Source organism: Acinetobacter haemolyticus (assembly GCF_900406815.1).
Classification (GTDB): domain Bacteria; phylum Pseudomonadota; class Gammaproteobacteria; order Pseudomonadales; family Moraxellaceae; genus Acinetobacter; species Acinetobacter haemolyticus_A.
The window spans coordinates 1-57,671 of record NZ_OVCN01000007.1; the positions used below are offsets into that span (position 1 = coordinate 1).

Annotated in this window: 56 protein-coding genes (1 of these 56 running past the window's edge); 22 read left to right on the forward strand and 34 right to left on the reverse strand. The window is 40.7% G+C overall.

What is annotated here, in order from left to right; translation table 11 throughout:
- The first annotated feature begins 350 nt into the window (after positions 1–350).
- The 6 genes from DK207_RS06065 to DK207_RS06090 all read left to right on the forward strand — a co-directional run bounded on the left by DK207_RS06065 (position 351) and on the right by DK207_RS06090 (position 5,145).
- Positions 351–1,250: a VacJ family lipoprotein gene (locus DK207_RS06065; protein WP_109440399.1), complete on the forward strand. Its 900-nt coding sequence runs from the start codon at positions 351–353 to the stop codon at positions 1,248–1,250.
- 130 nt (positions 1,251–1,380) lie between these two features.
- Positions 1,381–2,349, forward strand: coding sequence for an RsbU family protein phosphatase GigA (gene gigA, locus DK207_RS06070; RefSeq protein WP_109440400.1), 969 nt, complete (start codon positions 1,381–1,383; stop codon positions 2,347–2,349).
- Between the two features lie 102 nt (positions 2,350–2,451).
- Positions 2,452–2,973 (forward strand): anti-anti-sigma factor GigB, encoded by a 522-nt coding sequence (gene gigB / locus DK207_RS06075; RefSeq protein ID WP_004637990.1) that lies wholly within the window; start codon positions 2,452–2,454, stop codon positions 2,971–2,973.
- A 28-nt stretch (positions 2,974–3,001) separates the two neighbouring features.
- Complete coding sequence (locus DK207_RS06080) at positions 3,002–3,826, forward strand: carbon-nitrogen hydrolase family protein (protein ID WP_109440401.1); 825 nt, start codon at positions 3,002–3,004, stop codon at positions 3,824–3,826.
- Between the two features lie 189 nt (positions 3,827–4,015).
- Positions 4,016–4,378, forward strand: coding sequence for a DUF4951 domain-containing protein (locus DK207_RS06085; RefSeq protein ID WP_109440402.1), 363 nt, complete (start codon positions 4,016–4,018; stop codon positions 4,376–4,378).
- Positions 4,379–4,713: 335 nt separating this feature from the next.
- The gene (locus DK207_RS06090; RefSeq protein WP_109440403.1) at positions 4,714–5,145 is read left to right on the forward strand and encodes an organic hydroperoxide resistance protein; all 432 of its coding nucleotides are present in this window, start codon (positions 4,714–4,716) and stop codon (positions 5,143–5,145) included.
- Positions 5,146–5,205: 60 nt separating this feature from the next.
- Here DK207_RS06090 and gspE read toward each other — a convergent pair whose 3' ends face one another.
- The gene (gspE, locus tag DK207_RS06095) at positions 5,206–6,696 is read right to left on the reverse strand and encodes a type II secretion system ATPase GspE (RefSeq protein ID WP_109440404.1); all 1,491 of its coding nucleotides are present in this window, start codon (positions 6,694–6,696) and stop codon (positions 5,206–5,208) included.
- 93 nt (positions 6,697–6,789) lie between these two features.
- Between gspE and DK207_RS06100 the strand changes: the two genes are divergently transcribed.
- The gene (locus DK207_RS06100) at positions 6,790–7,608 is read left to right on the forward strand and encodes a hypothetical protein (protein WP_109440405.1); all 819 of its coding nucleotides are present in this window, start codon (positions 6,790–6,792) and stop codon (positions 7,606–7,608) included.
- A 9-nt stretch (positions 7,609–7,617) separates the two neighbouring features.
- Positions 7,618–8,535 carry a mechanosensitive ion channel family protein gene (locus DK207_RS06105; protein ID WP_109440406.1) on the forward strand — a complete coding sequence of 306 codons (918 nt, stop codon included), beginning with the start codon at positions 7,618–7,620 and terminating at the stop codon, positions 8,533–8,535.
- On the opposite strand, the gene DK207_RS06110 is transcribed toward DK207_RS06105, so the two are convergent.
- Positions 8,536–11,409 (reverse strand): DUF2339 domain-containing protein, encoded by a 2,874-nt coding sequence (locus DK207_RS06110; protein WP_109440407.1) that lies wholly within the window; start codon positions 11,407–11,409, stop codon positions 8,536–8,538.
- Positions 11,410–11,596: 187 nt separating this feature from the next.
- On the opposite strand from DK207_RS06110, the gene polA reads away from it, so the two are divergent.
- Positions 11,597–14,362: a DNA polymerase I gene (gene polA / locus DK207_RS06115; protein ID WP_109440408.1), complete on the forward strand. Its 2,766-nt coding sequence runs from the start codon at positions 11,597–11,599 to the stop codon at positions 14,360–14,362.
- Between the two features lie 65 nt (positions 14,363–14,427).
- Here polA and DK207_RS06120 read toward each other — a convergent pair whose 3' ends face one another.
- From DK207_RS06120 to ppx, 5 genes are all read right to left on the reverse strand, one after another.
- Entirely contained in the window at positions 14,428–14,976 is a 549-nt protein-coding gene (locus tag DK207_RS06120) for a YggT family protein (protein ID WP_100833273.1), read from the reverse strand.
- A 16-nt stretch (positions 14,977–14,992) separates the two neighbouring features.
- Positions 14,993–15,832 (reverse strand): pyrroline-5-carboxylate reductase, encoded by an 840-nt coding sequence (gene proC, locus DK207_RS06125; protein ID WP_109440409.1) that lies wholly within the window; start codon positions 15,830–15,832, stop codon positions 14,993–14,995.
- Positions 15,833–15,835: 3 nt separating this feature from the next.
- Positions 15,836–17,227: a tRNA lysidine(34) synthetase TilS gene (gene tilS, locus DK207_RS06130; protein WP_109440410.1), complete on the reverse strand. Its 1,392-nt coding sequence runs from the start codon at positions 17,225–17,227 to the stop codon at positions 15,836–15,838.
- Positions 17,164–17,988 carry an acetyl-CoA carboxylase carboxyltransferase subunit alpha gene (locus DK207_RS06135; protein ID WP_109440411.1) on the reverse strand — a complete coding sequence of 275 codons (825 nt, stop codon included), beginning with the start codon at positions 17,986–17,988 and terminating at the stop codon, positions 17,164–17,166. The genes tilS and DK207_RS06135 overlap by 64 nt, the downstream gene beginning before the upstream one ends.
- Positions 17,989–18,077: 89 nt before the next feature.
- A complete protein-coding gene (gene ppx / locus DK207_RS06140; RefSeq protein WP_109440412.1) occupies positions 18,078–19,598 on the reverse strand; it encodes an exopolyphosphatase in 1,521 nt (506 codons plus the stop codon).
- A gap of 269 nt (positions 19,599–19,867) precedes the next feature.
- Between ppx and trxA the strand changes: the two genes are divergently transcribed.
- The 3 genes from trxA (at position 19,868) to DK207_RS06155 (ending at position 22,428) form a co-directional block, all read left to right on the forward strand.
- Positions 19,868–20,194, forward strand: coding sequence for a thioredoxin (gene trxA / locus DK207_RS06145; RefSeq protein ID WP_004637976.1), 327 nt, complete (start codon positions 19,868–19,870; stop codon positions 20,192–20,194).
- Positions 20,195–20,524: 330 nt separating this feature from the next.
- Entirely contained in the window at positions 20,525–21,793 is a 1,269-nt protein-coding gene (gene rho / locus DK207_RS06150) for a transcription termination factor Rho (RefSeq protein ID WP_005085280.1), read from the forward strand.
- A 398-nt stretch (positions 21,794–22,191) separates the two neighbouring features.
- Positions 22,192–22,428, forward strand: coding sequence for a hypothetical protein (locus tag DK207_RS06155; RefSeq protein ID WP_109440413.1), 237 nt, complete (start codon positions 22,192–22,194; stop codon positions 22,426–22,428).
- Positions 22,429–22,523: 95 nt separating this feature from the next.
- Here DK207_RS06155 and DK207_RS06160 read toward each other — a convergent pair whose 3' ends face one another.
- From DK207_RS06160 to pheS, 3 genes are read right to left on the reverse strand one after another with little or no spacing between them, the layout of a single operon-like run.
- Positions 22,524–22,820, reverse strand: a complete 297-nt coding sequence (locus DK207_RS06160; RefSeq protein WP_004637973.1) for an integration host factor subunit alpha — start codon at positions 22,818–22,820, stop codon at positions 22,524–22,526.
- Complete coding sequence (gene pheT / locus DK207_RS06165; RefSeq protein ID WP_109440414.1) at positions 22,817–25,198, reverse strand: phenylalanine--tRNA ligase subunit beta; 2,382 nt, start codon at positions 25,196–25,198, stop codon at positions 22,817–22,819. Before pheT ends, DK207_RS06160 begins: the two co-directional genes overlap by 4 nt.
- Positions 25,199–25,231: 33 nt before the next feature.
- On the reverse strand, positions 25,232–26,212 hold the full coding sequence (gene pheS, locus DK207_RS06170; protein ID WP_109440415.1) for a phenylalanine--tRNA ligase subunit alpha: 981 nt from the start codon (positions 26,210–26,212) through the stop codon (positions 25,232–25,234).
- Between the two features lie 156 nt (positions 26,213–26,368).
- Here pheS and DK207_RS06175 point away from each other — a divergent pair, with 156 nt between their 5' ends.
- Complete coding sequence (locus tag DK207_RS06175) at positions 26,369–27,367, forward strand: hypothetical protein (protein WP_109440416.1); 999 nt, start codon at positions 26,369–26,371, stop codon at positions 27,365–27,367.
- Here DK207_RS06175 and DK207_RS06180 read toward each other — a convergent pair.
- From DK207_RS06180 to thrS, 10 genes are all read right to left on the reverse strand, one after another.
- Complete coding sequence (locus tag DK207_RS06180; RefSeq protein ID WP_109440417.1) at positions 27,352–27,744, reverse strand: hypothetical protein; 393 nt, start codon at positions 27,742–27,744, stop codon at positions 27,352–27,354. The genes DK207_RS06175 and DK207_RS06180 overlap by 16 nt on opposite strands.
- An 18-nt stretch (positions 27,745–27,762) precedes the next feature.
- Positions 27,763–28,320: an NADAR family protein gene (locus DK207_RS06185; protein WP_109440418.1), complete on the reverse strand. Its 558-nt coding sequence runs from the start codon at positions 28,318–28,320 to the stop codon at positions 27,763–27,765.
- A gap of 93 nt (positions 28,321–28,413) precedes the next feature.
- On the reverse strand, positions 28,414–28,773 hold the full coding sequence (gene rplT / locus DK207_RS06190) for a 50S ribosomal protein L20 (RefSeq protein WP_000124858.1): 360 nt from the start codon (positions 28,771–28,773) through the stop codon (positions 28,414–28,416).
- An 11-nt stretch (positions 28,774–28,784) separates the two neighbouring features.
- Entirely contained in the window at positions 28,785–28,979 is a 195-nt protein-coding gene (gene rpmI / locus DK207_RS06195; protein WP_004637967.1) for a 50S ribosomal protein L35, read from the reverse strand.
- 199 nt (positions 28,980–29,178) lie between these two features.
- Positions 29,179–29,607, reverse strand: a complete 429-nt coding sequence (locus DK207_RS06200; protein ID WP_109440419.1) for a YqaA family protein — start codon at positions 29,605–29,607, stop codon at positions 29,179–29,181.
- A 53-nt stretch (positions 29,608–29,660) separates the two neighbouring features.
- Positions 29,661–30,518: an arylamine N-acetyltransferase family protein gene (locus DK207_RS06205; RefSeq protein ID WP_109440420.1), complete on the reverse strand. Its 858-nt coding sequence runs from the start codon at positions 30,516–30,518 to the stop codon at positions 29,661–29,663.
- A 166-nt stretch (positions 30,519–30,684) separates the two neighbouring features.
- Positions 30,685–31,305 carry a glutathione S-transferase N-terminal domain-containing protein gene (locus DK207_RS06210; RefSeq protein ID WP_109440421.1) on the reverse strand — a complete coding sequence of 207 codons (621 nt, stop codon included), beginning with the start codon at positions 31,303–31,305 and terminating at the stop codon, positions 30,685–30,687.
- A gap of 136 nt (positions 31,306–31,441) precedes the next feature.
- Positions 31,442–31,759, reverse strand: coding sequence for a hypothetical protein (locus DK207_RS06215; protein WP_109440422.1), 318 nt, complete (start codon positions 31,757–31,759; stop codon positions 31,442–31,444).
- 139 nt (positions 31,760–31,898) lie between these two features.
- A complete protein-coding gene (gene infC / locus DK207_RS06220; protein WP_075316144.1) occupies positions 31,899–32,450 on the reverse strand; it encodes a translation initiation factor IF-3 in 552 nt (183 codons plus the stop codon).
- 5 nt (positions 32,451–32,455) lie between these two features.
- Positions 32,456–34,378 carry a threonine--tRNA ligase gene (thrS, locus tag DK207_RS06225; RefSeq protein ID WP_109440423.1) on the reverse strand — a complete coding sequence of 641 codons (1,923 nt, stop codon included), beginning with the start codon at positions 34,376–34,378 and terminating at the stop codon, positions 32,456–32,458.
- A 298-nt stretch (positions 34,379–34,676) separates the two neighbouring features.
- On the opposite strand from thrS, the gene DK207_RS06230 reads away from it, so the two are divergent.
- Positions 34,677–36,320 carry an acyl-CoA synthetase gene (locus DK207_RS06230; RefSeq protein WP_109440424.1) on the forward strand — a complete coding sequence of 548 codons (1,644 nt, stop codon included), beginning with the start codon at positions 34,677–34,679 and terminating at the stop codon, positions 36,318–36,320.
- A 49-nt stretch (positions 36,321–36,369) separates the two neighbouring features.
- Here DK207_RS06230 and yjgA read toward each other — a convergent pair whose 3' ends face one another.
- From yjgA to mazG, 9 genes are all read right to left on the reverse strand, one after another.
- Positions 36,370–36,906, reverse strand: coding sequence for a ribosome biogenesis factor YjgA (gene yjgA / locus DK207_RS06235; RefSeq protein ID WP_109440425.1), 537 nt, complete (start codon positions 36,904–36,906; stop codon positions 36,370–36,372).
- Between the two features lie 2 nt (positions 36,907–36,908).
- Positions 36,909–37,178 (reverse strand): HPr family phosphocarrier protein, encoded by a 270-nt coding sequence (locus DK207_RS06240; protein ID WP_109440426.1) that lies wholly within the window; start codon positions 37,176–37,178, stop codon positions 36,909–36,911.
- Positions 37,175–38,026, reverse strand: coding sequence for an RNase adapter RapZ (gene rapZ / locus DK207_RS06245; RefSeq protein WP_109440427.1), 852 nt, complete (start codon positions 38,024–38,026; stop codon positions 37,175–37,177). Before rapZ ends, DK207_RS06240 begins: the two co-directional genes overlap by 4 nt.
- A gap of 28 nt (positions 38,027–38,054) precedes the next feature.
- Positions 38,055–38,900 carry a pantoate--beta-alanine ligase gene (gene panC / locus DK207_RS06250; RefSeq protein ID WP_109440428.1) on the reverse strand — a complete coding sequence of 282 codons (846 nt, stop codon included), beginning with the start codon at positions 38,898–38,900 and terminating at the stop codon, positions 38,055–38,057.
- A 3-nt stretch (positions 38,901–38,903) separates the two neighbouring features.
- Positions 38,904–39,713 carry a 3-methyl-2-oxobutanoate hydroxymethyltransferase gene (panB, locus tag DK207_RS06255; RefSeq protein ID WP_109440429.1) on the reverse strand — a complete coding sequence of 270 codons (810 nt, stop codon included), beginning with the start codon at positions 39,711–39,713 and terminating at the stop codon, positions 38,904–38,906.
- A 39-nt stretch (positions 39,714–39,752) separates the two neighbouring features.
- A complete protein-coding gene (gene folK, locus DK207_RS06260) occupies positions 39,753–40,241 on the reverse strand; it encodes a 2-amino-4-hydroxy-6-hydroxymethyldihydropteridine diphosphokinase (RefSeq protein ID WP_109440430.1) in 489 nt (162 codons plus the stop codon).
- Positions 40,238–41,692, reverse strand: coding sequence for a polynucleotide adenylyltransferase PcnB (gene pcnB, locus DK207_RS06265; protein ID WP_109440431.1), 1,455 nt, complete (start codon positions 41,690–41,692; stop codon positions 40,238–40,240). Before pcnB ends, folK begins: the two co-directional genes overlap by 4 nt.
- A 137-nt stretch (positions 41,693–41,829) precedes the next feature.
- Positions 41,830–42,255: a ComEA family DNA-binding protein gene (locus DK207_RS06270; RefSeq protein ID WP_109440432.1), complete on the reverse strand. Its 426-nt coding sequence runs from the start codon at positions 42,253–42,255 to the stop codon at positions 41,830–41,832.
- Positions 42,224–43,030 (reverse strand): nucleoside triphosphate pyrophosphohydrolase, encoded by an 807-nt coding sequence (mazG, locus tag DK207_RS06275; protein ID WP_109440433.1) that lies wholly within the window; start codon positions 43,028–43,030, stop codon positions 42,224–42,226. The genes DK207_RS06270 and mazG overlap by 32 nt, the downstream gene beginning before the upstream one ends.
- A gap of 96 nt (positions 43,031–43,126) precedes the next feature.
- Here mazG and DK207_RS06280 point away from each other — a divergent pair, with 96 nt between their 5' ends.
- Both DK207_RS06280 and DK207_RS06285 read left to right on the forward strand, forming a co-directional pair.
- Positions 43,127–43,903 (forward strand): SDR family oxidoreductase, encoded by a 777-nt coding sequence (locus DK207_RS06280; protein ID WP_109440434.1) that lies wholly within the window; start codon positions 43,127–43,129, stop codon positions 43,901–43,903.
- 347 nt (positions 43,904–44,250) lie between these two features.
- Entirely contained in the window at positions 44,251–44,679 is a 429-nt protein-coding gene (locus DK207_RS06285) for a hypothetical protein (RefSeq protein WP_109440435.1), read from the forward strand.
- A gap of 125 nt (positions 44,680–44,804) precedes the next feature.
- On the opposite strand, the gene DK207_RS06290 is transcribed toward DK207_RS06285, so the two are convergent.
- The 4 genes from DK207_RS06290 to cysM all read right to left on the reverse strand — a co-directional run bounded on the left by DK207_RS06290 (position 44,805) and on the right by cysM (position 50,373).
- Complete coding sequence (locus DK207_RS06290) at positions 44,805–47,111, reverse strand: RelA/SpoT family protein (protein ID WP_109440436.1); 2,307 nt, start codon at positions 47,109–47,111, stop codon at positions 44,805–44,807.
- Between the two features lie 46 nt (positions 47,112–47,157).
- Positions 47,158–48,549, reverse strand: coding sequence for a 23S rRNA (uracil(1939)-C(5))-methyltransferase RlmD (gene rlmD, locus DK207_RS06295; RefSeq protein WP_109440437.1), 1,392 nt, complete (start codon positions 48,547–48,549; stop codon positions 47,158–47,160).
- Between the two features lie 9 nt (positions 48,550–48,558).
- On the reverse strand, positions 48,559–49,380 hold the full coding sequence (locus DK207_RS06300; protein ID WP_109440438.1) for a 3'-5' exonuclease: 822 nt from the start codon (positions 49,378–49,380) through the stop codon (positions 48,559–48,561).
- Between the two features lie 63 nt (positions 49,381–49,443).
- Positions 49,444–50,373, reverse strand: a complete 930-nt coding sequence (gene cysM / locus DK207_RS06305) for a cysteine synthase CysM (protein WP_109440439.1) — start codon at positions 50,371–50,373, stop codon at positions 49,444–49,446.
- 146 nt (positions 50,374–50,519) lie between these two features.
- Here cysM and DK207_RS06310 point away from each other — a divergent pair, with 146 nt between their 5' ends.
- From DK207_RS06310 to DK207_RS06335, 6 genes are all read left to right on the forward strand, one after another.
- Positions 50,520–53,330 carry an ATP-binding protein gene (locus DK207_RS06310; RefSeq protein ID WP_109440440.1) on the forward strand — a complete coding sequence of 937 codons (2,811 nt, stop codon included), beginning with the start codon at positions 50,520–50,522 and terminating at the stop codon, positions 53,328–53,330.
- Positions 53,331–53,407: 77 nt separating this feature from the next.
- On the forward strand, positions 53,408–54,196 hold the full coding sequence (locus DK207_RS06315) for a crotonase/enoyl-CoA hydratase family protein (RefSeq protein WP_109440441.1): 789 nt from the start codon (positions 53,408–53,410) through the stop codon (positions 54,194–54,196).
- A gap of 74 nt (positions 54,197–54,270) precedes the next feature.
- A complete protein-coding gene (locus DK207_RS06320) occupies positions 54,271–55,134 on the forward strand; it encodes an NAD(P)-dependent oxidoreductase (protein WP_109440442.1) in 864 nt (287 codons plus the stop codon).
- A 25-nt stretch (positions 55,135–55,159) separates the two neighbouring features.
- On the forward strand, positions 55,160–55,954 hold the full coding sequence (locus DK207_RS06325; RefSeq protein WP_109440443.1) for a hydroxypyruvate isomerase family protein: 795 nt from the start codon (positions 55,160–55,162) through the stop codon (positions 55,952–55,954).
- A gap of 81 nt (positions 55,955–56,035) precedes the next feature.
- Positions 56,036–56,434, forward strand: a complete 399-nt coding sequence (gene rsfS / locus DK207_RS06330) for a ribosome silencing factor (protein WP_109440444.1) — start codon at positions 56,036–56,038, stop codon at positions 56,432–56,434.
- Between the two features lie 166 nt (positions 56,435–56,600).
- Complete coding sequence (locus DK207_RS06335; protein ID WP_109440445.1) at positions 56,601–57,422, forward strand: SDR family NAD(P)-dependent oxidoreductase; 822 nt, start codon at positions 56,601–56,603, stop codon at positions 57,420–57,422.
- 61 nt (positions 57,423–57,483) lie between these two features.
- On the opposite strand, the gene DK207_RS06340 is transcribed toward DK207_RS06335, so the two are convergent.
- A protein-coding gene (locus DK207_RS06340; RefSeq protein ID WP_109440446.1) for an NAD(P)(+) transhydrogenase (Re/Si-specific) subunit beta crosses the window boundary here: on the reverse strand, positions 57,484–57,671 show its 3' portion. 1,279 nt of this gene lie beyond the right edge of the window; 188 of the gene's 1,467 nt are visible here — the last part of the coding sequence; its start codon lies off the right edge, out of view; the stop codon is at positions 57,484–57,486.

The window sequence follows — 57,671 nt, forward strand, 5'->3', positions numbered from 1 at the left end:
TCTCAATCTCTTAAAAGTCAACAGGTAATTTAGATATTTTTAAAACTTATCAATCAAACCAAAAATCCAACCACTAAAGCCAAATCCTTGTTTATCAACAAGTTTTTATCTGCATCACCGCCGATGGATGTGCATTCTACAGCATTCTCATCCCTTTGCAACACCCTTTCCTAATTTTTATTATCAAGTGAACGTTTTTAGATCAAATTTACATTTCTTCTTATATTTTGTTAGTGAATTTGCTTTAATAAAGGGTGAATAATTAAATCGTATTCCTTTTACATAGCTATTGCGTTGAGTGACGCAATCACTTTATGACAGTATTTCGCTCAAAGCGATTAAGGATTTATATGCATTACTCCAATTTTATCTTGCTTGGGTTATTAACTGCTGGGGCATGTTCATCCGTATTTGCTCAGAATGAATTGACAGATGCAACAAGCTCAGCAATAAAATCAACGGCATCTCCAACAGCGACAACTCAAAAACAGACAACAATTCAAGCCATCAAAGATTTAAAACATTTAACTAAAGATGATTTAAAAGTAAATGCAAATGCAGCCCAACCTGATGAGGTAAAAGATCCTTTACAAGGCCTGAACCGCAAAATCTTTATTTTTAACGATACTCTAGATCGTAATTTACTCAAACCTGTGGCTATACAATACGCTGCTAAAGTTCCAGAACCTGTTCGTAGTCCTTATCGCCAATTTAGAAAAAATTTAGGCGAACCTTGGAATGCTGTGAATCAAATCATTCAAGGCAAACCTAGCCGTGCAGCAAAAACTTTAGGTCGCTTTACGATCAACACGTTAACAACTTTAGGTTTCGCTGACCCTGCCCGCCGCCTTGGTCTTCAGACTGAAGAAGAAAGTTTTGGTGTAACACTAGGCTATTATGGTGTCCCTTCTGGTCCTTATGTCATGTTGCCTTTTTTTGGACCAAGTACTTTCCGTGATGGTGCTGGCTTAGCAGCTGATAGTTTTGGTCGCCCACAAAAATATTTGCTTGATGATCAAGACGGTATTTATTGGTCAACTAATGTCCTCCAAGTTATTGATACACGCTCACAGCTTTTAGAACTTGAAGAAACGCTTAGAGGCGATAAATATTCAATGATTCGTGATTTTTATTTACAACGTAAAGCTTTCCAAATCGCAGAGAAACGCGGTGATGTAAATGATATTTCCTTCGTTAATGGCGAAGATGATTTTGAGGAAGACACTTCACTTGATAGTGATGCTGAATAATTGATTAATATATTGTCTTACAAACTTCAGTGTTACTATGTCATTTCGACTATAGTAACACTATGTTTTAGGTCATCTTTCATCTATGATGAATTAAAAAATGATCACCCAAAGGATTGACTATTCGTCTATGTATTTCATCCAACCTACGCGCTCAATACCTTACTTAGATCAGGCTTTAACAGAGTTACCCACTCTACAGACCATTCAAGTTCATGATTTGGATTTATACGATCAAACGATTATTGCAATTGCAGATGTACAAGATTTTTTAAAATATCAGTGGAAACTACCGACCATTGTTCTTGCTTTTGAGCATGAAGGCGCTGCCCTTGCTCAAGCTTGGGAAATGGGGGCTTTGGCTGGCTGGATGTGGGACAGTCTGCCTAAAAATCCGAAACATGCTTTATTTAAAATTGATGCCCAATACAAACGTAATCAAGATAGCCGAGATTTGCCTTCAGCAGCAGAATTACAAAAGCGCTTATTGCCCAACCCAATCGAACTTCCAAATTATCAATTTGAATCATTTTTCCAGCCCTCTGCCTATTTATCAGGGGATTGGTATGATTATTGGCGTTTAAATGATGAAGAAGTCTTATTTTATCTTGCTGATGTGTCTGGGCATGGTGTGACGAGTAGCTTATTGACTTCTTGGATGGCGGCCTTCCATGGTCGTTCAAAGACACCAAGCCAACTGATTAAAAAGCTGAATGCTATGTTGGTGCAAGAGAATATTGAAAAACATATTACCATGGTGGCGGGTATTCTAAACTTGGTTACCCATGAGGTTCGTTGGTCTAGTGCGGGACACTACCCACCTCCGATTATTTTCGAACCTAATCAACCTCCCCAAATTTTAACCACCAGTAGTTTCCCTTTAGGTCTTACTGAGGAACTAGAAGTAGAAGAACATCATTGCATACTCAGCCCTCAGGCACGGTTTATTTTATGTTCAGATGGTGCCTTAGAACCCTATGATGGCAGACTCAATGATCAGTTCAATCAATTGGTTGAGCACCTTCAAAACAATGCTTTCAAAGCTCCTGAACACGTCGCTGACGATATTGCAATCCTAAGTCTTTGTCGATTGAATTAATTTTAAAATCAACATTTTAACTAAGTCACAGCATCCAAGTACTTGTGTCTAGAATATCACTATGGGATAATTTTATATCCTTTCTCTGAAAATGGCATTTATATGTCAACAGGTCATGTTGAATATGCAAGTTTGAACGGAACGCATATTTTCAAGCTTATTGGCGAAGTGCGTGCTCACTCTTGTATAAGTCTAGACAAACTACTCAACCGAATTGAACAGCAGCAAAATGTTGTTGGTGCAATCGTTGACTTAACCCAAACTACATTTATTGACAGTACTGTTTTAGGCATACTGGCAAAGTTAGGTTTAAAACTTAAGCAAGCTCACAACATACAGGCTGTCATGCTTTCAACTAATCCAGATATTACGACCTTGGCCAACAGTATGGGCTTAGGGCAAGTATTTGTGATTTTGAATTATTGTGGTGATCCAAACGTATGCACTTTGGAGCTTACAGAAGAACATGTCACGCACAGTGCCATGTTAAACACTGTGCTTGATGCACACAAAACTCTGATGCGTTTAAATGAAAACAACCAAAATATGTTTGAACCACTGGTTAAACAGCTGCAAAAAGAACAAGATTGCTTGAGTAACGACGATCATAAGCAAAATGCTTAATCGTTAAATTAAATATTTCGGCTTGCTTATGACCTTACTTTCCGTTGCACAAATGAACTCCCAAGATGACATTGAAGCAAATTTCTCTGTCATCGAATCTTTGATTCAACAAAGTAAGGATCAAGCTGCTGAGCTGATCGTTTTTCCTGAAAACTTTGTTTGTTTTGCTGCGGGTAAACAACGCCAGACTGCAGAACAATTTGAAAGTATTCAAAAGCGTTTAGAAGATTTGGCACATCGCCATCAGATCTGGATTATTGCAGGTACTTTGCCTTGTCCTTATCGTCCTGACGGTTCAATCATTTCCGATGGTCGTGTTCGCACCGTAAGTTTATGTATTAGCCCAGAAGGTACCGAAGCCCGATACGACAAGATACACTTGTTTGATGTTCAAGTCGGTGATGCTATCGGCGGCTATCAAGAGTCAAAGTTCTTTGAACCTGGCGATGAAGTGGTGATTGCTAAAACTCCTTTCGGCAACATTGGTCTCATGGTCTGCTATGATCTTCGCTTTCCTGAGCTAGCTTTAACGTTGCGACAGCAAGGCGCTAATATTTTAACTGCACCTGCGGCGTTTACTTACACTACAGGTCAGTTGCATTGGCAACTACTCCTTCAAGCACGTGCGATGGATAGTCAATGTTATGTTCTAGGTGCCGCACAACAAGGTTGGCATGGTCAACAACGTCAAACATGGGGTCATTCAGGCATTACCGATAGCCGTGGACAACTCCTGCAAATGCTAAACACTGAAGGGCACGCTTTAATCACCAGTGCAATTGATCTCGTTGAGCAAAATACTGTTCGCCTCTCAATGCCATTAATGCAACACCGTCGATTATTAACGTATTAGTTATTTATTCAAAAATGTGATACGCAAAATTTAAAAACTTTAATCTGACTGAACTGGTCAAGTTTCAGCTATATGTTAGGATTAAAATCGTGATTTAATACAAATGATTATATGACATAGAATCAAAGCAAAAATTGTTCTTTGTCTTAGATGCTACTCACGACCACTTTTTATTTTAAGCTTTTATTCATGTTTAGATTGATTGCAGTATTTTTATTTCTTGGGGCTACTACTCAGCTACATGCAACATCATTAGATGAAAATACACACGAGACAACAACTGCATCCAGTCAGTCGATGACCCCACAAAATTTATCTTTAAATGCATTTGGTCAGTGGGTTATTGGCTGGGGTACAGGCCCAGAAGGTGCGAGACAGCGTCTAGATTATATTCAGCGCGAAGATGTGGTCATTATTAAACAAAAAGGTACCACACTAGAAATGATCCGTGCTTGGCAACAATACTACGAAAAAGAAGTCCAGAATAATACCAACAACCCAACGGCGCGTTATCGTGCTCGCCTTATGAAAAAAATTGCAGAACTATGGTAGTTGTTCTTTAAATCTCCTTTTGACTATTCTCATAAATTTCAGCTCTTATGCTTTTACGTTAACGACTGAGAAAAAGAGGTTAAAAGATCAATTACAACCTTTAAATATCAAACACCACTTATTTACACTCAAAAATTCGTCACTCATTAGATTCAAAATAGTGAAATGAAGTACCTACATCTATGCGTATAATAGCAACAATGCTTACAAATACTCATCTTCCCGCAACAATCATAAGTACCTAAAATGGTAATTTCTACAACGTTTACTCACTTGTATTTTATTTTTGGTCACGTACGATCAAATACATTGAATAATATTTAGGAATAAGAATTATGTCTCTTGAAAAAGTTGTTTATCGTGCAAAAGCAAAAGCGACTGGTGGTCGTGATGGGCGTGCCACATCTTCTGATGGCATATTGGATGTCAAACTAGGTGTTCCTAAAGAAATGGGTGGCGCTGGTGGTGAAGTAACCAATCCAGAGCAACTTTTTGCTGCTGGTTATTCAGCGTGTTTCTTAGGTGCTATGAAGTTTGTCGCAAACCGCGATAAATTAAAAATTACTCCAGATGCTTATGTCGAGGGTGAAGTTGGAATTGGTCCCATTCCAGATGGTTTTGGAATCGAAGTTACATTGAATGTGTATCTAGTTGGCTTAGAACAGGCTGAGGCTGAACAACTTGTCCAAGCAGCGCATATCGTATGCCCTTATTCAAATGCGACACGTAATAATATTGATGTGAATTTTAATATCGTAACCGCTTAAGCACATGAATAAAAAACAGCATGATATTTCATGCTGTTTTTTGATAACTCTCCCTAAAAGCTACTCTTCCGCAGCTTCATTGGTAACACGTAAAACTTCCTCTAAGGTCGTCTTGCCTGCTAAAACCTTTAACAAGCCATCATCACGAATAGATGCAGCTTGTCGACGCGCATAATTTTCCAACTCGTACTCAGCAGCATTACCATGAATCAAACGACGCATTGACTCATCGACAGGAACAATTTCATAAATCGCGGTTCGTCCACTAAAACCAACATGTGAACATTTGTCACATCCATGTGGTTCTGGCAGCTCCATGTGTTCATCTACTTTTAAATGCTGAAAGACCTGTCGCTCAAAAGCATCTGCTTTACGCCAAGTCACGCAATGTGGACACAAGGTACGAACAAGACGCTGTGCGATCACACCAATCAATGAGCTTGCTAGCAAGAATGGTTCAATGCCCATATCTTTTAACCGTGTTACCGCACCAATTGCGGTATTGGTATGTAGCGTTGACAACACCAAGTGACCAGTTAAAGAGGCTTGCACTGCAATCTCAGCAGTTTCTAAGTCACGAATCTCCCCCACCATCACCACATCAGGATCTTGACGCAACATGGCTTTAAGCGCACGCGCAAAGGTCATATCCACCTTGGTATTTACTTGTGTTTGTCCAATGCCTTCCAATTGATATTCGATTGGATCTTCTGCTGTCAGGATATTACGAGTATTGTCATTCAAGTCAGATAAGGCTGCATATAAGGTGGTTGTTTTTCCCGAACCAGTGGGCCCCGTCACCAAAATAATGCCATGAGGTCGATGCACTAACTGAGTCAAGCGTTCATAATCATTTTGCATCAAGCCTAAATGGGTCATATTTAAACGCCCAGCCTGCTTATCCAGCAAACGCATCACCACACGCTCACCATGCGATGATGGCAAAGTAGAAACACGCACATCCACTTCCCGTCCAGCAAGCCTTAATGAAATACGACCATCTTGCGGAATACGTTTTTCAGCGATATCCAACTTTGCCATGACTTTGATACGCGAGACCAATAGCGGTGCCAATTCACGGCGTGGCTGCACGATTTCTCGAAGTTGGCCATCAACACGTAAACGAACTGAAAGCTTTTTCTCGAAAGCCTCAATATGAATATCGGACGCACTGACTCGAATGGCTTCGGACAATAATGCATTGATCAATCTGACAATTGGTGCATCATCCTCTTGATCCATCAAGTCTTCGGCCTCAGGCACTTGATCAGCAAGGCTCAATAAATCAGGATGATCTTCCAAGCCTGCCGCAACTTGCTGCGACTCACCTGTATCCCCTGCAAAGCTCGAGCTCAGCAAGGCATGAAATTCTTGATCGGTACACAACTGGTCATGCCCCGATTTCCCCAAAATTCGTCGTGCTTCCTGCAAAGCAATTCGCGCAGTATCCTTACGTCGCACAATAAAAACTTGATCACCTTCGTAACGGAACAAAACACCATGACGTTTGGCAAAACTATAAGGAATTTGTATTTGTTTAAGTATTTGCATCACACAAATAATGATAAGAGAAAGTATTGAGTGTACTCTAAGCAGATTACAGCGTGAAGTCTGTTTAGCATACTCACAAAGGAATTTTGCATCTTGTCTCAAAATAATCAATACGAAACTCCACATTCAAACAGTTTGAAGTGGTGGGGCGAACAAAAATTCGATATTCAACAAGCCAAAGCTTGGCAATTCGGTTCATTGCTCTTCCGCCTTACCCGTGGAATCAAAGAATGGCGTTTAGAATATCATCGCCCTCAATCTCAGCATGACTATGAGCAGCAATGGCAAGCGTTGCTAGATACAGAGTTTGCGATGCCGCACCCTGCAAAAATTGAACGCTATATGTTTCACAAAACCAATGATAGCTTTCATTTAATGCCGCGCTTAGCAGATCGATCTGTGGTAATTAAACCCGTCGATCCGATTTATATTCCTGCGGGTCAGCGTGGCACACTCTATATCAGCACGCCCTTATGGATCGCGGGCTTGGTAGACGGTTTAACAGAACCGTTATTCGATATCCCCGTGATTCAGCCTAAAGACACATGGTTTGGTAAAAGTCCCCAACATGGTGAAGTCTGTTATGCCACCTCAGTTGATGGTCGTACCGATCTCAATTTATTACCCCCTCGTGCCTTTCGAGCAGTTACACCGATTGAGTTCCACAACACCAGCCATCATCAATTACGTTTTGATCGAATGAATGTACCCGTTCCAGCCCTGCCGCTCTTCTTTAGTGAAGGCACTGGAAGATTATGGACCTCAAAAATTAAGGTTTATTATGATGGTGCAGAGTTAGTACGTATTCGAATTGAAAATCGAACGCCACATCAGGCGGGTGAAGTCACGTATATTCATCCACCTCGTTCACCTAATAGTACTTTTTTAAATATGTTTGATTCATTCTTTTAAGAGGTTGCTATGCCAGATACTAATATTCCAAAAGATGTTGCTAGTAACCTCACTAATATTTTCACCAATATCAACTTTGAACGACTCAGTGAAATCGCGGTTGCGATTATTTTGTGTTTTATCGGTTTTGTGATTGCACGACTGGTCTCAAATGCCTTTATCCGTACGATTGGTAGCCGTTTCAATGCGCACCAACGTTTACTTTGGCGTAGAGGTATTTTCTACTTTATTTTTCTGTTATTCATTATGACCAGTTTGAGAGAAGCTGGCTTTAAACTCAGTGTATTCTTAGGTGCAGCGGGTATCTTAACTGTAGCTTTGGGTTTTGCTTCTCAAACCTCTGCCACCAACTTGATTAGCGGTCTATTTTTGATTGGTGAAGGTTCATTTGAAGTGGGTGATACCATTCAAATCACGCTCATTCGTGGACAGACCATTGAAGGTGAAGTCATCTCAATCGACCTTTTATCCGTCAAACTTCTGACTTTGGATAACGTCTACATCCGACTCCCCAATGAACAGCTGATTCGAACCCCAGTGATGAACTTATCGAAGTATCCGTTACGTAGGATTCCCATCACTTTGGCGATTAATTTCCATGAAGATATTATTAAAGTCAGACAAGTCCTGTTGGAAGTTGCTACAAAATATCCGCTGGTTATGGATGATCCTAAACCCGCAGTCGCTGTCACTGCATTTAGAGAATCAACCATCGAACTTTTATTTTCAGTATGGTGTCGCCAGGAAAATGCATTGAAAGTACGTGATGAAATGCAAGAACGGGTTCGTAATGGCTTTTTGGAAAATTCAATCGAGATTCCAGTACCTAAAATGGGCTTAATTGACCGACCTCAACCTTTAGAAAATGATGAGATCGATCAATACGCGAATCAAAAAGCACTCAAAAAAGAGCCGAAAGAGAGCTGATCAGTTCTCTTTTCGATTCTCCTCAAACGTAGGTGGCAATGGGGCTAAATAAGCAATCACCAACATAATTGCCCCTGAACCAATAAATGATATGACTCGCGTCAATGTACCACTTTGTGAAAGGTCCAGTAATAACAACTTAGCAACCACGATTCCCAATAATGCCGCTCCCACAAACCAAATCTGACGAATATGACGGCGACTAGAAAAAGTCATCAAAATAAATGCCAAAATAACCCAAAGCAACGTTAAGCTTAATTGCACATCACCATTCGACCAAATCTCCACACTCCATAATGGAGTATTGAAATAATGATGCATTGCTCGCACCACCACACTACTCAAGACCAATAATCCCATCAAAATCGTCGAGACTTTGAAGCTCCATTCAATTGAACGTTCGGTACTGAAATCATGGTGATAAATAATCCATATCAGACCAGCAAACATGGACAACGAGAGAATATCGGTAAAGTTTAAAAGTGGGAGAAAGTAGTATTGCTCTGCAGAATAAGGATCTAAACTAACCAACAACAACCAAAACAGGGTTAAGCACCAAACAGGTAGTTGGTGAAGTAAGTGCATCCGTTTTGAGCTAAACGACCACAGACCATAGAGAAGTGGAACAATTGCAAGTGCGATAATCGGCATCACTGGAAATAAGGCTAAACCAACAATAGCTAGACTTAACCACACCAAGGTTGACCAAATATCTGTAAACATTTTGGAATCAGAAAACTTGAGACGAAGTAACAACAGGCTAAGTAGTACTGCTGCCACTGCAAAAGTGGTCTGACTTAAAGCACTTGGCCAATGCCATACTGCATATACATTGGCAGCAAAACTCGCGCCATAAAGTAGAACCAATAAACCAGCCAATAAGATCAACTGAATCCGATCCCAACGGACTCGTTTTTTATAGTCAACAAGTAAGCTGTAAAGTGCAAGTAATCCTGTAGCGATGGCTAAATATGGACTCAAACCATGTTGTTGCCATTGCATAAACTCTACACCTGCAATAGCCCCCGCATACATCCCCAAAATAACAAATATGCCACTGAGCATACGCGCACTGAAGTACTTCTCTACTTCTTGATAATGCAGTAAATAAAATGCTGAAATAAATTGAGCCAATGCATAAATCACAGTACTCAAAATTGGAAACTGCTCAGTTGACCACACTTGAAAAATTAATGCCACTGAACTTAACAGCACCAAGATGACACCAATATAACGGCTAAGACGATAGCGTTCCGTCACGCCCCAAACAATTAAAGCAGTCCCTTGGATTACCCACCCCGTTGAAGTCCAATGGGCGCCTTTGGCTAAAGGGAAAATCAGCGCCAAAAACACCACGGCGAGAATAAAAAAACTTTTTGCCAAAATTGAAAGCTGTGGATATTGGCGCTTAATCCAGATATTTAAGCCCAGATAAATCAAGGCAAGGGCAACAGCACCCCAAGTCAATGCTTGGGTCGAGTTATGCATTAGATAAGCATGTAAAGAAAAACCCAATACCGGCACACTAAAAATCAACCCAATATCTAAAATCGGCTGCAAACCTTGTATTTCAGACTTTGAATCAATGGACTGATTTTGTGCACGCAACATCAACTGACTATAACGAACACTCAGCCAAATAAATAACGCAATATGCAGCCAGAGAATAATATCAAGGGTATTAAATTGTTGTCGATCAGCATAAATACCAATCACAGCACCTCCGATTAACATCGTGGCAAAAAAAGCAATTTGATGCAGAATTTTCCAAGGCTGAATAAAATTAACAGCGGCAACAGCAAGGTTAATAAGGAAATAATAAGAAAATAAAAAAATTACATCTGGATGTTGTTGTGGAATCACCAACGGTGCCAAATAAGCCATGGTCAATGCCAATAATGCCAAATACAAAGCTCGTTGTTTCAAACTGAGATAAACAGTAAGCGATAGCAGGACAACAAATAAAATACTTGCGCTTGTTAGGCTCGCAATCACACTAAAATGATGAGAGAAAATCAAAGTCAGAAAAACAATCGCTAACCCCACACCTTGTAAAGCCACTGCAAATAACTGATTTTTCTTTTGTAATGCATATCCTACAAATATCGTTATACCTCCAGCACTGGCAATAAAACCAAGCTTAGCACCCAAACTTAACTGCCAATGTTCACTTGCAAATCGGAGCAATAATATAACCCCAACCATGAGTACAGCCACGGCTACACGTAAAATAGGATTGCCATGCATCATCCAATCCGCTGCAGGTTGCCACCAAACTGGTTGTTTGAATTGTTCTGAACGCGTTTCATCGATAGAAGATTGCAAAGCTTGATGATGAACTGGTTGCTGATCACCAGCACGCATCCATGCAGGTTGTTGTGTTTGTGGTTCCGACGCGGATAATGTAGGTTGTGGGAATGGCTCTTGGATCAAGGAGTCTTGAGCTTGAGGTAGTACAGGCGTCTTCGTAAGAGTTTCCGTTTTAGATTGGACCTGATGATATTGCTCTAAATGTAAAAGTCGCGTTTGAAATGCACTTATGGTTTGAATCAGACGCAGGATGAGTACCAATAGCGCCCCCCCAGCCAACCACATCCACGTATTTGCATAAGCAAAAAGTGCAATCAGTGAAGCACTATATATAACGATTCGTTGAACAGTAATACTCGCCGTTTGGACGAAATAACTGGGTGCAGCCTGTTCCAATTGGCGTAAACGCTGATGAATCTCAGAAAGAATGTGCACAATAACGACAGTTAAACCAATTGCTGCTGCAACAATTGTTGCTTGCCACTGAAAAGTAACAGCGCAACCCAACAAAACAGTCAAAGCAATTAGAACAATAATAATTCCCTGTTTATCTTTTTTATACATAGGCTTAGATCAATAATGACAAATTTATTAAATCTATCTTACTGGATCACTGGATAAGCAGCTATTTTTACATACAAAATTCTGCAATTTTTAAACGACACTACCCGCCGCCTGATCACACCACAACAGGGACAACCCAGACTTTTTCACGTAAAATACCCGTCAGTTCATAATAAGGATTTGCACAATGCCACCTTTTGTCTTGGTTGACGGGTCTTATTTTTTATTTCGTGCTTTTCACGCTTTACCGCCACTAACCACATCTACTGGCTTACATACCAATGCAATACGTGGTGCAATTTCTGCGATTCAAAAACTTATGCGTCGTACTCAACCGACGCATATGGCCGTTATTTTCGATACACCAGAACCCACCTTTCGCCATGAATTGTCGCCAATTTATAAAGGTGATCGCCCAAGCATGCCAGAGGAATTGTCCCAACAAATTCCTTATTTACATGCATTGATCAAAGCACTCGGCATTCCCCTCTACAGCCTTCCTGGTGCTGAGGCAGACGATATCATAGGCACCCTTACTAAACGCGCTATACAAGAAGGTCATCATGTACTCATCTCCACAGGTGATAAGGATATGGCACAACTTGTCAATCCACATGTAAAACTTGAAGATAGTTTCAAAGAGCGTGTGCTTGATGAAGCAGGCGTTTTAGAAAAGTTCGGTGTACATCCACATCAAATTATTGATTATCTTACGTTGATGGGTGATGCATCTGATGGCATCATGGGTGTTCCAGGTGTAGGCGCCAAAACAGCAGCGAAATTACTCACTGAATATGGTTCACTCGACAACATCATTGCCAATGTAGATCAGCTCAAAGGCAAAATTAGCCAAAATATTAAAGATAATTTAGACAATATCAAAATTGATCATCAACTTGCGAGTATTGTGTGTGATCTTGATTTAGCCTTGGATTGGCATGATCTTAAACTCAGCAATCCAAATGTGAATCATCTACGCGAACTCTACACCGAGTTAGAATTCCGTAACCAGTTGCAATCATTAGATCATCCAAACAATCCCAATACACCAGCATACCAACAAACGTCTCAAAGTATTGTTAAATCAGAACAAAAGACGGAGCAAGTGATTACAGAAGATCATGCCAACCTCTCTAGTCAAGATGATCAATTGGGTGAAGCGACTTATCATACGGTGCTCACGCAAGCTGATTGGGAGGCATTGTTGCAACGTATGCAACAAGCGGATCATTTTGCGATTGATACTGAAACCACGAATCTAGATTATCGTTTTGCAGAACTTGTTGGATTCTCGGTCGCATTTGATGCCGATGATGCTTATTACGTTCCCGTTGCACATGATTATGAAGGTGCGCCTGAACAGCTCAATCGTAAATATGTTCTGGAACAAATCAAACCGATTCTCGAAAATGACCAAGTGAAGAAAATCGGACATCACTTAAAATATGATGCCCACATCTTTGCCAATCATGGTATTACAATCCAAGGTTGGTATTTCGATACGATGCTTGCTTCTTATGTATTAAATGCAGCAGCGACACGACATGGTATGGATGATGTAGCACGTGTTTATCTCAGCCACTTAACGACAACTTTTGAGCAAATTGCAGGTAAAGGCGCGAAGCAAAAAACCTTTAACCAGATTGAACTCGAAGTTGCAGCACACTATGCCGCTGAAGATGCTCATGTAACTTACCGTCTATATGAAGTCTTATCCGCTAAACTTAAACACCATCCTGAACTTGTCAATATCCTGCATAACATCGAAATGCCAGTTGCCCGTGTATTGACAGGTATGGAAGAAGATGGGATTAAGCTTGACCATGCTTTCCTAGATCAACTCAGCGTTAAATTCTCTGAAACTATGCAGACTTTAGAGAATCAAGCCACCGAATTAGCGGGTGAAGCATTTAACATTGCCTCACCCAAACAAGTCGGTGAAGTGCTATTTGATCGCTTGGGTCTCAAAGGTGGTAAAAAAACGGCCACGGGGCAATACAGCACCAGTGAAAGTATTCTGGAAAAAATCGAGCATCCTTTAGCAGAAGTAATTTTAGAACATCGGGGTTTAGCCAAACTTAAAAACACCTATACAGATCGCTTGGTTGAACAGTCGCATGATGCCACACATCGTGTACATACCAGCTACCATCAAGCTTTAACAGCAACTGGACGCTTATCTTCAACCGATCCGAATCTACAAAATATTCCAATTCGTACACCGATTGGTCGTCAAATCCGTAGAGCCTTTATTGCGCCTGAAGGTCGCATTTTATTGGCAGCCGATTATTCACAAATTGAACTTCGTCTTATGGCGCATTTTTCCCAAGATGATGCGCTGGTCCATGCGTTCCAACAAGGTCAGGATGTGCATCGTCGTACTGCTGCTGAAGTGCTTGGTATTGATATTGAAGATGTTACTAATGACCAACGCCGTCAAGCGAAAGCCGTCAATTTCGGTTTACTTTATGGGATGTCTGAGTTTGGTTTAACCCGCCAATTAGGGTTTACACGAGAAGAATCTCGTAGCTATATTGCGCGTTATTTCCAACGTTATCCAGGTGTCTTGGATTATATGGAGCGCACCCGCCAAATTGCACGCGAGCAAGGTTTTGTTGAAACTATTTTAGGTCGTCGTCTGTATACACCTGATATCTTGGCAAGCAATAAAATGATCAAACAGGCTGCTGAACGTGCTGCGATTAATGCACCACTACAAGGCAGTGCGGCCGATATCATTAAACTTGCCATGATTGCAGTTGATAAAGTTCTACCAAAAGACCAAGCAAAACTTTTACTTCAAGTACATGATGAATTGGTATTTGAAGCAGATGTGGCCGTGGCAGATGAACTGTCAAAACAAATTGCAGAGGTGATGCAATCTGTCTTAGATATCTCGGTTCCTTTCGTGGTTGAAGTGGGTCAAGGTCAAAACTGGGATGCTGCCCACTAATCCTTTAAAATAAAAAAGAGATGCTCAGCATCTCTTTTTTATTTACTATGTTTTTTAAATCAAACTTAGATAATCGCTCTAAGCATGGTTTCTGCAACAAATAATACCAAGAATGCAAGAATCGGCGATAAATCAATCATCCCCATATTCGGCATTACTTTACGGAATGGTGCAAGAATTGGCTCAACCAGTTCCTGAATAACTTCAATATATGGTGATCTGAATTGTGAAAGCATCATGATCCAGCTACAAATAATGAAAGCAAAAATCATATATTTAAGTAAGGTCACCAAAGACAATAACATTTCTTTAATCGTCGAAACGATAAAGTAAATACTACTCCCCGTGCCAATACCTGATAAATGCTTTTCTCCCCACATTTTCAAGAAATAAAGCAAAACCACCAAAATTAATGCTGCTAAATTTACTCGCCCTTTGCCAACGGTTGGGAAAATACGACCAAATATATCTACAATCTTTGTTGCTTTCGCAGTGGAAAGCACCACAGGATTATAAGGACTGACTGCCGCCAATTGCATTAAAAAACGGAAAAAGACCAATAAAATTGCAACATTGATCAAAACACCAAAAATTAGCGCAGAACTTGCACCCATAATTGTCTTATCCTACTTAAACCGATTTAGTCTTGTCACTCAACTCTTGCGCTAGCTCTTGGCTACGCTTTTGAGCTGCTGCAAGTGCTGCTTGAATATTCTGTGAAATCTGGGCACGATCAAACACCTCTAATGCTGCCTGCGTCGTACCATTGGGAGAAGTCACATTTTTACGTAACTCTGCTGGAGAATTAGAGCTGGTTATTGCCATTTGCGCTGCGCCCAAGGCAGTCTGCAAAGTCAATGCAGTTGCAACTTTTTCATCCAAACCTAGATTTTTGCCGGCACGTATCATACTTTCCATTAAATAGAAAAAGTAAGCTGGACCAGAACCGGATACCGCTGTCACCGCATCTATTTGCGCTTCATTATCCACCCAAATCGTCAGACCAGTCGCCGCTAAAATTTGACTGGTTAATTCACGGTCTTGAGTCCCGACTGCTGCTGGAGCATAAATCCCATGCGCGCCCGTTTGAACCAAGGCTGGTGTATTTGGCATCACACGAACAATACGTTGACTGCCACCAATTAAGTCTGAAATCGTTTGAATCTCTGCACCAGCAATAATTGAGATCACAAGTTTATCGGACAGTAAGCCTTTTAATGGTTGTAATACCGTTGCCAACACTTGGGGCTTCACAGCAAGCACAACCACATCCGCATCTCTAATCGCTTCAACATTATCTGTGGTGGTTTGAATGCCTTTTTCTTCTAATATTTGACGAATCTGCTCCACAGGATCTGAAACTGTAATGCGTGTTACGGGTAAACCGCGTGAAAGTAGCCCCCCAATCAAGGCCTGCGCCATGTTACCGCCGCCAATAAAACAGATATTTTGATTCAATGAAGTCGCCATGTCCTACTCGTCATGTGAAAAAGACTGATCAGAAAAATCATTACAGTCAGAAATTAAACTTGGTCGCCAACCGCCCTGTACCACATACTCAGATTGCGCCAACCAAAAACCCTTTGGGCTAAAAACCCCAAGCATAACATTATCTACGACTAATATTTGAATTGTATGACGCAACCAAGGCAAAATCTGTGCTTCTTGTATTGCTTTTTTTAGTGGCCAATGCCCTACCCGACCATAGAGATGGATTTTCTCACCACCTTCTCGTTTAATTAGTTTTAATTCTCGTCCAAGTAATTCTGGCGCAAGCCCAACTGTTTGAGAAATAATTTCAAATTTTCCCGCGGCAGCCTGTAGAACTTGTCCAGAAAAAAAATATTGAGAAGATACCTTGGGAAGTGGTGACACTTTTTCAGCATATAACTCATCATGCGTCAGGCGGTATAATTTGCTCTGATAACGCACATAATAATGCTGATGGATATGTAAGCTGGCCTGTGCATCTGGCTTAGAAAAAATTACCTCTTGCTGTAAACGCTGAACCATATCGTAACTAGGACGATATTGCTCGTTTCCCTTAATCCAAACTGAAAGTAATTGGCGTTGCCGTGCAGCAGAAAGCTGCGCTAATTGAATCAAATCAAGCTGATGATCAACAACACATTGCTGATAATCTACCTTTAACACATCATCCAAGATTTCAGCGGCATCCTGCATCAGATAACTTGTCCGTGCCACAGCCGACTGCATCTTGGGAAAGCGTTTCTCTAAAATTCCCCATAACGCTTCTCGACACCACGCTCGATCATAATGGATATTCGAATTGGTCGGATCAATCACATATTCAAAGCCGAGTTGATTTGACCATTGTTCAATTTGCTCACGACTTAAATCCAAGAAAGGTCGCCAAATGGTAAAGTCTGTTCGGATGTCAATCTGCTTCATTGCAGCTAATCCATTGACACCTGCTCCAGAAAATAACCGAAGTAATAAAGTTTCAGCCTGATCCTGTTGATGATGTGCTAACACTAGAATTTCATTGGAACCTAGATGTTGGTGATAAGCTTGATAGCGGGCATTACGTGCTTGCTGTTCTAAATTGCCTGTCTCAACAGATACTTTTTGGATAATGGAGGGAATATTCAAAGCTTCGGAATGCTTCTGTACAAGCGCTCCCCATTCAGCACTCATTTGCTGCAATTGGTGATCAATATAAATTGCACGGGTTTGCGTAGGAAAAAGTTCAGACATCAGATACAGCAACAGCATGGAATCCATGCCGCCGCTACACCCAACTAAGAATTGAGTTTGTTCTGTAAAATGCTGTGCTTGAGTTAAGACGCGATGCCTAAATTGCTGCTGCCAAACTTCATTAAACGTTGATAACGTGCGTCGCATCGTGCTTGTGCATCCATTGGTTGCAATTCATCTAAAGCTTGTTTTAACACATCTTTTAGGTCATTCATGACTTTTTCAGGATTTAAATGTGCACCTTCTCCTTCGTCTACAACGTATTCAACGATGCCTAAAGCTTGCAACTTATCCGCTGTCAAAGCCAAAGCCTCACTTGCTTGTGCTGCCTTCTCAGCTGTCTTCCATAGAATAGATGCACAACCTTCAGGAGAAATCACTGAATAAATACTATGCGATAGCATAATCACACGATCAGCAACACCGATACCAAGTGCACCACCCGAACCGCCTTCCCCTAATACAGTGGCAATCACAGGAACTTTTAAACTTGAAAGTTGTGCCAAGCTGGTTGCAATCGCCTCAGCTTGACCACGTTCCTCTGCACCCACCCCTGGGTATGCGCCCATGGTATCGACAAAGGTAAATACAGGTAAATTAAAACGTTCAGCCATATCAAGTAAACGTTGCGATTTACGGTACCCTTCAGGATTACACATACCGAAGTTGTGTTGTAACTTTTCACGAGTACTTCGTCCACGGTGTTGGCCCACGACCATGACCGGTTGACCGTTAAATCGAGCCAAACCACCAATCATCGCACCGTCATCACCAAATAAACGATCACCATGTAGTGCATCAAATTCGGTAAAAATTTCACTTACATAATCAAGAAATTGCGGACGCTCAGGATGGCGTGCAATTTGAACCGTAGTCCAAGCCTTGGACTGAGTCGCTTTATTTTTCATACGTCGTAGAAAATCCCTAACAAGGATATAAGGTATGTTGAGACTTTATAAGCCGCTTATCATCAGCTTACAGGTCAACAATCCTTATGTTAATCAACAAATTTGTCTGACTGAATATTTAACTCAATGTCCCAATGTTTAAATTGCGCTTGCTCATCATGCAAGTCAGCAACCAATAAAGGCCATTGTTTAGCATCGCCAGATACGCTCAATTGCCATTGTTGATCATTTACCACACTCAGTTCAATGGCAGGAAGCATCTGATCACTACGACTATGGTTAAGTAGAACAGCTAGGCGAAGTAATAGACAAAGATAGACTAAATTCTTACCCCCCACCTTAAATACATCATTTTTTGCATCAGCACGTAACTTACGTCGGTGATGAGAAACGAGATGTGAAAGGTGATTTTGGTCAATTTGTGAGAAGCCTGGAATATCCGAATGTTGCAATAAATATGCCCCATGTCGATGATATCCCCCATGACTAATTGCTAGACCAATTTCATGTAAATAAGCAGCACGACGCAGTAAGTCACTGTCTTCAGTCGTTAAATTCAAAGCATCAGCGACACGATCAAATAAATGCTGTGCCGTGTTAACAACACGTTCTGCTTGCTTAGGATCAGCATTATAACGTCCCATCAGTGCCTGCACACTACGGTCACGAATATCTTCATGCTGGAAACGACCAAGTAAGTCATACATTACACCTTCGCGTAATGCCCCATCCGAATAAGCAAGCTTATCAATATCTAACACATCAAAAATCGCGTACAAAATCGCCACCCCAGCTGGCAAAACTGCTCGACGATCCTCACGTAAACCTTCAAAATCAATTTCAGATGTATGTTTAAACTTCAATAAACGATCTTTTAATTTATAAAGTCCTTCTCGGGTGAGATTTTCTTGTTCATCACTTAATCCAAGATGCACTAAAATCTGACGGCAAGCTTTGATGGTACCGCTCGAACCTACAACCGTATCCCAACCGACTGATTTATAAGTGTTGGCAATACCTGACATTTCTTTGCGTGCTGCAACAACTGCCTTGTCAAAAGCTTTGGTTGAAATCTCACCGTCAGCAAAATATGCTTTGCTATAGGCTACACAGCCCATTTGCAACGACTCTGTATGTAATGGCTCAAATTTCTCACCGATAATAAACTCGGTTGAACCACCCCCAATATCTACCACTAAACGACGCCCACCATTTGCCATAGTATGGGAAACACCTAGGTAAATCAGACGTGCTTCTTCACGACCTGCAATGATTTCAATGGGTTTAGGCAAAATTTCAGCAGCCTTTTGAATAAACTCATGCCCATTTTTTGCTTGTCTGAGTGCATTCGTTGCTACAATTCTTAAACGGTTTGGCTGTACGGAACTTAAACGCCCAACAAAACGTGCCAAACAAGCTAGACCTCTTTGTTGTGCTGCCTCAGTTAAATTTTTATTCTCATCGAGTCCAGCAGCTAACTGTACTTTTTCTGACATTGAAGCAACTTTTTTCACTTCACCGTGATCAACACGAGCTATTGCGAGATGGAAACTATTTGATCCCATATCAATCGCAGCAAGTAATTCCTCATCAATCAGAAAATCAGACATTATTTATATAAACCCATGCTCAATTCACGCATTAGAGTAATTCACACGCTTAGAATTTTAAAGTCATTTTCATCAATAAAATCCATGTATTTTACTTTTGTTGGATAAATGATTGTCTAAGTCGATGACTGACATCGTGAGCAACCATTAGACTTTTTACTTTGAAACTTGAATAATCGTAATCAACCCTTACATTGAATAAAGTAGCAATGTAATATTCACACTGAAATTGAATTGATACTTTATTTTAAAAAATTTGGAGCAATCCCATGTCTGCGACTATTGTTAATACATCTGATGAAAACTTCCAAGCAGATGTTTTAGATGCTGAAACTCCCGTTCTTGTTGATTTCTGGGCTGGCTGGTGTGCACCTTGTAAAGCCATCGCACCTGTTCTTGAAGATCTATCAAATGAGTACGAAGGCAAAGTAAAAATCGTGAAAGTCGATGTTACTGCTTGCGAAGAAACAGCTGTGAAATATAACATCCGTAATATTCCAGCATTACTTATGTTTAAAAACGGTGAAGTTGTCGCTCAGCAAGTTGGCGCAGCACCACGCTCTAAACTTGCAGCATTTATCGATCAAAACATCTAAATCTATAGATGATTTATGTCTATCTGCGGAACTACGTGTTTACTGAACAGCGTAGTCCGCAGTAAACATTGACAACACAGCCAATTAGGTCTATATTTCTCGATCAAGAAGCTTTGAATGGAATCTACTTCATTGCGCTTCTTACAAGACACAAAACATAAGATCGCCGCTCGGCAATAACAATTGTTTTCACATTTCTCTCTGAAACAATGAACCAGACTACTGAATCGTGGTTGTTTAAATACAATTACCTCAGCATGTATGTACGCGGTCGATTTTTATTCTTCCCTTAACGTAGTCCTCCACTTATTCCATTCTGTCTGACCACTTATGAACTTAACTGAACTCAAGAAAAAACCCATTGGCGAACTCATTAAAATTGCGGAGTTTATGGGCCTTGAAGGCATGGCACGTAACCGCAAACAAGATATTATTTTTGCTATTTTAAAACGTCATGCGATGAATGGCGAAGAAATCTTTGGTGATGGCGTTCTCGAAATCCTTTCTGATGGTTTTGGTTTTTTACGCTCCGCTGCTGGTTCATATTTAGCTGGACCAGATGACATTTATGTCAGTCCATCCCAGATTCGTCGTTTTAACTTACGTACAGGTGATACGATTACCGGTACGATCCGCCCGCCTAAAGAAGGTGAGCGCTATTTTGCCTTATTAAAAGTCAACCAAATTAACTACGACACTCCTGAAAACTCCCGTAATAAAATTTTATTTGAAAACTTAACGCCTCTATTCCCAACTGAACAACTTGTCATGGAATTGGGGAATGGTACAACTGAAGATTTAACAGCACGTGTTGTCGACTTAGTTGCTCCGATCGGTAAAGGTCAACGTTCAATTATTGTTGCACCGCCTAAAGCGGGTAAAACCATGTTGTTACAGAATATCGCGCAATCGATTGTACGTAACAACCCAGAAGTTTTTCTTATTGTGCTTTTAATTGACGAACGTCCTGAAGAAGTAACTGAAATGGAACGTACTGTTCGTGGTGAAGTCGTTGCATCTACATTTGATGAAGCGCCTGCACGTCATGTTCAAGTTGCCGAAATGGTCATCGAAAAAGCAAAACGTTTAGTTGAGCATAAAAAAGATGTTGTGATTCTGCTTGACTCGATTACACGTTTAGCACGCGCATACAACACGGTTATTCCATCTTCTGGCAAAGTTCTGACAGGTGGTGTGGATGCCCATGCCCTAGAACGACCAAAACGTTTCTTTGGTGCAGCTCGTAATATTGAAGAAGGTGGCTCACTCACCATTATCTCTACTGCTTTGATTGAAACTGGCAGTAAAATGGATGATGTGATCTATGAGGAGTTCAAAGGTACAGGTAACCAAGAAATCACTCTTGACCGCCGTATTGCTGAAAAACGCGTATTCCCTGCCATGAATATCAAGAAATCGGGAACACGTCGTGAAGAGCGTCTCATGGACGAAGATAACCTTCGTAAAGTATGGATTCTCCGTAAACTGCTTCACCCAATGGATGAGTTGGCGGCAATGGAATTCTTATTAGACCGCATGAAAGAAACCAAAACCAATGATGACTTTTTCGATCAAATGAAACGTAAAGCGGCGAATTAATTTACCGTGTTACAAATAATAACAGCCACCATTATGGTGGCTGTTATTATTTGGTTGACATAATTACAAAACGGTTACAATTTAATTAATTTTAACCAAAAACCATTATCTATTTGATTTAAATATAAATAAATATATCTGCAAATGCATTTTATACAATATCTCCGATTCATAAATGCTAATTCATAGTTATTTTCTATCAAAAAATAACCAATTTTTGTCCATTTTTGACGTTTTGCCAGACAGAATAGTAGTAATTCATGATCTGCTTTGATAGGATAGCAACTGACTAGTTAGACTGCTCCCTGCGTTATTTCCTAAAATTTTTAGGGAAAATAAAAGCACAAACAGACTAACTCAGGTTCTTTTTAATCTCACAATTTTATGAGAGTGATGCCATGTTATTCAAAAAATTTGCTGTTATCGCTGCTGTTGCAACTACTTTAGCTTTCGTTGGTTGCTCTAAGAAAGAAGAAGCTGCTACTGATGCAAACGCTGCTGCTTCTGAAGCTGTAGCTGCTGCTTCTGAAGCTGCTGTTGCTGCTTCTGAAGCTACTACTGCTGCTGTTGAAGCTACTGCTGCTTCTGAAGTTGCTGCTGCTTCTGAAGTTGCTCCAGCTTCTGCTGCTCAATAATCTACTTTTAGATTATCGAAAAGAGAACCTTTCGGTTCTCTTTTTTTATGTCTGTACTTTCTTTAAATAGAAAGGATTAGACGAAAAAAAGCAGGTCAATCGACCTGCTCATTTCCCACACGCTGTCTAAATTTCTGACCCGCTCTGAACGTTACTACACGGCGTGCAGAAATCGGAATCTCTTCACCCGTTTTAGGGTTGCGTCCAGGACGCTCACGCTTATCACGTAGTTCAAAATTACCGAACCCAGAAAGTTTGACTTGTTCACCAGAAATTAATGCCTGACTAATTTCGTCAAAAAACAACTCGACCATTTGTTTTGCTTCACGACGATTTAGACTCGTTAGCTCACTTAAATGGTCCGCCATATCTGCTTTTGTTAATGCTGTCATGAGGCCCTCAATGTCGCTTGATAAGTGTCTTCCAACACTTGAATAATGTTATCCATACCAGATTTGATTTCAGCATCTTCAAGCGTACGAGCTGGATGTTGCCACAACAATGCAAAAGCTAAAGAGCGTTTGCCTTGTTCAACCCCTTGCCCCGTATACACATCGAACAACCATGTGGAATCAAGTAACTCACCACCTGTTTGCTCAATCATGCGCTGAATATCTTTCACTTCAATATTATCAGAGATTAAAAGCGCAATATCACGTCTAACCGATGGAAAACGTGATAATTCTGTAAAATTAGATACATAAGATTGCAAAACTGCTTGCTGATCAAGCTCTGCAACCCACGTCGTACCCAAATCTAAATCATTTTCTAAAGAAGGATGTAAACGTCCCAAGTAACCAATTGACTGGCCATTTACCAGTATTTCAGCGGATTGTCCTGGATGTAACCATGCTTTCTGGGTACGAGTAAACTCGGCTTTTACTCGACCTGCTGCCAAAATTTCTTCAATTTCACCTTTGAAATCAAAGAAATCCATTGCTTGAGGTTTCATATGCCATGACTCAGGTGCTCGTGAACCAACAGCAATCAATGCTAATGTTGGAATCTGCTTAAGATCATGGATATCTTTTGCACCCTGATAGTCAAAACGTAAACCTAACTCAAAAAAGCGGACGCGATGTTGTTGACGATTCAAGTTATATTGCACACAAGGAATCAAACTTGAAAGTAACGTACTACGCATCGCAGCCAGATCACTTGAAATCGGATTGGCAAGCATCAAGGGCTGTACATCTGGGTTCAGTTGTTTTTCCAATTTTGCATCAGCAAAACTAAAACTAATCGCTTCTTGATATCCTAAAGTTGCCACGGTTTGACGGAGTTGTGCAATTTCAAAACGATCTTGATACTTCTCTAATTTCACATCAATTTTTGGCAGACTGATTTGAATATTGTCATAACCATGAATACGTGCAACTTCTTCAACGAGGTCTTGATAGATTGCCATATCATAACGATGCGATGGAGGAATGACACTCCACTCACCTTGCGCTGTCGTTTCCACCACACAACCTAAACGCGTCAACGCATCTGCAATAAAATCACCTGCGACTTCATAACCAAGCAGTTGATCCACTTGAGCTTGCTTTAACTGAATCGCTTCACGTGTAGGTAATAAAGCCGCTTGTTCAGCAACAGTAATTGGACCAAACTCACCACCAGCAAATGTTTGGATCAACTCACATGCGCGATGCATAGCAATCATTGGCAATTCAAAATCAACGCCACGTTCATAACGCTGTGACGAATCAGTATGTAAACCAAAACGACGCGCGCGACCTGCTATTGCCAAAGGTGCAAAGAATGCACTTTCAAGGAAGATATCCTGTGTATCATCCGTAACTGAAGAATCTAAGCCGCCCATGATGCCAGCAATCGCCAATGCTTTTTGCTCATCCGCAATGACCATGATGTCATCTTGTAGCTCTACTTCTTGATCATTTAGCAGCATCAATTTTTCTTTTGGCTGAGCTTGACGGACTTGAATTGAGCCTTCAATCTTTGCTAAGTCAAAAGCATGCATCGGCTGCCCCAACTCAAGCAAAACATAGTTGGTAATATCGACCAAGATGCTATGGGTACGGATACCTGAATGCGCTAATGCTTGTTCCATCCAATCTGGTGTAGCCGCTTTCACATTCACATTTTTGACAATACGACCTAAATAACGTGGTGTACCTTCAGTGGTGATTGTTACAGTCTTTTCTTCTGTAATATTTGCTGGAATTGCTTGAATGGCAGGTTCATTAACACTCAGTTGATTGATGACGGCAATTTCACGAGCAATACCACGAATGCTAAAACAGTCACCGCGGTTTGGCGTGATACTGATGTCAATCACATTGTCATCAAGTTTTAAATATTCACGAATATTCACTCCAACTGGGGCATCAGTCGGAAGTTCTAACAAACCATCAATTTTATCTTCTAAATCAATTTCAGAAGCACCACATAGCATGCCTTGTGATTCAATACCACGAAGCTTACCCTTTTTAATTTTGAAATCGCCTGGTAATACTGCACCAATTGTAGCAACAGGTGCTTTCATCCCTACACGAACATTCGGTGCTCCACACACGATCTGTAATGGTTCACCCGAACCAATATTTACAGTCGTCACACGCAAACGATCCGCATCTGGATGCTGCTCAACAGTCAGGACTTCACCAACGACTACGCCTGTAAATGGTTTAGCTACTGGCGCTAATTCGTCTACCTCTAAACCTAACATGGTCAATTGATCAGAAAGTGTTTCGCTATCAATTGCTGGGTTGACCCAGGTGCGTAACCAATTTTCACTAATTTTCATCTGTATAAACCTTATTTAATCCTGAAAAAATGCTTAGGCAAACTGGCGTAAGAAACGCACATCATTTTGGTAGAACATACGTAAATCATTGATGCCATAACGCAACATCGCAAAACGCTCTACCCCTAAACCAAAAGCAAAGCCTTTGTATTTATCAGGATCAATACCTGCAGCACGCAAGACATTTGGATGTACCATGCCACAACCTAAAACTTCTAACCAACGACCACGCTCATCCATAATGTCCACTTCAGCACTTGGCTCAGTGAACGGGAAGTAAGATGGACGGAAACGTACTTTTAAATCTTTTTCGAAAAATTCATTTAATAGATTAATCAATAGTCCTTTTAGCTCAGCAAAGCTGGTGTTTTCAGCAACGTACAAACCTTCGATCTGATGGAACATCGGCGAATGGGTTTGGTCTGAGTCACAACGATAAACGCGACCAGGACAGACAATGCGAATCGGTGGCTGACTCGTTTCCATGGTACGAATTTGCACACCCGATGTATGAGTACGTAGCAAATGAGTTGCATCAAAATAAAAAGTATCATGCATTGCACGTGCTGGGTGATGCCCCGGAATATTCAATGCTTCAAAGTTGTGATAATCATCTTCAACTTCAGGCCCATGCGCAACTTGGAAACCAGCTTTGGTAAAGAATTGACAAATACGTTCTTGCACTTGAGTCACAGGATGGATACTTCCCAGACGTTGACCGCGACCAGGCAAGGTAATATCAATGGTTTCACTCGCTAATTTTTTAGCAAGTTCAGCTTGTTGTAATGTTTGTTGACGCTCAGTCAATGCAGCATTGATCGCTTCACGAACAGCATGAATAGCAGCACCTTGTACTTTGCGCTCTTCAGGATCCATTTTTCCAAGTGCTTTCGATTGCTCTGCGAGCTGGCTTTTTTTCCCTGTAAATTGCACACGAACTTGATCGAGTGCAGCAAGGTCTTGAGCCGCTGCAATGGCAGCAAGCGCTTCAGTGGTCAGGGCTTCCAGTGACATAGTAACTCTCAAAGCAACAAATTATAGAAATATAATAAAACGCTATAGTTTATCAGCTTTTTACCTATTTTTTGAAGATTAAGCCCATTGAAAAAACATATGTCGCAACAATTTGCTAAAATCCTCCCTATCGCTAAAAGTCAAAGAGTAAAAATAATGGCGCTCGATCAAATTTGGAAAGTTCAATTGACGCTTGTCAGCTATGGAAATGAGTTTTTGCAGCAAAACCTTCCCATTAGTACTTGGGTTGATCACCCTATTTTTGCTCAACATAATTTCGAATTTCGTGATTTACAATCACAGCACCTTTTAGCACAGCACTTTCAAGTTTGGTTAGAAGGATTAAAAAGACAAGGTGTTGACCGATTAAGTCTACACAATGCACATCTCTTACAAGATCATCAAAACCCAAATGCTAATGTCGAATTGCTTCCCTATGCCCATTTTATCGTTAGTCATGAAGGGAAAAACAAAACTGCATGGATTTGTGGGCATGAACTTGCAGAGTGGTATCAACATGACAACCCATTTCAAGCACCTATTTCACAACAAATTTCACTACGACAGGATGTATTTTGGCGTTATCAACTTCCAGACTCAATTGCTAAAAAAGTGACACAAGAATTAAAAAATAATGACTGGCATGAAATTGAAAAGTTTATTAACCAAGAGCTTTTCAACCATAAATGTGCAGAAAATTTCTTAGAACCAGAACAAGTAGAGCTCCCTTTTTATGGCTATGAACTAGAACAAAGCCATTTAGATAAAGCTGTTTTGGCTATCATTCCAACCACCTATCAAGCTGACTCAGCCCATCAACTGATGTATCGCATGTCTGCACTGGTTGACTTTATCGAGAGTCAACGTCGCCATCCCTATAATCCCGATGGTGAAATGATGAGTCCTGAGCAACAAATTGTCTTACGCAATTTTGCAGAAAAAACGGGCGACTTATTTGCCAAACTGATTTCGAGAATAGCCAACCATTATAAAAATATTGATTTTGAAATGCCGATGGAACCCTATGACCGAACCATGGATGTAGCGAAAACCCCGACTGAGGCACCCCAACATAAAATGAATCATATCAGTGTGATGAAATTAGTATTTATCACGATCATCATTTGTGGATTGGCTTATTATTTCGGATTATAAATCTCCGTATAATCAAGCTCATCTTCATCAATATTTATAAAATCAGGATCAGGCATTTGCTCAAATTGTACTGCGAGTATATCGGAATGCTTGAGTAAACTTGCCTTTGCTACACGATGCATACCATCCATCACTCGACCCTGCGCACAGAGAATAATGGGGTAATTGAGGTCTGCATCCTGAATCAATTGAATATGCTCAATGATTTGCTGCGTTGTTGGATATTCATCTGGAAACCAATAAGCTTCGTTGAGTTCTTGAATATCAGTAAGCATAACTTTCTTGACCATGAAATTTTGGGTTAGCTTCACTAAACGATGAACATCCCAAATACAAGTATCTTCTCCCACTTGCCTAAAGTGATATTGCCTGCGCATGTTGTCACCTAAGATAGTTTAGTTTACTAAAAGTTTAGATCGGACTTGCATTAATGCAAACCCCAAGAGATTTAAACCATTCCATAATCTAGGATCTTGAATATTCTCATGATCCTTAGCCATACCCACGCCCCAGATCTTATCCACTGGTGATGCCTCAACCAAGATACGATTATTTGTTGAGATCAGGAAATTCTTTAATTCTTGATGCTGGGAAAACTTTGCAAGATTAGCTTGCACTACAATCTCAAAACGTTGCTCTCGCCATCGTTGTTCATCATAATGGCGTACATTTCTTCCTAACTGCTTTGCTTCATTGGGATGACGGACATTTAATATCTTCTCAAATATTTCATGATCACCAAATAACTTCGCTTTTTGTGCCATCATATAATGTTCAGCCGTTGGATATAAAATGCCTTCCACATTAAATGCAGCATCAAACCATTGACTTAAACAACTTTTATCCACGACATGACTTTGTTTAGGGATATGCCCCCAAAAGAACAGGTACTTAAATACTTGCCCTTGTTGAGTTGCTTGTACTAAATCAGTTAAAAATTTTGCATCATTCATATTATTTCCTTTTATTTATTTTATATGTTTAAAACGCATTTGCTTAAAAATAAAAAAGACCGCTAAAAAGCGGCCTTCTTTGAATCTCTAAGCTTATGCAGCTAATGCGCCTTTAGCTTTTTCAGCTAAAGCAGCAAATGCTACTGCATCATGCATAGCGATGTCAGCTAATACGCGACGGTCGATGATCACTTGAGCTTTTTTCAAGCCATCAATCATGCGGCTGTAAGACAAACCGTTTTGACGAGCACCAGCATTGATACGCGCAATCCATAAAGCACGGAATTGACGTTTCTTTTGACGGCGGTCACGGTATGCATATTGACCAGCTTTGATTACCGCTTGGAACGCTACGCGATAAACACGTGAACGAGCACCATAGTAACCTTTAGCGCGAGCAAGAATTTTTTTGTGACGACGATGAGCCACTACACCACGTTTTACACGAGCCATTTATAATCTCCTTAGATGTATGGGCACATAGCACGAACTGATGCAACGTCACTTACGTGAACCATTACACAACCGCGCAATTGACGGATACGCTTAGCAGATTTTTTGGTCAAAATGTGGCGCTTGAATGCTTGTTTGCGCTTGAAACCGTTTGCAGTCGCTTTAAAGCGTTTAGCTGCACCACGGCGAGTTTTTAACTTAGCCATAGTAACCTCTTTTAGTCACCTGTTCGGCTCGTTTGCACTATTGCAAATCGACCTGCAGGTAAGGAAGGCAGTATCATATAGCATCTTCGTTTAAATTTAAAGCAAAATTTCTGCTCAAAAAATCAAACGATTTAAACCATGGCACCAATGTCAAATATACTTTGGGGTTATTAGAATCTATAACATAAACAAAAGAAAATTAAGAAAATAATCCGAGATATAAGCCATACATAAATAAATAGCGTCCTGCTTTGGCAATCGTGACGATCAATAGAAATCGCCCAAAACGCTCTTTCATCAATCCAGCAATCAACGTAATTGGATCACCAATAATCGGCACCCAACTCAACAACAACGAGTAAAAACCATATTTATGATAAATCTTCTGTGCTTGCTGTAAACGCGGTTCTGAAACAGGAAACCATTTTTTATCTTTAAAATGTTCTATTTTTAATCCCAGCCACCAGTTAACGCAGGAACCTAATACATTTCCAACTGACGCAACGAGCAGTAAATATAATGGATTAGAAACTCCTTGCACCAATAAAGTCATGAGTACGGCTTCAGACTGTAAAGGCAATAAAGTTGCAGCACCAAAAGCAGAAAGGAATAATAGAAAATAGGACATCAGGGTGTGGCAACACTTACAAAGAAATCAAAGCAATGTCCAGACAATATCATTTAAACAGATTCAATCAAAGTAAGTTTGTCCCATACCTGCTTAAGCTTCTGCGAGTTGATTTCTATCTTAAAAACTTCTTGTATGGTTTCTTCAAACTCACTCCAAGTTGATAAAATCTTTTTATGAGATTCTTCTTTACTATGAATTCTTAATATACGGTCTTTCAAGGTTATTCTAGCTTCAGTAGTCGCGGTAAACAGCATCAGATGTTGAGTAAATAAAGATTCTGGTGATGTTGATATGTACCAATTGGCAATCTCTGCATCCGCCATCGTGATCTGTTGTTCAGGATTAATCGCATAGACATTGATCCACTCATTATGTAAAAACACCTGAAGCATATACTTCATGTCCGTCAGCACAGCCATGTCCAATCCGCACTGCGCTACATCCACAAATCTAAACGGTTCCAATGGTGTTGACTGTGCTTCTCCAATGCGATCTAAGGATAGAATCGTTGTTGGCGTCATTCCTCCAAATCCGGGATCATATAAAAATAATTGCTGATCAATTCGTACCAGTGTCACCAAATGAGTGCGGATTGAGGCTGTTTTAGGCGTACTTTGATAATAGACTCGACCTAATACGTTATATGCATCATACCCCAACTCAGTTAATGCAATTCTGGTCAAAGTACTGTGCTCTAGACAATAACCTTCTCGATTTTCACATAATAATTTTTGATTGAGTTGTTCTGTTACTAATGAGACTTCATCACCTAGAAAAGAGGAAAGATTACCAAAAGGTATATGAGCAACATGCAAACTTAGTAATGCCTTTAAATTGGCTAGCGTAGGCAAAAAAGTCCCTTGAAAATCAAGTTTTTTTAAATAGTTTGCCGCGATTGTAGAGTTCATAACGCTTTATACTTTTTTTAAAGTTACGATATCCTATACCGATCATCGGGCTTTAAGTCTAAAAATTACACAACTATAAAATAGCGAGAAGATCGCGGTAAACAGCCACAATCCTATCGCAATCGCCCAATGCTTAAAATAGCGTTGTTGTTTCACAACACCGATCTCACCCAACTTTAATTGACAAAGCTTTTTGTATGGCAGGACGTGCGGTTAAACGCACAATATAATCTTTCACATATGGATAATCTTCCAGTTGAATAGCTTGCCACTCATAGCGCAATGCCCAAGGTAAAATCGCCATATCTGCGATTGAGTATTCACCAGCTACAAACTTTTGACCAATCAGCTGTTTATTCAAAACACCATAAAGCCGCTTAGTTTCATTGATATAGCGCTCTGTTGCATAAGGAATCCGTTCAGGCGCAAACTTGTTGAAATGATGATTTTGCCCAAGCATCGGACCAAAACCGCCCATTTGCCACATCAACCATTGCTCTACTTCAACCCGCTCTTGCTCGTCAATTGGATAGAATAATCCTGTTTTTCGACCTAAATATTGCAAGATTGCACCAGATTCAAATACAGAAATGGGTTCACCACGCGGACCATTTTGATCAACAATTGCAGGAATTTTATTATTAGGAGAAATCCTTAAAAAATCTGGCTGGAACTGATCATTTTCTAAAATATTAATCGGGAAGATTTGATATTCAAGACCCATTTCTTCTAAAGCAATCGTTATTTTATGGCCATTGGGCGTACCCCAATAATATAAGTCAATCATTTAGTTATCCTATTCATCTTTATCTTGACTGTTGTTGGGTTATATCACATTTTTCTGAAGTTAATCAGCACCGCAGCACCAAAAAGAAACAATAAAATTATGTTTGCACAGAAGATATTAAAAGGTGTATTCGGTTTTATCGATTCGCCAAAAACTCTTTCGCCTTTTCGCCGACAAATCGACGGCCCGCATTATTTCCCTTGATCCATTCTTCAACGGTGAACAAGTCGAACAAACCAACCTTAACTAAGGTTGGTATCGCAAACTCCAGCTCAGCTTCTACCTCACCACGTGCACCTGCATTATATAAATTAATATTGTGCAACATGGTTGCCACAGTGCCTGTTTGTACCTGACTGCCATCTTTTAATCGAACTTGTGGCAACACCTCCCCCTCTTGCACCACTTTTTGATTAATCTCAGATAGTTTCTGTGTCCCATTGATAATCGTCATTTTTGATCCTCCCGCATTATATACTTTACTTTTCAACTAAATTTAGCATAAATCTTTGGCGAGATTAAGTGTTCAATCTACATAGTTATACCCATAAAAAAACACCGCAAATAGCGGTGCTTTTTTATCAAGAAAAAAATTACTTTTTCTTTTTCGGACCAAGCAGCATACCCATTTGGCGACCTTCCATTTTTGGAGGTTGCTCAACAACGCCAAACTCAGCCACATCAGCTTCAATTTTCTGTAACTGAGCAAGACCAAGTTGCTGGTGTGCCATTTCACGACCACGGAAACGTAAAGTAATCTTCACCTTATTTCCTTCTTCAAGGAAACGTAAAATTGCACGCAATTTTACTTGGTAATCACCTACGTCCGTCGCAGGGCGTAACTTGATTTCTTTCACTTGCACTTGATGCTGTTTTTTCTTCGCATCTTTTTGCTTTTGCTTTAAGTCAAATAAGTGCTTGTTGTAGTCCATGATTTTACAAACAGGAGGTTCTGCATTAGCAACGATCTCAACAAGGTCAAGATCAGCTTCCTCAGCAGCACGTAATGCTTCATTTAATGAAACGACACCTTTCTGTTCTCCATCAGCAGCGACGAGACGTACTTCTTTCGCACGAATCTCATCATTAATGGCTGGACGGTTACTTTTAGCACCTTGTTGTTGGTTACGATCAGGCTGTTTAATCTTTATTACTCCACAATGTACCGGCCGCGTTCGGCAACGGCAGATTTCACTAAGTCAATGAATGCATCAATTGACATAGTACCTAAATTTTTTCCTGAGCGTGTACGCACATTTACGGTGCCCTCTTCAACTTCTCGATCACCGAGAACTAAAAGATAAGGAATACGCTCTAGGGTACGCTCACGAATCTTAAATCCGATTTTTTCATTTCTCAAGTCAGAAATAGCACGAAGACCATTTTCTTTGAGTTTTGCAACCACTTGTTCACATGCATCCGCTTGTGAATCTGTAATATTCATCACACAAGCTTGAATCGGTGCAAGCCAAGGTGGCATGAAACCAGCGTAATGTTCAATTAGTATACCAATAAAACGCTCAAAACTGCCAAGAATTGCACGATGCAACATAACAGGTTGATCACGTTCATTGTCTTCAGTCACATATGAAGCATCTAAACGGATTGGCAAGTTAAAGTCACATTGAATCGTACCGCATTGCCATACACGACCTAAACAGTCTTTTAATGAGAATTCAATCTTCGGACCATAGAATGCGCCTTCGCCAGGTTGTAGATCCCAAGCTAAGCCAGCATCATCTAAAGCATCAGCCAAAGATTTTTCAGCAATATCCCAAAGTGCATCGTCACCCACACGCTTTTCAGGGCGGGTTGAGAGTTTCATTTGTACTTCTTCAAAACCGAAGTCTTTATAAACATCTAAAGTCAGTTTAATAAAGTCTGCAACTTCTTGACCAATTTGTTCTTTGGTACAGAAGATATGCGCATCATCTTGAGTAAAGCCACGTACACGCATGATACCGTGTAAAGAACCTGATGGTTCGTTACGATGACATGAACCAAACTCAGCTAAACGAATTGGTAAGTCACGGTAAGATTTTAATCCTTGGTTGAACACTTGAACGTGACAAGGACAGTTCATTGGTTTTACCGCATAGTTACGACTTTCTGAGTGAGTCGTAAACATGTTTTCAGCATAGTTTGCCGCATGTCCAGACTTTTCCCAAAGCGTAAAGTCTACGATCTGTGGCGTTTTAATTTCTTGGTAACCATTGTCCTGCTGAACCTTACGCATGTATTGTTCAAGGACTTGGTAAATCGTCCAACCATTCGCATGCCAAAACACCATACCAGGTGCTTCTTCTTGCATATGGAACAAATCTAATGCTTTACCGATTTTACGATGGTCACGTTTTTCAGCTTCTTCAATACGTTTGATATAAGCCGCTAACTGTTTTTTATCAGCCCAAGCCGTACCATAAATACGTTGTAGCTGTTCATTCTTGGCATCACCACGCCAGTAAGCGCCAGAGATTTTAGTGAGCTTGAATGATTTTAAGAATTTGGTATTCGGTACGTGTGGACCACGACACATATCCAAATAATCTTGATGGTAGTACAAACCCATTTGTGTTTCTTCAGGCATGTCTGCAATCAAGCGTAATTTGTATTCTTCGCCGCGTGCTGTGAATTCTGCAATCACTTCATCACGTGGTGTCATTTTTTTAACAACATCATAATCTTGATCAATGAGCTTTTTCATACGCTCTTCGATCGCTGCCATGTCATCCAAAGTAAATGGACGTGGCATCCAGATGTCATAGTAGAAACCTTCTTCGATCACTGGACCGATCACCATTTTCGCCTCAGGGAACAATTGCTTAACCGCATGTCCTACCAAGTGCGCACACGAGTGACGAATGATTTCTAAACCTTCTTCATCTTTCGGGGTAATAATCTGTACTGTTGCATCTTCTGTGATTAAATCACAAGCATCCACCAAACGATCATTGATACGACCTGCAACGGTATTTTTCGCTAGGCCCGGACCAATGCTCTGAGCAAGTTCCATCACGGAAATCGGTTGATCAAATTGTTTTTGATCACCATTTGGTAAAGTAATGATTGGCATAATAAAATCCTTAAGGAGTGATGCCCCGCACAATGGAGCATATCACCGCGAGATTATGTATTGAGGCGAACCTCAAAAAATAAAAAACGGCGGATAAAAAAGTACCCGAGATTTTACACAGGTTTAGGCAAGGAAGAAACCTTTGATTGGAGAAAAACCCAAGCCATGGCATATCTCAGACTAAAGCCTTAGTGATTTCGTATAAGCGGCGTACTATGGTGATATAGATATATGGGGACTGTGGTCATTTTTAACACCTCAGTAAATTTCCTCATAAAATAAACATGGAGCAATACACATGGTTAGTGCATACGACGAGTTACCCAAAAACCCTGCGAATTTCGTGGCGTTATCGCCATTACGTTATTTAGAACGAGCGGCCTATATTTACCCAAATCAAGCTGCGATTATTCATGGTAAACGTCAGATTACCTGGCAACAAAGCTATCAGCGCTGTCGTCAATTTGCACACCAGCTTACACAATTAGGTATTCAAAAGAACGATACCGTTTCTGTACTTTTACCCAATGTTCCAGCGATGATTGAAGCGCATTTTGCTGTTCCCATGGCAGGTGCCGTTTTAAATACGCTAAATACGCGCTTAGATGCCAAAACAATTGCCTTTATGCTAGAACATGCTGAAGCAAAAGTGCTTTTAGTTGATCCAGAATTTAGACCGATTGCAGAAGAAGCACTAACACTTATTCATCAAGATATTATTGTAATTGACGTTTTTGATAGTGAGTACGAAGGTGAACAAATTGCCCTTGGTCAATATGAATATGAGTCTTGGATAGCTCAAGGCGATCCAGAATTTGAATGGTTACTTCCACAAGATGAATGGGATGCAATCAGCCTAAATTACACCTCTGGAACAACAGGAAATCCGAAAGGTGTGGTCTATCATCATCGTGGTGCTTACCTCAATGCGGCGAGTAATATCTTGGCATGCGGTATGAAGCCCCGTGCTGTGTATCTTTGGACCTTACCTCTCTTTCACTGCAATGGCTGGTGTTTCGCATGGTCAATTGCTGCCAGTGGCGGAACTAATATTTGTTTACGTCGCGTCGATCCAGCACTGATTTTTAAATATATTGCCGAACACAAAGTAGATTATTTCTGTGGCGCACCGATTGTTCTATCAATGTTAATCAATGCCCCATTAGAGCAAAAAGTTGCTTTTGACCATCATGTTGAAGTCATGGTTGCTGGTGCAGCGCCTCCCGTTGCCATTATTGAAGGGATGCGAAATATAGGTATCAATGTCAATCATGTATATGGTCTAACTGAAACATACGGTCCTTCAGCGCTATGTGCCTCACAGGCAGGTTGGAGTGAATTATCTATCCAAGAACAAGCTCAATTACATTCACGCCAAGGCGTGCCTTATCCTTTACAAGACAGTATGCGGGTACTTGATCCTGAAACCATGCAACCTGTGCCAAATGACGGCGAGACCATGGGCGAAATCATGTTCCGTGGCAATATTGTCATGAAAGGCTATCTTAAAAATCCGCAAGCCACTGAAGAGGCATTTCAAGGTGGTTGGTTCCATACAGGAGATTTGGCTGTTTGCCATCCCGATGGCTATGCCAAAATCACGGACCGCTCCAAAGACATTATTATTTCAGGTGGGGAAAATATTTCTTCATTAGAAGTCGAAGATGTTTTATATCGACACCCAGCAGTCATGACCGCAGCAGTGGTTGCAAAGCCCGATCCACGTTGGCAAGAGGTGCCGTGTGCTTTTATTGAATTAAAACAAGGTAGCACAACTTCACCAGAAGACATTATTCTGCATTGCCAAAAGGAACTTGCGCGCTTTAAAGTTCCAAAAGATGTGGTGATTACCGAGATCCCAAAAACATCAACAGGGAAATTACAAAAATTTATTTTAAGAGAGTGGGCAAAAGAGCGCGCAACAGGTGAGTTTGGAAATTAAGCACTTAAATGTAAAAAAGAAGTTTCCTTAGAAACTTCTTTTTTTCAAGTTAACCTTGATCAGATAATAGCGCGACTTGCTGCACATAGTTTATAAACTTACGTTTAGAAGCTTCGAGTTCTTCTTCACTCACCTGCTGTTTGATGTCACGATGAATACGAAGAACATGCTGACGCAAGGTATGTCGTTCAGAAGCATTAAACACTTTACTGAACTCATTAATGATCGGATCACCTTGCTCAATCATACGGTCAACCCAACGCATCAATTGCATTTGTTTCTTAGCACCTTGTTGCGGTGTTAGATAAGACAAAATTATGCTTTCATCTTCATTGCGCAGCAGTTTGCCAATTCGCTGAAACTGACGGCGACGCGCTTCGAATGAACTAATTTTCTGAACTTCAAGCAACGCATCTATCAGACGCTCGTCCACAGGAAGTTTTTGAATTTGTTTTACATTCAATTGAGCCAATTGCTCGCCTAAAGCAGCCATACGCTGTACGGCTTTCTTTTGCTCAGTTCTACTCGCACGCCCTTCTAATGACTCAAAATCTTCATCGGTATAACGTTGGGTACCACGTGCCACTATTACTCTGCCTCATTAAATTTTGCTGCGAACAGCGTTTGAATTTCTTCCAGTGCTTTTTCTTCATCAGCACCGTCAATCACTAACCTTAATGTCGTGCCCTTACCTGCACCCAACATCAACAATGACATAATATTTTTTGCATCCACCAACTTATCCCCCTTACCAATTTGGATAGAAGAGCGATATTTGGTCGTCACCTCAATCAGTTTACCTGATGCGCGTGCATGTAAGCCAAGTTTATTAATTACATCAATTGTTGTGTCTATCATGACCAGTGCTTCATTTCTCTATGTAAGATTTGGACAGCCCATTTTGCCTCAAGGGCTTGTTTGAGTCTATCCACGATATAAACTGAACGATGTTGTCCACCAGTACAACCCACAGAAATGGTCATATAATGGCGATGTCCCTCTGCAAAAGCAGGGAGCCATTTTTCCAAGAATGCATAAATATCGGCGAACATTTCATTGGTTTGCTGGCTGCTTTCTAAAAAGCGACGTACAGGCTCATCCAAACCTGAAAAACGGCGTAATTCCAGATCCCAGTGTGGATTAGGCAAATGACGAACATCAAACACATAATCGGCATCCAAAGGAATGCCATGCTTATAACCAAAGGATTGCAAAATCACGATTAAGTTATCTGACTGTCCCAGTTTAGACAGTAAAATATGTTTTAAATCATGAACACTTTTATCTGTCGTATCAATATGCACTGTAGAACGAAATTGTATCGGAATCAGTAGTTGCTTTTCTTCCTGTATACACTGCAGCAAACTATTGAAACGACTCGCCAAAGGATGCGGGCGTCTAGATGCACTAAAACGCGCAATCAAATCTTGATCTTGTGTAGTCAAATAAATAACATCAACCGAACCATGTCTTTTTAATTGCTCAAACACATGATCAAACTCCTGCATATCAGCACGAGTACTTCGAATATCAACCCCTAATGCCAGCTGCTCGAGATTATTTTCATGATCGAGTTTAGCTACTATTTCAGGCAACAAAGCCAAAGGTAAGTTATCTATACAATAGTAGCCTAGATCTTCAAGCACTTGTAAAGCAGAAGATTTTCCTGAACCAGACTGTCCCGTGACGATAAGAATACGCTTCATGGCTTGTTGCCCTTTTTATTTTGAAGTTCTAAGTTTTAAAATTTATTTGTAAATTATCGATTAAACGCGTTGCACCCAATTTTGCGGCAACGAATAAAACCAAATCTTGATCAAATTGCGCAATCGGTTGCAAGTTGGTTTGACGAGCTTCCACATAATCCACAACAAAACCCGCTTGTGTCAATTCAGTTGAGATATTTGCTAACACTTGTTCCAACGCTTGACCTGCACGTAATTGCTGTTCAGCTTGCTTTAAAGACTGGTAAATTTTAGGCGCAATTTCGCGTTGTTGTTCAGATAAATAGCCATTACGAGAACTTAAAGCCAAGCCATCTTCAGCACGAACGATTGGCACACCAATCACTTCCAAAGGCATATTTAAATCTAGTACCAACTGACGAATCACCGCGAGTTGCTGATAATCCTTTTGACCAAAAAAAGCATAGTCTGGCTGTACAATATTAAATAATTTGGTAACAACGACTGCCACGCCATCAAAATGACCTGGACGAGACTTACCACACAAGTCATCCGTGATCTGACTTACGCTAATATTGGTCAGACGTGGCTGAGTACCATACATTTGCTCAACTGAAGGCGCAAAAATAATATCGCAGCCCACATCAGCCAATAAACGGCTATCTTGCTCTAAAGTCCGTGGATAGCTGTCAAAATCTTCACCTGCACCAAATTGAATCGGATTGACAAAGATGCTCACCACAACCACATCACAAATCTTTTTTGCAGCACGAACCAAGGTTAAATGACCTTCGTGCAAATTCCCCATGGTAGGGACAAAACCAATCATTTTTTTGTTGCTGCGTGCTGTTGCAAGAGACGCAGTTAAGCCTTGTATCGTTGTTTCAGTTTTCATGAATTAAAGCTCAACTTGGAAAGTATGTTCTTTGGCTGGGAATGACTGGTCTTGAACAGCTGCATGATAGGCTTTAAATGCATCTAAAATTGCTGTTTCGCCCGCTTGCTCTTTCATGAAATTACGAACAAAACGTGCAACTCGACCGAAAGTGAGACCCAACATGTCTTGTGCAACCAACACCTGACCGTCGGTTTCATTACCTGCACCGATGCCAATCACTGGGGTATTTGGAAATAATTCAGCGATTTCTTTACCTAACTGGGCAGGAACGCATTCAAGCAATAATACTGCTGCCCCTGCATCCACCACAGCTTGGCAGTCTGCAATCAATTGATCCGCCGCTTCACGTGTTCTTGCTTGTAATTTATAGCCGCCAAACACATGTACCGATTGTGGTGTCAAACCTAAATGCACACATACTGGAATACCATTACGGGTGAACACACTAACCAACTCGCTCAACCAAGCTCCACCTTCAATTTTGACCATCTGAGCGCCGACTTGCATCACCGCTTTAGCGCTTTTCAAGCCGTCTTCAAGCGTTGCATAACTCATAAATGGTAAGTCAGTCATAATTAAAGCATGTGAGTTCCCACGACGTACCGCTGCTGTATGGTAAGCCATATCTTCAACCGTAACAGGAAGCGTTGAATCTCTCCCTTGAATCGCCATTCCTAGAGAATCACCGATTAAAATCGTATCAATTTCAGCCAATTCCATTGCTTTCGCCATACTTGCATCATAGCAAGTCAAGCAAGAAAACTTGCGTCCGTCAGCTTTAAACTTTCTTAAGTCACTTAGACTAATCATGATGATGTCCTCTACAGGCGTTTTCAGAACGAAACAATCTTAAGCAGCCGCCCAAGATTGATCTGCTATTACAGTCAAGTTTGCTTGCTGTACCAGTTCTAAGTCTTTTAATGAATGACCATTTAATTGTAAATGAGCATCTAAATCTAATAAGGGAAGAATTACAAAATCACGTTCCATAATACCGATATGCGGCACAGTTAAACGTTCATTTTGAATCTGTTCTTGACCATAGATTAACAGATCAAGATCAAGGGTTCGCTCTCCCCAGCGTCGCAAACGGACACGTCCCGCATCTTGTTCCAACTGTTGCAATTGGTCTAACAAGTCAAGAGGTTTCAATGTCGTATCCAGTTGAACGACTGCATTTAAATAATGTGGTTGATCTTGAGGTCCCATTGGGGGACTTTGATAGAGGCGAGAAACCCTCACCTCACCTATATTTGCTAATTTGGCAACGGCATCTCTCAAAATCTGTTGTGAATCGCCCAAGTTACTGCCAAGACCGATATACGTACGAATCATCATTGTGTTGGTCCAAAAACCACTTGACTTAGATCACGCTGTACACGTTTACGCTTATGAATCGGATGATCAGCATTTACTTGACCTGAATCACTGGTCGCCTTTTCGAGAAAACGATTTGCCGAATCATCTGCTCTAAATCGCTCTTTCTTTGCACGACGACTTCTTGGTTCAGGAACATCAACCAACGGTTCAATTTCAGTGATCTTCTGTTCATCTGCATCAGCAACTTTACGGCGTGTCTTACTCCGTTGACGGTTATACTGACGAATAGCCGCTTCTTTCTGGTCGGTGGTCATTTCTTGGTAATTTTCCCACCAAACGCCCATACCATCAGTACTTGGATCACCAGATTTCTCACGTAATAACAAGAAATCAAATCCTGCACGGAAACGTGCATGGCCAGCCAATGCTTCTATTTGTTGAGGTTTTGGATTGAGCAAACGACTTTGCATTTCCCAAACTTCACGAATAAAAGTTTCAGCAAAACGAGGGATAATGGTGCGTGTTGCTTGACGCTTAAGCACATCAAGACCCGCCTGAGCACGCGCCTCGGCAGGTATTACCCCTTTATTGAGATAAAAATCACAGCGCTCTAAAAATGGCTTCCATAACAAGACTGCATAGAAAAATGCAGGGTTAATGGTTTTACCAATTTGAATCCGCTGGTCAGTATTTTTGGCAGCACGCTCGATAAATGGTGTGATATTTGGTGGAATTTCTGCAAATAACTGTTTCCAGACACCAAACTCAATCAACATCGGCAATACCTGAGTGAGATGCCCCATGGTAAAGAGCTTTTGTGACTCATCATATAGGCGATGTGGCGAGACATCACGCAACAATTGCGTCATCTCAACATCAAAAACATCAAGGATTGATTGGTCGATTTGAAAGTTGAGTTTCGCTGCAAAGCGCAATGCACGCAACATGCGTACAGGATCTTCCTCAAAACGCTGAGCGGGTTCACCCAAGAAACGCAAAGTGCGAGTTTTGATATCTTCAACGGCTTGACAGAAGTCAAGTACGATCGCTTTACGAGGTTGATAGTAAAGCGTATTGATCGAAAAATCTCGGCGAGCGAAATCCTGCTCAATTGTTCCCCAATTATTATCACGAAGAATCATACCAGAAGCACTGGTCACTGCTTTTTTCGGAGGGGCACGGAAGGTCGCGACTTCGATCAGTTCACGACCAGAATATACATGAGCTAACTCAAAACGTCGCCCAATAATACGACAACGTCGCCCAAATACTTCTTTCACTTGGGCTGGAGTAGCATTAGTTACCGCGTCAAAATCCTTTGGATTAAGACCTAACATCATATCGCGAACACCACCACCTACAATATATGCCTCATAACCTGCTTTAGTCAGACTATCGATCACATCTAATATTGAGGAAGGGAGTTGAGTTGTGGACAAACCACATTTTGACGCACGCAAAGTTTGCAAAAGACACTGTCTCCTACGTCAGGACGTAAATAACAATTTGTCGCTAATCATAGCTCTAACACACACAAAGGGCAATTTATTCTGCTGAAGTTTCAATACATCGATACGCATTTTTTACAAATGACGCTTTAGCCAGTTTATAAAATAAGTCTTGCCCTATTCTTTTCAAAGAGTTTTGGCCCAATACCTTTGACATTCATGAGCTCATCTAATGCTTTAAATGCACCATGTTTTTGTCGGTATTCAATAATCGCCAGGGCCTTTTTCTCTCCCACACCACTCAAACTTTGCAACTGCTGTAAGTTCGCTTGATTTAAGCTGATTTTATCGCCAGTAATATTTACAGAAGATGAAACAGGCTTCGAACTTTGTTGCTGTGTTGGTCTAGATAAATAATATTGGTCATCTTGCCTTGCCAATTGCTGATCATGTTTTTGTTGCTGTGCTTTCCACTGTATATAAGACTGATCAAATTGTTTTGCATTCAGGTGAGGGATAACCCCGAACCCCAGAATAATCAATAATAAAAAATTAATTTTGCTGCGTAGCTGCGGCAAATTCATCTGATGACCCCTCAAATTTTAAATGTCTTTTTGCTTGCTCCCATAGCTGGTCCATTTCCGCCAAACTCATTTCTTGCAAGTCTTTCTGTTGTCGATGTGCTTGTTGTTCGATATAGGCAAAGCGACTTCTAAATTTATGAATTGTCGCCAGTAATGCCGTTTCACTCGACAGCCCAAGTTTACGACCTACATTGATCAAAGAAAATAGACAATCTCCAAATTCTTCTTGTATTTCATCGGTTTTTTCCGTTTTAAGCGCTTGTTGTAATTCTGCTAGCTCTTCATCTAATTTTCCGTAAGCATCCTCTACAGTTTCAAAATCAAAACCGAGCTGTGCTGCTTTTTTTTGGATTTCATGTGCTTGCATTAAAGCAGGTGCGTGCTTAACTTCATCTAATCGGGATTTTGGCTTATCCTGTTTTTCTTGCTGTTTAATTTGCTGCCACAATTCACTCACTTGCTCAGGACTTAAGTTTTGAAATTTTTCAGCCTGAAATACGTGCGGATGACGTCGAATCAGTTTCTCACTAATTGCATCAACCACATCTTGAAAATCAAAAGCTCCTTGTTCACTGAACATTTGAGATTGAAACACCACTTGCAGCAACAAATCTCCGAGCTCTTGACGAATTTCATCCAAATCACCAACTCGAATTGCGGCTTCGACCTCATAAGCCTCTTCAATCGCATAACGCGTTAAGCTCTCAGGCGTTTGTTGTTGATCCCAGGGACATTTTTGTCTTAACTCCCGCATGATTTCCAACAACTTTTCCATGACCATCTCCTCACCCATTACGCTGTTGCAGTTTTAACCAGCTTCTGTCTAATATACGCTGGTCCGAAAAGTATCAATATAAAGTAAGGGAAAGCAATGCAATATAGTGTTTTTATTAGTGGTGCTGCGCAAGGCATTGGCGCTGAAATCGCCCGTCTCTTTCATCAAAAAGGCTTTAAAGTAGGTATCTACGACATCAATGAAGCACAAGCACAAGCTTTGGCGAAAGAACTTGGTACAAATACTAAAGCGGGTTATTTAGATGTTAGCAATTATCCCCAATGGCAGATCGCTTTGCAGGACTTTCAAGACTGGGCAGGCGAACTTAACATTTTAGTTAACAATGCAGGAATTCTATATTCTGGGGCTTTTGAAAACACAGCTATACCTTCTCACCACCGCACGATTGATATCAATGTAAAAGGTGTGCTCAATGGTTGCCATGCAGCTTTAACTTATTTACAAAAAGCAAGTTTTGCACGCGTCATTAATCTCTCCTCTGCATCCGCCATATATGGACAAGCTGATCTTGCCTCTTATTCTGCAAGTAAATTTGCTGTACGCGGTTTAACTGAAGCCTTAGATGTAGAATGGCAAAAATATAATATTCGTGTGCTCGATGTTATGCCGTTATTTGTACAAACCAATATGGTCAAGAATATGGATGCAGGCAGTATTCAAAATATTGGTGTGGATCTAACACCAAGAGATGTCGCACAACAAGTTCTCGCTTTAGCGCGGAAAAAAGACCACTTTTTCATTCCTACTCATACGCCGATTGGTATTAAAACCCAATTAATGTATCAATTATCACGTATTAGCCCACAATTTTTAAACCGAATTACTAATCTGTTATTATCCAAGCAAGCATAAATAATAAAAGGGCTTTATATTAAAAATATAAAGCCTTTTTTTGCACCATTAGCCTTCAGTTATTAATTCACTTTTCACATATAGTACAAAAACAATTAAAATTAAATTACCGCAATATTTAATCAAAATAAAGATTCGAAGTAAAATCCATAAAAATTTATTAATATCAATTAATTAAATTAATTTAAAGTTCAAACAAAAACCATCTCCAAATATCATAAAAACAATAGACAGACAAGTCTTTAAAATATAAAAAAGTTCGTGACTTTAAAATTTATTTTAAATAAAATCCGCCTGCCATAAAAAATGGCAATTTAATCTGAAACTATTTTTAAAGTGTTTATAATATGAAAAAATTATTAGTTTTAACTGCAGCTGCAACGCTTTCTTTCTCTACTTTTGCAGCGACCGAGGGTAAACCATTTTCAACTGCTGAATTAAAGGCAATGGATTGCGCAACACTTTCTGTTGAGCAATCAAATGCAAAACGTGAGTTAGCAAGCGCAGAGAAAAATATTGCGAATATCAATGCAAATGCTCAATCACCAAACAAGGCAGTAAGCAAATGGGCTGGTCTTGCAAGTGGCGCATTAACTGCTTTCGGTGGCAACTCTGAAAAAACTGCCAAAGCTAGTCAAATCGCAAGTAATCTTGCTGGCGAAGAAGATACATCTGATGCAAATAACCTAACGCTTCAAGAATCAATCAAAGCGAAAGCACAAGCGAATATTGAAAATATCGCGACATTCCAAAAAAGCAAAAAATGCAAAATCTAAAATTATAGTCAAATCCACTTTGATTTTATGATGATGTCCTGTGCTTGAAACAATAAAACCCGCCAATTGAACTGCCCCCCATGAAAACAGCCAGTTCAAAAAAGCGGGTTTTATTCTAAATGTAATTAACTACCTTGTACTAAACGTCTCGCACTAATAATGCCGGGCTGTTGTTCTAAACGAGCAAGCAAACGCGACAGTTGTGCCAAACCTTTAACTTCGATCAACAACTTCATATTGGCAATTCCATCTGCCTCAGAAATTGTATTGACCTGACGAATATTGATTTGGTCTGAAAAAATCACTTGTGTCAGATCTTTGAGTAAACCTCGACGATCATAAGCTTCCACCACGATCTGGACACTTTGTCCCCGTGTTGGCTGCATTTCCCAATCCGCCTCGACAGCACGCTCAGGTTCAAGTGTGGTCATACGTACATAATCGGGACATGCGACTTTATGGATACTCACCCCTCGATTTAAAGTGATGTAGCCCCCAATCGATTCACCGTGTACTGGTTGGCAACACTGTGCTATGTGCAATTCCACATTGTCCAAGCCATCAATCAAAATGCCATGTGCCGATAAAGTATGGCTTGCACGTGGATTTAATGCTGGTTTTAACACCAACTCTGGCTCGTCTTGATCCAAATGCATTTGACGATTTACTTGGTTCATCAAGGCATGCAGACTGATATCGCCACTTACCAATGCCACCAAAATATCATCACCTGATTTCAGGTTAAAATGAGATGAGTAATCGTTTAAATCAATACTTTTTGGATGAATAGCCAGACGAGCGAGCTCTTTATTCAGCAACTCACGTCCCACTTCGACGTTCTTGCTGCGATCTTGCTGTCTAAACCAATGACGCAACTTATCCCGTGCACGAGCCGTTTTGATATAACCTAAAGAGTTAACTAACCAATCACGATTAGGCTCACGATCTTTTTTAGTTAAGATTTCAACTTGCTCACCTGTTTTTAAGGTGTAGGTCAACGGCACATAGCGCTGGTTTACGCGCGCTGCATAGCATTTATTTCCAACTTCTGTATGAACGTGATAAGCAAAGTCAAGCACGGTCGAACCACGTGGTAACTCTTTGATATCCCCATCACGGCTAAACACATAGATCTTTTCAAAATTTTCAAAATCTTGAATTTGATCAATGCCATTCGACTCATCATCTTCAGCATGCGGTGTGGTTTCATTACGTTCTTGATAATGCTCAAGTACGGCGCGGAGTGAGTGCAAACGGTCATTAAAAGAATGATCCGTATTTTTGGCACCTTCTTTGTAGTTGAAGTGAGAACATACACCCAGCTCAGCTTCTTCATGCATCTCAAACGTACGAATTTGAACTTCGAGTGATTTATTTTCCGCAATCACTGCCGTATGCAAAGACCGATAGCCATTGGCTTTCGGATTGGTCACATAGTCATCAAACTGGTTGGGAATGTGTCGCCATAACTGATGTACGATGCCTAAAGCATGGTAGCAATCTGGTACCGTTTTTAATAACACCCGTACTGCACGAATATCGTAAAGCTGATCAAAGCTAAGATTTTTGCTTTTCATTTTTCGATAAATCGAATAAATGTGCTTCACGCGTCCAGTAATTTCAGCGTGGATATCATAGGTATCCAGTTCTGTTTTAAGTTTATCAATCACAAACTGAATATATTGCTCACGCTCTAAACGCTTTTCATTGAGCAAAGAAGCAATTTCTTTGTACCGTTCTGGCGCTAAATAGCGAAAGGCTAAATCCTCAAGCTCCCACTTTAATTGTGCAATCCCTAAGCGATGCGCAAGTGGGGAATAAATCGTTAAAATTTCACGAGCAACACGTTCTTGACGCTCTTTGCTTGCGGTTGCCAATTCACGCAAAGCATAAGTCCGCTCAGCCAGTTTAATCAGCACCACACGTACATCTTCTGTCACAGAAATCAGCATTTTATAAATGCCGTTTAGATGTTCACGTTGATTATTATTAAAATGATCTTCTAGACGCTTATTTTTTTCAATCAGCTCCGATAGCTTACCCATTGCAAGCGTGCCTTTTACTAGGCCCAGAACTTGCTCGCCAAACTCTCGCTGAATATCCTCTAAGGTGATCAGTCCTTCACGTACACTTCGATATAATACTGCCGCTGACAACGTATCTTCATCTACATGTAAATGCGCCAAAATATCCGCCATACCAATACCGATACTGAAGGTGTTGGTATGATGATTAACCGTGCTTTCAAACTCTTTTTGTAAGGTAAGCTCTGCAACCCGTTGTAGCTGCTTCAGCTCAGCCCCATCCAAGATATCACGCACTCGATCTAGCCAAGATACTAGACTACTTTGCGCTTCAGCGGCATGTTCTACAGTCGCTTCCTCGGACAACTCATGGAGTCGTCCAGGTAACTGTTCACGTACTGTGACCATACCATTCTCCTCTGGATATGTAACTCATGTTCTAATCGTTTATCTCTTAAATTTTATCAGACTCATTTTTTTCAAATAAGGCAATAGATTCAACATGTTCAGTATGGGTAAACATATCCATTACTGCAGCTTTTTTAAGCTGATAACCATGTTGTGCCAGTACACCTGCATCCCTTGCCAGTGTTGAAGGATTACATGAAACATAAACGATTCTATTGGCTCCAAAGTTCGGTACATATTGCATCACCTCAAAAGCACCCGATCTCGGAGGATCAATTAATAATGCATCAAATCCTTGTTTCGCCCAAGGATGATGTGAAAAGTCTTTTGTTAAATCTTGTGAAAAGAAGGCAGCTTGGCTCAATGAATTTGCTTTCGCATTTTCAGTTGCACGCAACACCATTTCATCACTTGCCTCAACACCTATCACTTGACCAGTATCTCCTACACATCGTGCCAAAGGTAGAGAAAAATTGCCCAATCCACAAAATAGATCAAGCACGCGTTCCCCTTCCTTTAACTGTAGCAATTCACATGCCAACTGAATCATTCGTGCATTCACAGCACTATTTACTTGAGTAAAATCCAATGGTGAAAATGCAAAACGAATATCGAAGTCTTCTAAATGGTAGTGTAAACGCATTGGTGCTTGCACATCGTCAACACGATGTAAACTATCAGCACCTCTAGGTTGCAAATATAATTGCCACTGTCTTTGTAACGCAAATTGACGTAAATGGTTGACATCCGACACATTTAATTCTTCCAAGTGGCGAATTAATAACGCAACCTCGCGGTCGCCCATCGCCAATTCAACATGGCCAATATGTGCTTTTGCAGCCAATCCTTCCAGACACTTTCGCAATGCAGGGAGTGCATCAGATAACGTTTGATCCAATACTTTACACTGTTGGATGGTGGTTAAATGATTACTATGATGTTCTCTAAACCCCATCACCAAACGATCTTGCCGAGGAATATAACGCACACCAATTCGGGCACGACGGCGATAGTCTATTTTACTGGAGCGAATAGGCGCTAACCATTGTTCAGGTTGCAGTCCTGCGAAATGTTGTAAATGCGATTGCAATACATTTTGCTTCAACAAAATTTGTTCGTCAGGATGAATATGTTGCAAGCTGCAGCCACCACATATCCCAAAATGCGGGCAAATTGGTTCTACCCGCCCAGTAGCGGCCTCACCTTCTAGTTTCAGCATTTCTGCTTCTTCTAGACGTGTGGTTTGGTGGGTGATTTTCGCTTGAACCGTTTCTCCCACCAATGCATTGCGAATAAAAACTTTTTTACCCTGCTTTTCTTTTGGATGGTCAGGGTGTGTTCCATAGTGTGCAATACCACGACCTTCATGTGAAAAAGCTTCCACTTTGAAGGTATAAATCGGCTGGTGAGCTGGGCGCTGTTTCGCTTTATGTTTCAAAAGATGAACCTAATTTTTTGGCGCAAACGTGGGTGCGGTAAATACAGTATATTGCGATGTGTGGCGCCATACTTGTAAAAAATCTGATTGTTGCGTTTGCGTTTGTAAATAATCGATAGTGGACTGAACAAATTGCTGATGATCTTGCTGATTTAACTGACCTTTTAGTAATAACCAGCGTAAATAAACCAACCATGTATTCAATACATCACCTTCACAATAACTGGTTAATTTTAACCAATTATTATTACGGACATATTCTGGCACACGATAACCAGACTCTCCACGCTTTCCCGGAAAACCGAGTAAGCAAGCAATATCATCTAATTTTTGGAAATTTCGACCATTAAACATGGCCATCACATCCATCAAATCAACATGTCGATGATGATAGCGGTTTTGATAGTTATTAAACCGCTTCTGATTATCGATTTCACCTTGATCAAACAAACTTGGTGCAGATAACCCATGATACATCGCACGAAATAAAATGACAGGCAAATCAAACTGAGAACCGTTCCAACTCACAAGAGTTGGCTGTTTTTTATCAAAAATCGATAAGAATTTTGCCAGCATCTCAGCTTCAGTATTTTGCTCTTGGCTAAATGAAAATAAACGAAAGCCTTTTTCATCTATCCACAAGCCAGAAATACAAACAATTTCGTGCAAAGGTAAACGTTGAAAATCCATCCCCGATTCTTGACGGCGAATCTTGGTCAATGCCTGCTCAACATCAGCCTCAGGTAAATCAAGATGATATAAATGAGCACCTGCCTTTAGATCAGTGAGTGTTTCAATATCGAACACTAAAATCGGAAAACGTAAGCTCATCGTCAAAACTTCCTCAGGGAACTGAAGAATCCTCTCTTTTTAATAGAGAAGTTGGGAGTAATTTTATTCATCATCTTGTACTGAGAATAAACCCGTTGATAAATAACGATCCCCGCGATCACAAATAATGCAGACAATCACAGCATCTGGATTTTCTTCAGCGATTTTAATGGATGCCCAGACCGCACCACCCGAAGATGTGCCCGCACTAATTCCTTCACTACGAGCCAATTTACGCATGGTACGTTCTGCTTCAATTTGCGGAATATCAATAATACGATCTACTCGACTACGATCAAAAATCGTAGGTAGATATGCTTCAGGCCAACGACGAATCCCTGCAATACTTGAACCATCAGAAGGCTGTAAGCCCACAATTTGAATCTCTGGGTTTTGTTCTTTTAAATATTTGGACACCCCCATAATGGTGCCAGTGGTTCCCATCGAACTGACAAAATGGGTAATTTTTCCGCCCGTTTGTTTCCAAATTTCAGGCCCCGTTGTCAGATAGTGTGCTTCAACATTATCAGGGTTACCGAACTGATTTAAAACATAGCCCTTGCCTTCGGCTTGCATTTGCAATGCAAGGTCACGCGCACCTTCCATACCTTGTTGCTGAGTAACTTCGATTAACTCTGCGCCATAAGCAGACATTGCATCTTTACGCTCTTGGCTCATGTTATTCGGCATGATCAGCTTCATTTTATAACCACGCATGGCCGAAACCATCGCTAAAGCAATTCCCGTATTACCACTGGTTGCTTCAATCAAGGTATCACCCGGTTTAATTTGACCACGTTTTTCTGCTTGAACAATCATGTTATAGGCAGGACGATCTTTCACGGAACCTGCCGGGTTATTGCCTTCTAATTTTGCTAATACCGTGGCTTGAGTATGACTTGCTAAACGCTGTAAACGCACTAAAGGTGTTTTACCCACATATTCATCTAGTAAAAATTCATCTGCTAAAAAATCTGGTTGCGTATTGGTCATGATCGACACCGATATCAAGGTGGCGTCTATTGTATGAAAAAAAACACGAGACTGCATCTTTTCCCACGGCTTTTTATAGCGAGAAAAATGCTAGCCTGTTTAAAGCATGCTAAGATATTTTGCAGAATGATAAGTCTGACCCAACTATGTCAAATTTCAATAAAACTCTTTCCAAACGTTTACGGCTCAATCACGCTTATGGACAGCTCATCGCGCTGATCCTCGTTCCAATTGCGATTTTGACAGGCGTAGGCATTTTGTGGGTTTTATCTGAAACCACCAACGCTGCGAAACAGCAACAAAATGCAGAAGCTTCCGCGATTTTGGCACGTTACCATCAGACAGCAAATGACCTACTTCACTTAGTTGAAGAGCAACCTGATCAGTATGACCGTGCCCAAAACCTATTTCAGAAATTATTTGATGAGAGAAACCTACAACGTGCAGTTTTAATTGACAATAAAGGACAGACTTATTTAACCATTGGTTATCAAAACACACGTTACTGGCCTAACTTTCCCAAAAACCGTGATTTTTTTGGTCCTATTTATCATAACAACAATAGTATTTACGGTTCAAAACTGGACAGTGAAAATCCAAATTCTGTATGGCTAATGATCGAGTTGAATAATCATCCACTCGAACTTGCACGCTATAAAATCTTATTATCACTGGTCGCAACTGGCTTGCTTACCTTACTCATACTGTTGTTTTGTCTGAATGTTTTTTCTCGTCGCTGGCTAGCGCCACTTTACGAAATTCGTATGCAAATGCAGCGACTTAATGCAGACACTTTAGATCAACACATTGTAGTCAACAGTACGGGAGAATTACGCTTACTGCAACGTGATATCGCCAATGTGGTCAAACGACTTCATTTTAGTTTTTTAGAGCTGAAAGAGCATACGGAACAGACCGAAGAAGATTTACGTCGCACCCTAGACACTTTAGAAGTTCAGAATATTACTTATCGCCAAGCACGCGACCAAGCAATTTCATCCAACCAATCTAAATCAGTTTTTTTGGCCAATATCAGCCATGAATTACGCACACCACTCAACAGTATTGATGGTTTTATTCATTTATTATTACGCCAACAAAATTTAAGTAATGAACAAAATCTATATCTACAAACGATTCGAAAGTCTTCTGCTCATTTATTGGCATTAATTAATGACGTACTCGATTTCTCTAAAATCGATGCAGGTAAACTTGAGCTCGAGACCGCACCATTTGATCTCGAAGAAGCCATTTTCGATGTGATGGATATGCTGTCTCCTTTGGCAGCGCAAAAACACATTAATATGGCATTCTACTATGCAGAAAATATCCCGCAGTATGTGGTAGGCGATGCATTACGCTTTAAACAAATCCTGACCAACCTCATTTCCAACGCGATCAAGTTCACCCCGGATGGTGAAATTATTGTGCGTGTTCGGATGGAAGATGATGATATTGGTCAGTGTTTATTGCATTTCAGCGTGCAAGACAGTGGAATTGGTTTAAGCGGTACGGATCGCAAGAAATTATTTGAATCTTTCTCACAAGGCGATGCTTCTGTTACTCGTCAATTTGGTGGTACTGGACTTGGTTTAGCGATTTCCAAACAATTAGTGCATCTGATGCGTGGTCAAATCGGCTTTGAAGACAACCAAGAACGTGCACCTACCGAAAAAGGTTCGACCTTCTGGTTCACCGCAGCATTTAAAGTTGAAGAAGAAGATGCTTTTGTTGAACATCCTCATTTTGATCATCTGCAAGTGGTATCTTATTTAGCCCATCCAGCGACGGCAAGTGTATTACGCCTCTATCTTGAAAATTATCATGTGGCGCATATTGAGACACAGTCAATTTTAGATTTATTCAGTCGCCTCAACCATTTGAATCAGCAAGAAAATACATGGTTGATTGTAGATCACAGTGGTGATACAGAAGCTTTATTGAAAGAGATTCGCCAACGTTATCATGGCAATTTAGCGGTATATGGCTATCAAATGAGTCTTGATCCAAACATGCTCAATGAATATCGCGCTCGTCCAATCTATCAACCATTGAGCCGTCGTGAACTCATTCAACTCTTAGCAAATCAGCCGATCTTTGAACAGGAACCTGAAGACTTTAATGGTCAAGGGCTTCATGTCTTGGCCGTCGATGATCATTTGCCAAATCTGATTGTCTTGGAAGCATTACTGGGCGAACTCAATGTAACGACGACCAAAGCATTGAGTGGGCAAAAAGCCATTGATCTGATTCAAGAGCGAATTGAACAGAAGTCTCCCCCATTTGATTTGGTGTTTATGGATATTCAAATGCCTGTGATGTCAGGTATTGATACCACCCGTGCCATTCGTTCACTAGAGTCAACACTGGATACGGGTATGCAACTTCCAATCATTGCATTAACGGCCCATGCCTTGGCAGATGAAAAACAGAAATTGCTCAAAGTGGGTATGAACGATTATGTGACCAAACCAATTCAAATGGAGCAAATCATTCAAATCCTCACCCAATGGACCAAAAATAATTTTAGTTCACAGCCAACCACAACTGAAACGAAACGTCCAATTGAGTCGATTGACCCACAAATTTTAAACTGGCAACAAAGCATTCAACTTGCTGCCAACAAAGAAGATTTAGCTCAAGATTTGTTAGGTATGTTGGTGGATAGCTTTGATATCGAGCTAAATGAAATGCAACAACTGATTGAAGTAGAAGATTTCCCTCAACTTGAGCATGTTTTACACCGACTCTATGGCGCAACACGCTATGTAGGTACACCTACGTTACAACGGATTGCAGGTGAGTTTGAGCAATTTGTATCTACTCTACGCAAAGAACGACGCAAAGCAGATGATATATTTATTCGAGAAACCAATCACCGCTTCAATGAGCTTAATGCGGCGATTGAGCAAGTCAGACAAGCAGCAAATCTCGTCTTGAACGGACATGATAACTAAGATGACTGACGTGTCATGTTTCAGGATAAAAACTCATGCTATGCTGCCGATCATCAAACACAATAAGAGTAGAACCGATGGCACTTTTACGCGTTGAAAAAAACAATGGAATCGCAACGGTATCGTTAAATCGTCCAGACAAACGCAATGCGATGAGCTTTGCTTTACTGAAAGAGTTGGTTTCAACAGCTAAAAAAATTGAAAAAGATCGCTCTATTCGCTGTGTTATTCTAACTGGCGAAGCACATGTATTCAGTGCTGGTATCGATTTATCAGACCTAAACAATCCTAAAAATACAGCATTTGCTGCATGGGAACTGGTCAAACCAGGGCAAAGCCTATTTCAGAAAGCATTCCTCATTTGGCAAAATCTACCGATTCCTGTTATTGCTGCGATTGAAGGCTATTGCTTTGGGGCGGGTATGCAACTTGCGCTAGCAGCAGACATCCGGATCGCAGCACCAAAAACACAAATGTCGATTATGGAAAGTCGCTGGGGACTTGTGCCAGACATGGGTTTAACACGTTCACTCAAAGGTCTGATTGGCGTGGATTTAGCCAAAGAGTTGACCCTCACTGCACGGATTTTTGATGCTGAATATGCCAAAGAAATTGGCTTAGTCACCCACCTAGATACTGATCCTCTCGCCAAAGCCAATGCTATCGCTCAAGAAATGCTACAACGCTCACCAGATGCCCTAATGGCTGCCAAGCGTGTTTTAGACGCGATGGAGCATCGACCAGAAAAAGCCCTTCGTTTAGAAAAACTTTGGCAACTCAAACTACTATTAGGTAAAAACAGTGCACTTGCCCGTAAGAAGGACAAAAATCCAGAGGTTGAGTTCTTACCAAGACAGTATAAATAGACGTTGAGAAGCTTATGAGTGGGGGCATTCGGTACGCTCCCGCAAATATACTCAAAACAGTACAGGCAATGAACATGATACTTGATCAAAAAACCCCCATCGCTTTTTTAGGTATGGGTTTAATGGGTACACGTATGGCTGCCCGACTGCTTCAAGCTGGTTACGCTGTTGCCATTTGGAATCGCAGCCCGCAGGCATGTGAAGCACTGATTCAACAAGGTGCAACTGCCTTAACTTTAGAAGAAATTGGCAATTACCCTGTCATTTTGACATGTTTAGCAGATGATCAAGCAGTTCAAAGTGTTTTTAATCAGATCCAGCCTTATCTAAAAGCCAAGCAAATCATTGTCGACTTTTCTAGCTTATCTGTTGCAGTAACCCATCAACTAGCAACTACAGCACAGCAACAACAAGTCCTATGGATTGATTCCCCAGTATCTGGTGGAACCACAGGTGCAGAACAAGGGACTTTAGTCATTTTTGCAGGTGGGGATGCCGAAACAATTCAACGACTCGAACCGATCTACTCAGTGCTTGCCCAGCGTGTTACCCGAATGGGCGAGTCAGGTACAGGACAAGCAACTAAGATTTGTAATCAACTGATTGTTGCTGCCAACAGTACGCTGATTGCGGAAGCAGTTGCACTTGCAGATCAAGCAGGTGTAGATACCCGTTTACTCGCCCCTGCGCTTGCAGGGGGTTTTGCAGATTCGAAACCCTTTCAGATTCTTGCACCGCGCATGGCAACCCATGTGTTTGAACCTGTGCAATGGAAAGTTCAGACGTTATCTAAAGATTTAAACAATGCGTTACAACTCGCACAAAGTTTTAACCTAAAGATACCTGTGGCACAAAAAGCCTTAGCACAGTTACAAGCGCACCAACAAAATGGCTTTGCTGAGAAAGATTTAGCTACTATCATCAAATATATAGAATAATAATTAATGCTTCATGGAGTTTGATATGAGCCATCTTGCAGTCAATTTATCGATGATTTTTACAGAAGTGCCACTCATCGAACGTTTTGCATTGGCACACGCACATGGATTTCAACATGTCGAGATCCAATTCCCTTATGAACTTGAAATATTTGATATACAAGCACAACTGAACCAATACAACCTGTCACTTTGTCTAATCAACGCCCCTGCTGGTGATCTGATGCAAGGCGGTAATGGTTTAGCGGGTGTGCCAGGTCTTGAAACCACATTTCATCAAGCACTGGAACTGGCAATCAGTTATGCAACCGCATTAAATGTTCCGCGTATCAACATTTTAGCGGGTAAACAGCCTTTGGATGCAGATTTATTGCCATGCTTAAATACACTTGCGAGCAACTTAAAACTGGCCTGCCACATGCTGACCGAACATCATATTGAACCTGTATTTGAAATGATCAATGGTACAGATATGCCGCGTTTTCTGATTCAAAACATTGCCCAAGGTCAAGAAATGCTCGAGGCTGTGAATCATCCAGCCTTAAAAATGCAATATGACTGTTATCATATGGCGATGATGGGCGAAGATGTTTTAGCGGGTTTACAAGAAAATATTCACCAAATCGGTCATATTCAATTTGCGGATTGTCCAAGTCGCCATGAACCGGATACAGGAAATATTCCCTATAAACAAATCTTTGACTGGTTATTACAAAGTGACTATCAAGGAGTAATTGCTGCAGAATACAGACCAAAAGAACATTCAGATCAATCTTTTGCATGGAAACAGAAGTATTTCTCCAATGATGTGAATACATAAACTGTTACGGCTAAAATTTGAGTTTTTTTGTTAAAAACGGTATATTTGAAGATGAGTAATTGTCAGGAAAATATACCCTCTATGAATTTAGAACCATCGCCCAGCGCTTCTAATTCTCACGACCTAAAAATCACAACATCAAACAAAGATGTACACGCTTGCTTAAAAGTTGTACATGAAGCCCTCACTGATGTAAAAGCCAAAGATATTTTAGAACTTGATGTAAGTTCTATTAGCAATGTCGCTGATGCAATTGTAATTGCTAGCGGTACTTCAACTCGTCATGTTAAAGCCCTTGCTGACAATGTTGCTGATGAAGCACGTAAAGCAGGTATCCGTCCACTCGGCGTCGAAGGCGAACGAGATGCAGAATGGATCCTCATTGATCTAGGTTATGTCGTTGTACATGTAATGTTACCTACTGCCCGTAAGTTTTATGATCTTGAAAGCTTATGGTGCACTCCTGAATCAGTAGCTTAACCTTTCATACATAAAGAGCGATCTAATAGATCGCTTTTTTAATGCCTAATTCTCAAGCTCTACCTTTCATCTTAGCAAAAACTGACATGAAAAATTGTCAAATTTAACGCATTATAGAATCGCTTTAAAACTCAATTGATAAAAATCCATAACTGGAGTAAATGAAGTGAAAATTCTAATTACTGGTGCAAACACAGGTATTGGTTTTGCGACTGCTGAGCAACTTATTAAACAAGGACAACATGTCATTTTGGCTTGCCGCAATCCATTAAAAGCCCAAGAAGCTCAAAACAAATTACGCGCGCTAAATCAAGGGCAAGTCGATTTGGTGTCGCTTGATCTAAATAGCCTCGAAAATACACGTAAAGCAGCTGATGAAATTGCTGATCGTTATGGCAATCTAGATATATTAATCAATAATGCTGGGCTTTTTTCCAAAACCAAACAGCTCACTCACGATGGCTTTGAACAGCAATTTGGGGTGAACTACCTCGGACATTTTCTATTTACCCAAAAACTACTTCCTGTACTAAAACAAGCACCCAAAGCACGAATTATCCATCTCGCATCCATTGCGCATTGGGTAGGGTCAATTAAGCCTAATAAATTTCGCGCTGAAGGTTTTTACAATCCTTTGTTTTATTATGGCCAATCTAAACTTGCCAATCTCCTATTCAGCAATGCACTAGCTGAGCAAATGGCCGGCACCAGCATTACCAATAATGCATTGCATCCTGGCGGTGTTGCATCTGATATCTATAGAGAACTGCCAAAACCTGTTTATGAAGTTATGAAAATAGGTTTAGTACCTACTTCAGTTCCCGCAAAACTCATCACTGAAATGGCCATTGGAGATAGTTGGGCAAACCGCAATGGCGAATATGTCAGTGCACATATGCCAGACTGGAGATCTCCTCATGCTAAAAACCAACAGCTTGCTCGTGATCTCTATGCTCAATCTATGGATTTTGTAGAAAAGTATCTTTAAACGATTAGAACGAAATAAAAAAGCCACCCTAGGGTGGCTTTTCAATCCTGATGAGGTCAGATTAGTGACCACCACCATTGATTGCTTTCGTCATGTCTTCAACAACTTTCTTCGCATCACCAAAGACCATCATGGTTTTTTCATTGTAGAACAAGTCATTGTCTAGACCAGCATAACCTGTTGCCATAGAACGCTTGATCACCATGATCGTACGAGCTTTGTGTGCTTCAAGGATCGGCATACCATAAA

Bases quoted from the DNA above. Each gene is read 5' to 3' on its own strand.
- DK207_RS06065 (WP_109440399.1), top strand. From the start codon at position 351: ATGCATTACTCCAATTTTATCTTGCTTGGGTTATTAACTGCTGGGGCA.
- gigA (WP_109440400.1), top strand. From the start codon at position 1,381: ATGTATTTCATCCAACCTACGCGCTCAATACCTTACTTAGATCAGGCT.
- gigB (WP_004637990.1), top strand. From the start codon at position 2,452: ATGTCAACAGGTCATGTTGAATATGCAAGTTTGAACGGAACGCATATT.
- DK207_RS06080 (WP_109440401.1), top strand. From the start codon at position 3,002: ATGACCTTACTTTCCGTTGCACAAATGAACTCCCAAGATGACATTGAA.
- DK207_RS06085 (WP_109440402.1), top strand. From the start codon at position 4,016: ATGTTTAGATTGATTGCAGTATTTTTATTTCTTGGGGCTACTACTCAG.
- DK207_RS06090 (WP_109440403.1), top strand. From the start codon at position 4,714: ATGTCTCTTGAAAAAGTTGTTTATCGTGCAAAAGCAAAAGCGACTGGT.
- gspE (WP_109440404.1), bottom strand. From the start codon at position 6,696: ATGCAAATACTTAAACAAATACAAATTCCTTATAGTTTTGCCAAACGT.
- DK207_RS06105 (WP_109440406.1), top strand. From the start codon at position 7,618: ATGCCAGATACTAATATTCCAAAAGATGTTGCTAGTAACCTCACTAAT.
- DK207_RS06110 (WP_109440407.1), bottom strand. From the start codon at position 11,409: ATGTATAAAAAAGATAAACAGGGAATTATTATTGTTCTAATTGCTTTG.
- polA (WP_109440408.1), top strand. From the start codon at position 11,597: ATGCCACCTTTTGTCTTGGTTGACGGGTCTTATTTTTTATTTCGTGCT.
- DK207_RS06120 (WP_100833273.1), bottom strand. From the start codon at position 14,976: ATGGGTGCAAGTTCTGCGCTAATTTTTGGTGTTTTGATCAATGTTGCA.
- proC (WP_109440409.1), bottom strand. From the start codon at position 15,832: ATGGCGACTTCATTGAATCAAAATATCTGTTTTATTGGCGGCGGTAAC.
- tilS (WP_109440410.1), bottom strand. From the start codon at position 17,227: ATGCGACGCACGTTATCAACGTTTAATGAAGTTTGGCAGCAGCAATTT.
- DK207_RS06135 (WP_109440411.1), bottom strand. From the start codon at position 17,988: ATGAAAAATAAAGCGACTCAGTCCAAGGCTTGGACTACGGTTCAAATT.
- ppx (WP_109440412.1), bottom strand. From the start codon at position 19,598: ATGTCTGATTTTCTGATTGATGAGGAATTACTTGCTGCGATTGATATG.
- trxA (WP_004637976.1), top strand. From the start codon at position 19,868: ATGTCTGCGACTATTGTTAATACATCTGATGAAAACTTCCAAGCAGAT.
- rho (WP_005085280.1), top strand. From the start codon at position 20,525: ATGAACTTAACTGAACTCAAGAAAAAACCCATTGGCGAACTCATTAAA.
- DK207_RS06155 (WP_109440413.1), top strand. From the start codon at position 22,192: ATGTTATTCAAAAAATTTGCTGTTATCGCTGCTGTTGCAACTACTTTA.
- DK207_RS06160 (WP_004637973.1), bottom strand. From the start codon at position 22,820: ATGACAGCATTAACAAAAGCAGATATGGCGGACCATTTAAGTGAGCTA.
- pheT (WP_109440414.1), bottom strand. From the start codon at position 25,198: ATGAAAATTAGTGAAAATTGGTTACGCACCTGGGTCAACCCAGCAATT.
- pheS (WP_109440415.1), bottom strand. From the start codon at position 26,212: ATGTCACTGGAAGCCCTGACCACTGAAGCGCTTGCTGCCATTGCAGCG.
- DK207_RS06175 (WP_109440416.1), top strand. From the start codon at position 26,369: ATGGCGCTCGATCAAATTTGGAAAGTTCAATTGACGCTTGTCAGCTAT.
- DK207_RS06180 (WP_109440417.1), bottom strand. From the start codon at position 27,744: ATGCGCAGGCAATATCACTTTAGGCAAGTGGGAGAAGATACTTGTATT.
- DK207_RS06185 (WP_109440418.1), bottom strand. From the start codon at position 28,320: ATGAATGATGCAAAATTTTTAACTGATTTAGTACAAGCAACTCAACAA.
- rplT (WP_000124858.1), bottom strand. From the start codon at position 28,773: ATGGCTCGTGTAAAACGTGGTGTAGTGGCTCATCGTCGTCACAAAAAA.
- rpmI (WP_004637967.1), bottom strand. From the start codon at position 28,979: ATGGCTAAGTTAAAAACTCGCCGTGGTGCAGCTAAACGCTTTAAAGCG.
- DK207_RS06200 (WP_109440419.1), bottom strand. From the start codon at position 29,607: ATGTCCTATTTTCTATTATTCCTTTCTGCTTTTGGTGCTGCAACTTTA.
- DK207_RS06205 (WP_109440420.1), bottom strand. From the start codon at position 30,518: ATGAACTCTACAATCGCGGCAAACTATTTAAAAAAACTTGATTTTCAA.
- DK207_RS06210 (WP_109440421.1), bottom strand. From the start codon at position 31,305: ATGATTGACTTATATTATTGGGGTACGCCCAATGGCCATAAAATAACG.
- DK207_RS06215 (WP_109440422.1), bottom strand. From the start codon at position 31,759: ATGACGATTATCAATGGGACACAGAAACTATCTGAGATTAATCAAAAA.
- thrS (WP_109440423.1), bottom strand. From the start codon at position 34,378: ATGCCAATCATTACTTTACCAAATGGTGATCAAAAACAATTTGATCAA.
- DK207_RS06230 (WP_109440424.1), top strand. From the start codon at position 34,677: ATGGTTAGTGCATACGACGAGTTACCCAAAAACCCTGCGAATTTCGTG.
- DK207_RS06240 (WP_109440426.1), bottom strand. From the start codon at position 37,178: ATGATAGACACAACAATTGATGTAATTAATAAACTTGGCTTACATGCA.
- rapZ (WP_109440427.1), bottom strand. From the start codon at position 38,026: ATGAAGCGTATTCTTATCGTCACGGGACAGTCTGGTTCAGGAAAATCT.
- panC (WP_109440428.1), bottom strand. From the start codon at position 38,900: ATGAAAACTGAAACAACGATACAAGGCTTAACTGCGTCTCTTGCAACA.
- panB (WP_109440429.1), bottom strand. From the start codon at position 39,713: ATGATTAGTCTAAGTGACTTAAGAAAGTTTAAAGCTGACGGACGCAAG.
- folK (WP_109440430.1), bottom strand. From the start codon at position 40,241: ATGATGATTCGTACGTATATCGGTCTTGGCAGTAACTTGGGCGATTCA.
- DK207_RS06270 (WP_109440432.1), bottom strand. From the start codon at position 42,255: ATGAATTTGCCGCAGCTACGCAGCAAAATTAATTTTTTATTATTGATT.
- mazG (WP_109440433.1), bottom strand. From the start codon at position 43,030: ATGGAAAAGTTGTTGGAAATCATGCGGGAGTTAAGACAAAAATGTCCC.
- DK207_RS06280 (WP_109440434.1), top strand. From the start codon at position 43,127: ATGCAATATAGTGTTTTTATTAGTGGTGCTGCGCAAGGCATTGGCGCT.
- DK207_RS06285 (WP_109440435.1), top strand. From the start codon at position 44,251: ATGAAAAAATTATTAGTTTTAACTGCAGCTGCAACGCTTTCTTTCTCT.
- DK207_RS06290 (WP_109440436.1), bottom strand. From the start codon at position 47,111: ATGGTCACAGTACGTGAACAGTTACCTGGACGACTCCATGAGTTGTCC.
- DK207_RS06300 (WP_109440438.1), bottom strand. From the start codon at position 49,380: ATGAGCTTACGTTTTCCGATTTTAGTGTTCGATATTGAAACACTCACT.
- cysM (WP_109440439.1), bottom strand. From the start codon at position 50,373: ATGACCAATACGCAACCAGATTTTTTAGCAGATGAATTTTTACTAGAT.
- DK207_RS06310 (WP_109440440.1), top strand. From the start codon at position 50,520: ATGTCAAATTTCAATAAAACTCTTTCCAAACGTTTACGGCTCAATCAC.
- DK207_RS06315 (WP_109440441.1), top strand. From the start codon at position 53,408: ATGGCACTTTTACGCGTTGAAAAAAACAATGGAATCGCAACGGTATCG.
- DK207_RS06320 (WP_109440442.1), top strand. From the start codon at position 54,271: ATGATACTTGATCAAAAAACCCCCATCGCTTTTTTAGGTATGGGTTTA.
- DK207_RS06325 (WP_109440443.1), top strand. From the start codon at position 55,160: ATGAGCCATCTTGCAGTCAATTTATCGATGATTTTTACAGAAGTGCCA.
- rsfS (WP_109440444.1), top strand. From the start codon at position 56,036: ATGAATTTAGAACCATCGCCCAGCGCTTCTAATTCTCACGACCTAAAA.